Annotated in this window: 50 protein-coding genes and 4 pseudogenes; 25 read left to right on the top strand and 29 right to left on the bottom strand. The window is 71.9% G+C overall.

The window, feature by feature from the left end:
* Positions 1 to 970: serine/threonine-protein kinase (locus tag A3Q37_RS31420; protein WP_176711545.1), on the bottom strand; the 970-nt coding region annotated here is incomplete at its 3' end.
* 177 nt (positions 971 to 1,147) lie between these two features.
* The gene (locus A3Q37_RS31415) at positions 1,148 to 1,957 is read right to left on the bottom strand and encodes a VOC family protein (RefSeq protein WP_065489857.1); all 810 of its coding nucleotides are present in this window, start codon (positions 1,955 to 1,957) and stop codon (positions 1,148 to 1,150) included.
* 414 nt (positions 1,958 to 2,371) lie between these two features.
* Between A3Q37_RS31415 and A3Q37_RS31410 the strand changes: the two genes are divergently transcribed.
* Positions 2,372 to 3,019, top strand: a complete 648-nt coding sequence (locus A3Q37_RS31410; RefSeq protein WP_006126763.1) for a TetR family transcriptional regulator — start codon at positions 2,372 to 2,374, stop codon at positions 3,017 to 3,019.
* A gap of 148 nt (positions 3,020 to 3,167) precedes the next feature.
* Here the strand turns inward: A3Q37_RS31410 and A3Q37_RS31405 are convergent, their stop codons facing one another.
* Both A3Q37_RS31405 and A3Q37_RS31400 read right to left on the bottom strand, forming a co-directional pair.
* Positions 3,168 to 3,653, bottom strand: coding sequence for a nitroreductase/quinone reductase family protein (locus tag A3Q37_RS31405; protein WP_107471625.1), 486 nt, complete (start codon positions 3,651 to 3,653; stop codon positions 3,168 to 3,170).
* Positions 3,650 to 4,855, bottom strand: coding sequence for an acyl-CoA dehydrogenase family protein (locus A3Q37_RS31400; protein ID WP_065489856.1), 1,206 nt, complete (start codon positions 4,853 to 4,855; stop codon positions 3,650 to 3,652). Before A3Q37_RS31400 ends, A3Q37_RS31405 begins: the two co-directional genes overlap by 4 nt.
* Before the next feature lie 163 nt (positions 4,856 to 5,018).
* Here A3Q37_RS31400 and A3Q37_RS31395 point away from each other — a divergent pair, with 163 nt between their 5' ends.
* Positions 5,019 to 6,191, top strand: a complete 1,173-nt coding sequence (locus A3Q37_RS31395) for a thiolase C-terminal domain-containing protein (RefSeq protein WP_065489855.1) — start codon at positions 5,019 to 5,021, stop codon at positions 6,189 to 6,191.
* A 15-nt stretch (positions 6,192 to 6,206) separates the two neighbouring features.
* Here the strand turns inward: A3Q37_RS31395 and A3Q37_RS31390 are convergent, their stop codons facing one another.
* Complete coding sequence (locus A3Q37_RS31390) at positions 6,207 to 6,611, bottom strand: type II toxin-antitoxin system VapC family toxin (RefSeq protein WP_065489853.1); 405 nt, start codon at positions 6,609 to 6,611, stop codon at positions 6,207 to 6,209.
* Entirely contained in the window at positions 6,604 to 6,879 is a 276-nt protein-coding gene (locus A3Q37_RS31385; protein WP_065489851.1) for a type II toxin-antitoxin system Phd/YefM family antitoxin, read from the bottom strand. The genes A3Q37_RS31390 and A3Q37_RS31385 overlap by 8 nt, the downstream gene beginning before the upstream one ends.
* An 83-nt stretch (positions 6,880 to 6,962) precedes the next feature.
* Between A3Q37_RS31385 and A3Q37_RS31380 the strand changes: the two genes are divergently transcribed.
* The 3 genes from A3Q37_RS31380 to A3Q37_RS31370 all read left to right on the top strand — a co-directional run bounded on the left by A3Q37_RS31380 (position 6,963) and on the right by A3Q37_RS31370 (position 9,245).
* Entirely contained in the window at positions 6,963 to 7,652 is a 690-nt protein-coding gene (locus A3Q37_RS31380; protein ID WP_065489849.1) for a pyridoxal 5'-phosphate synthase, read from the top strand.
* A gap of 79 nt (positions 7,653 to 7,731) precedes the next feature.
* Entirely contained in the window at positions 7,732 to 8,640 is a 909-nt protein-coding gene (gene htpX, locus A3Q37_RS31375; RefSeq protein WP_065489847.1) for a zinc metalloprotease HtpX, read from the top strand.
* A gap of 20 nt (positions 8,641 to 8,660) precedes the next feature.
* Positions 8,661 to 9,245, top strand: a complete 585-nt coding sequence (locus tag A3Q37_RS31370) for a PspA-associated protein PspAB (RefSeq protein WP_065489843.1) — start codon at positions 8,661 to 8,663, stop codon at positions 9,243 to 9,245.
* Here the strand turns inward: A3Q37_RS31370 and A3Q37_RS31365 are convergent, their stop codons facing one another.
* A complete protein-coding gene (locus tag A3Q37_RS31365) occupies positions 9,246 to 9,497 on the bottom strand; it encodes a DUF397 domain-containing protein (RefSeq protein ID WP_065489841.1) in 252 nt (83 codons plus the stop codon).
* Complete coding sequence (locus A3Q37_RS31360; protein WP_176711544.1) at positions 9,494 to 10,315, bottom strand: helix-turn-helix transcriptional regulator; 822 nt, start codon at positions 10,313 to 10,315, stop codon at positions 9,494 to 9,496. Before A3Q37_RS31360 ends, A3Q37_RS31365 begins: the two co-directional genes overlap by 4 nt.
* A 78-nt stretch (positions 10,316 to 10,393) precedes the next feature.
* Here A3Q37_RS31360 and A3Q37_RS31355 point away from each other — a divergent pair, with 78 nt between their 5' ends.
* Complete coding sequence (locus A3Q37_RS31355; RefSeq protein WP_065489837.1) at positions 10,394 to 10,807, top strand: hypothetical protein; 414 nt, start codon at positions 10,394 to 10,396, stop codon at positions 10,805 to 10,807.
* A gap of 12 nt (positions 10,808 to 10,819) precedes the next feature.
* Here A3Q37_RS31355 and A3Q37_RS31350 read toward each other — a convergent pair whose 3' ends face one another.
* From A3Q37_RS31350 to fepB, 5 genes are all read right to left on the bottom strand, one after another.
* Positions 10,820 to 11,257 (bottom strand): Zn-ribbon domain-containing OB-fold protein, encoded by a 438-nt coding sequence (locus A3Q37_RS31350; protein WP_065489835.1) that lies wholly within the window; start codon positions 11,255 to 11,257, stop codon positions 10,820 to 10,822.
* The gene (locus A3Q37_RS31345; protein WP_065489832.1) at positions 11,254 to 11,706 is read right to left on the bottom strand and encodes a DoxX family protein; all 453 of its coding nucleotides are present in this window, start codon (positions 11,704 to 11,706) and stop codon (positions 11,254 to 11,256) included. The genes A3Q37_RS31350 and A3Q37_RS31345 overlap by 4 nt, the downstream gene beginning before the upstream one ends.
* A 98-nt stretch (positions 11,707 to 11,804) precedes the next feature.
* Positions 11,805 to 12,947 (bottom strand): iron chelate uptake ABC transporter family permease subunit, encoded by a 1,143-nt coding sequence (locus tag A3Q37_RS31340; protein WP_255311997.1) that lies wholly within the window; start codon positions 12,945 to 12,947, stop codon positions 11,805 to 11,807.
* Complete coding sequence (locus A3Q37_RS31335) at positions 12,944 to 13,987, bottom strand: iron ABC transporter permease (RefSeq protein WP_065489830.1); 1,044 nt, start codon at positions 13,985 to 13,987, stop codon at positions 12,944 to 12,946. Before A3Q37_RS31335 ends, A3Q37_RS31340 begins: the two co-directional genes overlap by 4 nt.
* A 2-nt stretch (positions 13,988 to 13,989) precedes the next feature.
* Positions 13,990 to 15,000 (bottom strand): Fe2+-enterobactin ABC transporter substrate-binding protein, encoded by a 1,011-nt coding sequence (fepB, locus tag A3Q37_RS31330; protein WP_065489826.1) that lies wholly within the window; start codon positions 14,998 to 15,000, stop codon positions 13,990 to 13,992.
* 225 nt (positions 15,001 to 15,225) lie between these two features.
* On the opposite strand from fepB, the gene A3Q37_RS31325 reads away from it, so the two are divergent.
* The 5 genes from A3Q37_RS31325 (at position 15,226) to A3Q37_RS31305 (ending at position 18,904) form a co-directional block, all read left to right on the top strand.
* Positions 15,226 to 16,422: an NAD(P)/FAD-dependent oxidoreductase gene (locus A3Q37_RS31325; RefSeq protein WP_065489822.1), complete on the top strand. Its 1,197-nt coding sequence runs from the start codon at positions 15,226 to 15,228 to the stop codon at positions 16,420 to 16,422.
* Positions 16,423 to 16,475: 53 nt separating this feature from the next.
* Positions 16,476 to 16,973, top strand: coding sequence for a hypothetical protein (locus tag A3Q37_RS31320; RefSeq protein WP_065489820.1), 498 nt, complete (start codon positions 16,476 to 16,478; stop codon positions 16,971 to 16,973).
* Positions 16,973 to 17,320 carry a VOC family protein gene (locus A3Q37_RS31315; protein ID WP_065489817.1) on the top strand — a complete coding sequence of 116 codons (348 nt, stop codon included), beginning with the start codon at positions 16,973 to 16,975 and terminating at the stop codon, positions 17,318 to 17,320. Before A3Q37_RS31320 ends, A3Q37_RS31315 begins: the two co-directional genes overlap by 1 nt.
* A 101-nt stretch (positions 17,321 to 17,421) precedes the next feature.
* Positions 17,422 to 17,913 (top strand): hypothetical protein, encoded by a 492-nt coding sequence (locus A3Q37_RS31310; RefSeq protein WP_065489813.1) that lies wholly within the window; start codon positions 17,422 to 17,424, stop codon positions 17,911 to 17,913.
* A gap of 28 nt (positions 17,914 to 17,941) precedes the next feature.
* On the top strand, positions 17,942 to 18,904 hold the full coding sequence (locus A3Q37_RS31305; RefSeq protein WP_065489811.1) for an AraC family transcriptional regulator: 963 nt from the start codon (positions 17,942 to 17,944) through the stop codon (positions 18,902 to 18,904).
* Between the two features lie 307 nt (positions 18,905 to 19,211).
* On the opposite strand, the gene A3Q37_RS31300 is transcribed toward A3Q37_RS31305, so the two are convergent.
* A complete protein-coding gene (locus tag A3Q37_RS31300) occupies positions 19,212 to 20,102 on the bottom strand; it encodes an NAD(P)H-binding protein (protein WP_065489809.1) in 891 nt (296 codons plus the stop codon).
* Between the two features lie 284 nt (positions 20,103 to 20,386).
* Here A3Q37_RS31300 and A3Q37_RS31295 point away from each other — a divergent pair, with 284 nt between their 5' ends.
* From A3Q37_RS31295 to A3Q37_RS31285, 3 genes are all read left to right on the top strand, one after another.
* The gene (locus A3Q37_RS31295) at positions 20,387 to 22,615 is read left to right on the top strand and encodes an acetate--CoA ligase family protein (RefSeq protein ID WP_065489802.1); all 2,229 of its coding nucleotides are present in this window, start codon (positions 20,387 to 20,389) and stop codon (positions 22,613 to 22,615) included.
* Positions 22,612 to 23,433, top strand: coding sequence for an enoyl-CoA hydratase/isomerase family protein (locus tag A3Q37_RS31290; protein WP_255311996.1), 822 nt, complete (start codon positions 22,612 to 22,614; stop codon positions 23,431 to 23,433). The genes A3Q37_RS31295 and A3Q37_RS31290 overlap by 4 nt, the downstream gene beginning before the upstream one ends.
* Before the next feature lie 67 nt (positions 23,434 to 23,500).
* Entirely contained in the window at positions 23,501 to 24,100 is a 600-nt protein-coding gene (locus A3Q37_RS31285) for a flavin reductase family protein (RefSeq protein ID WP_065489798.1), read from the top strand.
* Here A3Q37_RS31285 and A3Q37_RS31280 read toward each other — a convergent pair.
* Complete coding sequence (locus A3Q37_RS31280; protein ID WP_065489796.1) at positions 24,090 to 25,403, bottom strand: MFS transporter; 1,314 nt, start codon at positions 25,401 to 25,403, stop codon at positions 24,090 to 24,092. The two genes, A3Q37_RS31285 and A3Q37_RS31280, sit on opposite strands and share 11 nt — an antisense overlap.
* A 92-nt stretch (positions 25,404 to 25,495) precedes the next feature.
* Complete coding sequence (locus tag A3Q37_RS31275) at positions 25,496 to 25,894, bottom strand: DUF2809 domain-containing protein (protein ID WP_065489859.1); 399 nt, start codon at positions 25,892 to 25,894, stop codon at positions 25,496 to 25,498.
* A gap of 122 nt (positions 25,895 to 26,016) precedes the next feature.
* Between A3Q37_RS31275 and A3Q37_RS31270 the strand changes: the two genes are divergently transcribed.
* Positions 26,017 to 27,009 (top strand): GlxA family transcriptional regulator, encoded by a 993-nt coding sequence (locus tag A3Q37_RS31270; RefSeq protein ID WP_065489858.1) that lies wholly within the window; start codon positions 26,017 to 26,019, stop codon positions 27,007 to 27,009.
* Between the two features lie 61 nt (positions 27,010 to 27,070).
* On the opposite strand, the gene A3Q37_RS31265 is transcribed toward A3Q37_RS31270, so the two are convergent.
* Positions 27,071 to 27,724, bottom strand: a complete 654-nt coding sequence (locus A3Q37_RS31265) for a TetR/AcrR family transcriptional regulator (protein ID WP_065489794.1) — start codon at positions 27,722 to 27,724, stop codon at positions 27,071 to 27,073.
* A 149-nt stretch (positions 27,725 to 27,873) separates the two neighbouring features.
* Between A3Q37_RS31265 and A3Q37_RS36120 the strand changes: the two genes are divergently transcribed.
* Complete coding sequence (locus A3Q37_RS36120) at positions 27,874 to 28,482, top strand: SRPBCC family protein (RefSeq protein ID WP_079138072.1); 609 nt, start codon at positions 27,874 to 27,876, stop codon at positions 28,480 to 28,482.
* An 18-nt stretch (positions 28,483 to 28,500) separates the two neighbouring features.
* On the opposite strand, the pseudogene A3Q37_RS31260 reads toward A3Q37_RS36120, so the two are convergent.
* The 3 genes and pseudogenes from A3Q37_RS31260 to A3Q37_RS31250 form a co-directional block, all read right to left on the bottom strand.
* Positions 28,501 to 29,550, bottom strand: a pseudogene (locus A3Q37_RS31260) (Zn-dependent alcohol dehydrogenase); the annotation flags it as partial.
* Positions 29,547 to 30,665 carry an acyl-CoA dehydrogenase family protein gene (locus A3Q37_RS31255; RefSeq protein WP_079138070.1) on the bottom strand — a complete coding sequence of 373 codons (1,119 nt, stop codon included), beginning with the start codon at positions 30,663 to 30,665 and terminating at the stop codon, positions 29,547 to 29,549. The gene A3Q37_RS31255 and the pseudogene A3Q37_RS31260, both read right to left, overlap by 4 nt.
* 175 nt (positions 30,666 to 30,840) lie before the next feature.
* Positions 30,841 to 31,758, bottom strand: a complete 918-nt coding sequence (locus A3Q37_RS31250; protein WP_065489792.1) for an SDR family oxidoreductase — start codon at positions 31,756 to 31,758, stop codon at positions 30,841 to 30,843.
* Positions 31,759 to 31,842: 84 nt separating this feature from the next.
* On the opposite strand from A3Q37_RS31250, the gene A3Q37_RS31245 reads away from it, so the two are divergent.
* Entirely contained in the window at positions 31,843 to 32,769 is a 927-nt protein-coding gene (locus A3Q37_RS31245) for a cyclase family protein (RefSeq protein WP_065489790.1), read from the top strand.
* Positions 32,770 to 32,795: 26 nt separating this feature from the next.
* On the opposite strand, the gene A3Q37_RS31240 is transcribed toward A3Q37_RS31245, so the two are convergent.
* The 4 genes from A3Q37_RS31240 to A3Q37_RS31225 all read right to left on the bottom strand — a co-directional run bounded on the left by A3Q37_RS31240 (position 32,796) and on the right by A3Q37_RS31225 (position 37,219).
* The gene (locus A3Q37_RS31240) at positions 32,796 to 33,302 is read right to left on the bottom strand and encodes an ATP-binding protein (protein WP_065489788.1); all 507 of its coding nucleotides are present in this window, start codon (positions 33,300 to 33,302) and stop codon (positions 32,796 to 32,798) included.
* A 407-nt stretch (positions 33,303 to 33,709) separates the two neighbouring features.
* Positions 33,710 to 34,843: an acyl-CoA dehydrogenase family protein gene (locus tag A3Q37_RS31235; protein WP_065489786.1), complete on the bottom strand. Its 1,134-nt coding sequence runs from the start codon at positions 34,841 to 34,843 to the stop codon at positions 33,710 to 33,712.
* 7 nt (positions 34,844 to 34,850) lie between these two features.
* A complete protein-coding gene (locus tag A3Q37_RS31230) occupies positions 34,851 to 36,008 on the bottom strand; it encodes an acyl-CoA dehydrogenase family protein (RefSeq protein ID WP_065489784.1) in 1,158 nt (385 codons plus the stop codon).
* 11 nt (positions 36,009 to 36,019) lie between these two features.
* A complete protein-coding gene (locus tag A3Q37_RS31225) occupies positions 36,020 to 37,219 on the bottom strand; it encodes an amidohydrolase family protein (protein WP_065489781.1) in 1,200 nt (399 codons plus the stop codon).
* 174 nt (positions 37,220 to 37,393) lie between these two features.
* Between A3Q37_RS31225 and A3Q37_RS31220 the strand changes: the two genes are divergently transcribed.
* A complete protein-coding gene (locus A3Q37_RS31220; protein WP_065489776.1) occupies positions 37,394 to 38,977 on the top strand; it encodes a class I adenylate-forming enzyme family protein in 1,584 nt (527 codons plus the stop codon).
* Positions 38,978 to 39,044: 67 nt separating this feature from the next.
* Here A3Q37_RS31220 and A3Q37_RS31215 read toward each other — a convergent pair whose 3' ends face one another.
* Both A3Q37_RS31215 and A3Q37_RS31210 read right to left on the bottom strand, forming a co-directional pair.
* Positions 39,045 to 39,566: an EF-hand domain-containing protein gene (locus A3Q37_RS31215; protein ID WP_065489772.1), complete on the bottom strand. Its 522-nt coding sequence runs from the start codon at positions 39,564 to 39,566 to the stop codon at positions 39,045 to 39,047.
* 84 nt (positions 39,567 to 39,650) lie between these two features.
* Positions 39,651 to 40,025 (bottom strand): STAS domain-containing protein, encoded by a 375-nt coding sequence (locus A3Q37_RS31210; RefSeq protein WP_079138069.1) that lies wholly within the window; start codon positions 40,023 to 40,025, stop codon positions 39,651 to 39,653.
* 350 nt (positions 40,026 to 40,375) lie between these two features.
* On the opposite strand from A3Q37_RS31210, the gene A3Q37_RS31205 reads away from it, so the two are divergent.
* Both A3Q37_RS31205 and A3Q37_RS38115 read left to right on the top strand, forming a co-directional pair.
* On the top strand, positions 40,376 to 40,969 hold the full coding sequence (locus A3Q37_RS31205; RefSeq protein WP_065489767.1) for an RNA polymerase sigma factor: 594 nt from the start codon (positions 40,376 to 40,378) through the stop codon (positions 40,967 to 40,969).
* Positions 40,966 to 42,834, top strand: coding sequence for a zf-HC2 domain-containing protein (locus tag A3Q37_RS38115; protein ID WP_255311995.1), 1,869 nt, complete (start codon positions 40,966 to 40,968; stop codon positions 42,832 to 42,834). The genes A3Q37_RS31205 and A3Q37_RS38115 overlap by 4 nt, the downstream gene beginning before the upstream one ends.
* 34 nt (positions 42,835 to 42,868) lie before the next feature.
* Here the strand turns inward: A3Q37_RS38115 and purU are convergent, their stop codons facing one another.
* Together purU and A3Q37_RS31185 are read right to left on the bottom strand one after the other, a co-directional pair.
* Positions 42,869 to 43,765: a formyltetrahydrofolate deformylase gene (gene purU / locus A3Q37_RS31190; RefSeq protein WP_065489762.1), complete on the bottom strand. Its 897-nt coding sequence runs from the start codon at positions 43,763 to 43,765 to the stop codon at positions 42,869 to 42,871.
* 191 nt (positions 43,766 to 43,956) lie between these two features.
* Positions 43,957 to 44,403, bottom strand: coding sequence for an SCO4402 family protein (locus A3Q37_RS31185; protein ID WP_065489760.1), 447 nt, complete (start codon positions 44,401 to 44,403; stop codon positions 43,957 to 43,959).
* Between the two features lie 174 nt (positions 44,404 to 44,577).
* Here A3Q37_RS31185 and A3Q37_RS31180 point away from each other — a divergent pair, with 174 nt between their 5' ends.
* The 5 genes and pseudogenes from A3Q37_RS31180 to A3Q37_RS38105 form a co-directional block, all read left to right on the top strand.
* Positions 44,578 to 45,849 carry an ABC transporter substrate-binding protein gene (locus A3Q37_RS31180; protein ID WP_065489758.1) on the top strand — a complete coding sequence of 424 codons (1,272 nt, stop codon included), beginning with the start codon at positions 44,578 to 44,580 and terminating at the stop codon, positions 45,847 to 45,849.
* Positions 45,850 to 45,930: 81 nt separating this feature from the next.
* Positions 45,931 to 47,057: pseudogene (locus A3Q37_RS31175) on the top strand (IS630 family transposase).
* Positions 47,058 to 47,236: 179 nt separating this feature from the next.
* Positions 47,237 to 47,347, top strand: a pseudogene (locus A3Q37_RS36115) (IS5/IS1182 family transposase); the annotation flags it as partial.
* A gap of 16 nt (positions 47,348 to 47,363) precedes the next feature.
* Positions 47,364 to 47,561 carry a hypothetical protein gene (locus A3Q37_RS36975; protein WP_141693626.1) on the top strand — a complete coding sequence of 66 codons (198 nt, stop codon included), beginning with the start codon at positions 47,364 to 47,366 and terminating at the stop codon, positions 47,559 to 47,561.
* A 114-nt stretch (positions 47,562 to 47,675) separates the two neighbouring features.
* Positions 47,676 to 47,771: pseudogene (locus tag A3Q37_RS38105) on the top strand (IS5/IS1182 family transposase); the annotation flags it as partial.
* A gap of 502 nt (positions 47,772 to 48,273) precedes the next feature.
* Here A3Q37_RS38105 and A3Q37_RS36970 read toward each other — a convergent pair.
* The gene (locus A3Q37_RS36970; RefSeq protein WP_141693625.1) at positions 48,274 to 48,987 is read right to left on the bottom strand and encodes a hypothetical protein; all 714 of its coding nucleotides are present in this window, start codon (positions 48,985 to 48,987) and stop codon (positions 48,274 to 48,276) included.
* Positions 48,988 to 50,272: the final 1,285 nt, after the last annotated feature.

Here is a 50,272-nt window from a genome sequence, read left to right as displayed (position 1 = left end):
GCTCCGGGGACCTGGGGGGCTGCCGCGGGGGCGGCGGCGGGGACACCGGGGCGGCGGCGGGCGGCGCGGTCCGGCCGCCGCCCCGGCGCGCCTCGATCATCGCGGTGGCCCGGGACGGCAGCCAGGCCGACGCCGTACCGCTGTCGTCGCCGCCGGAGGCGAAGAGGTGCGGGGCGAGCTGGGCCTGGAGGTCGGCGGGGCTGGGCCGCTGCGTGGCGTCCATCTGCATGCAGGACTCGATCAGCGGCCGCAGGTCGTCCGGCAGCCCCTCCAGGTCGGGGCCCTCGCGCAGCAGCATGAACACCGTCTCGACCGGGTTGGCCCCGTGGAAGGGGGCGTGCCCGGTGGCGGCGAAGACGAGGGTGGAGCCGAGCGAGAAGATGTCGCTGGCCCCGGTGACGCTGCGGGAGTCCCGGGCCTGCTCGGGCGACATGTACGCGGGCGTGCCGACGGCGACGTTCGTCATGGTCAGGCGGGTGTTGGAGACGCCGGACGCGATACCGAAGTCGATCACCCGGGGGCCGTCCTCGACGACGAGGACGTTGGACGGCTTCAGGTCGCGGTGGACGAGGCCCGCGCCGTGGATGGACTGGAGGGCCTCGGCGATCCCGGCGGCCAGCCAGCGCACGGCCTGCGTCGGCATGGGGCCGCACTCGTTCACTATCTCTTCGAGCGAGGGCGCGGGCACATAGGCGGTGGCGAGCCAGGGCACGGCGGCGCGCGGGTCGGCGTCGACCACGGCGGCGGTGTAGAACCCGCTGACGGCACGGGCGGCCTCGACCTCGCGCGTGAAGCGGACCCGGAAGAGCTGGTCCTCGGCGAGCTCGGTCCGCACCGTCTTGATCGCCACCCGCCGGCCGGACGCCGAGCGGGCGAGATAGACCAGCCCCATGCCGCCGGCCCCGAGCCGTCCCAGCACCTCGAACGGGCCGATCCGTCTCGGGTCGTGCTGCGTCAGCTGCTCCACCACGTGCCTGCCACCTCCCCGTACGGACCTCGGCGACGAAGTCCGCGAATTACCGCCCGGTCGAATCCCGCCCTGCGCGCACCCCGATTCTTCCTGGCTCGGGCCCCGGTTGCGAACCCGGGGGCGGATCGGGGTGTCCCATGTCACTTCATCCCGTATCCGTCCACACCGGTTGTCCGGTTACGGGAGCAGTTCGCCGGGCTGGAGTACGGCGAAGGCGGCGCCCTGGTCGTCGTGGAGCACGGCCATCCTGCCGGAGGGGATGTCGAAGGGCGGCTGGGCGACCCGGCCGCCGAGCTGTACGGCGAGTTCGGCGGCGGCGTCGCAGTCGGCGACGGCGAAGTAGATGAGGAAGTAGCTCGGCATCTCGGCCGGGAACGCGTCCGTGATGACGCTGCGGCCGCCGACGGCGGTGTCCGGGCCCGGTTCGACGCCCTCGGGGGACCACATACGGAAGTCGACCAGCGCCTCGGTGTCGCCGGAGACGTCGTGGCCCGCCTCGTCCAGGTCGGTGCCGTGGAAGCCGAAGACCTTCTCGTAGAAGGGGTCGACCCGGTCCGGCTGCCGGGTGTAGACCTCGGTCCAGCAGAAGGAGCCGGGGTCGTTCTGCTTCTCGAAGCCCTCGCGCTCCTCCGGCTGCCAGAGTCCGAAGACCGCGCCCCCGGGGTCGGCCGCCTCCGCCACGATCCCGGCGCGCCCCGCCCGTACGGGGTCGGTGATGATCTGGCCGCCGTGCTCGCGGACCGAGGCGACGGTGGCCCGGATGTCGTCGGTGGAGAAGTAGACGCCCCAGGCGGTGGGCATCCGGCCGTCCTTCTTGGCGGCGAGCGCGGCGACCAGGCGGCCGTCGCTGAGCGCGTCCGCGAAGGGCATGCCGTCGCCCGCCCGGAAGGCCCAGCCGAAGAGCCCCCCGTAGAAGCGCTTGCCCGCTTCGAGATCGGAGAGCTGCACGTCCGCCCAGCACGGCGCGGAATGCGCGAATGCGGCCATGGGACCGGGTCCTTCCGTAGCAGTGACGCGGTGACGTCAGCCGTGACGCCGCGACGTCGTGACGCCCGTCACAGTCAACGTAACGTCGCCCCTGGCCCCGCGCGCCCCGACGCACGGCGAATGCGCATCGGATGCGGAGGGGATGCACCTATGCAGAACGTTTGCCCGGTTGATGAAGGGGCCGCCCAGCATGTGGACCAAAGTTGTCCACCGAAGTTATCCACAGGCTGTTGATAAGATTTACCGTACGTAACATCCCCAGCTCCGCCGCCGCCCGCGCGCCGCTCCGCACCCCTCGCGCACCGCGGCCGAAAACCGCCGCTCCCCGCCCCCGCGCACCCCGCCGATCCTGCGCCGTTCCCCATTTGCAGTCGGCCGAATCGCGCCCCCGTCACCCCTCGGTAAGCTGACGGCATGACAGGACAAGTACGCACCGTCGACGGCCGCGTGGCCGGTCGACGCGGTCAGGCGACGCGGCAGAAGCTGCTCGACTGCCTCAGCGAGATGCTCAGCTCCTCGCCGTACCGGGACGTCAAAGTCATCGACGTCGCCCGGAAGGCCGGGACTTCACCCGCGACTTTCTACCAGTACTTCCCCGACGTGGAGGGCGCCGTCCTCGAAATCGCCGAGGAAGTCGCCAAGGAGGGTGCCGGACTGACCGAACTGGTCGCCGGACGCTCCTGGGTCGGCAAGGCCGGCTGGACCACCTCCGAGCAACTCGTCGAAGGATTCCTCGACTTCTGGCGGCACAACGACGCGATCCTGCGCGTGATCGACCTCGGCGCGGCCGAGGGGGACAAACGGTTCTACAAGATCCGGATGAAGATCCTCAACTCGGTCACCAACTCCCTCACGGATTCGGTGAAGGAGCTCCAGAGCAAGGGCAAGGTCGACAAGGACGTCAGCCCCGCGGCGATGGCGGGCTCCCTGGTGGCGATGCTGGCCGCGGTCGCCTCGCACCAGAAGGGGTTCACCACCTGGGGCGTGAAGCAGGCCGAACTGCGGCCGAATCTGGCGCTGTTGGTCCACCTCGGCATCACCGGCAAGAAGCCGACGAAGTAGGCCCGCCCCCGCCCCGTCCTGTCTCACCGACGGCGGACCACCCCACGCACCCCCGCGGGTGGTCCGCCGTCGGCGTCCCCGGACGTTCCCGGCGGCCACCGGCTCCGGCCATCGCCCCGGCGCCCACCGACTCCGGCCATCGCTCCGGCTACCGCCGCTCCAGCCGGAACAACCGGATCTGCCGCTCCACCCGCCGCTGGTACGCCGCGTACGGCGGCCAGAACGCGAGCGCGGCCTCCCACACCCGGGCCCGCTCCTCGCCCTCCAGCAGGGTCGCGCGTACGGGGATGTCCCGGCCGCGCCAGTTGACGACGGCCTCGCCCGGGCGGGCCAGCAGGTTCGCGGTCCAGGCGGGGTGACCCGGGCGCCCGAAGTTGCTGCCGACCAGGATCCAGGCGCCCTCCACGTCCCCCTCGGGCATACAGGCCAGCGGGGTGGTCCTCGGCCGGCCCGTGCGCGCCCCCGGCACCGTGAGGACGAGCCCCGGCAGCATCCGGGCGCTGAGCAGCACCTTGCCCCGGGTGAGCCGGTGCACGGCCCGGTCCAGCACGGGCACCACATGCGGGGCGATCAGCGCGAAGGCCCGGGTCGAGGAGACCCGCTGGACCAGGCGCATACCCCGGGCGCCGGTCACCGGACGCCCGCCCCGTGCGCAGCGGCGAGCGGCATCCGTCCGGGCCCGAAGAGTCCGGCCCGTTCCGCCGCGTGGTCGCGCAGCCGGTGGACCGGGCCGAAGAGCAGTTCGTCGCCCGCCGCCCGTTTGAGATAGCGGTGCGCCTCGTGCTCCCAGGTGAAGCCGATGCCGCCGTGCAGCTGGACGGCCTCGCCGGTGGTGATCCTGGCCGCCTCCAGGGCCTGGGCGAGCGCGAGCGGCCCGGACTCGGGGTCGCGGGCGGCGTGGTACGCGGCGGAGCGGGCCGCCTCGACCCGTACGTACAGGTCGGCGAGGCGGTGCTTGACGGCCTGGAACGAGCCGACGGCCCTGCCGAACTGTTCGCGCGCCTTCACGTACTCGACGGTGCGCTCCAGGGCGCTCGCCGCCGTCCCGACCGCTTCGGCGGCGAGGATCGCGGCGGCCGTGCGCCCGGCGGCGGCGAGGGCGGCGGCCGCGTCGGCGGTGTCGTCCGCGCCGAGCGGCTCGGCGGGGGTGTCGCGCAGTTCGAGGCGGGCCAGGGGGCGGGTCTCGTCGAGGGCGGTGAGCCGGGTACGGGTCAGCCCGGGCGCATCGCCGGCAACCAGGAACAACTGCGTACGGCTGCGCGGGTATCCCCCGGCGTGGGCGGCGACCAGGAGCAGCCCGACGCTGTGCCCGTCCAGGACCCGGTCGGCCTCGCCGTACAGCCGCCGCTCGCCGCCCTCCCCGTGGGCCTGGATGCCGCCGGCGCGGCCGCCGCCCGCCCAGGCCCCGTCGCGGTTGTCGCCGGTGAGGCCGAGGGCGGTGGCGAGCGAGCCGCCGGGGACGGCGAGGGCGGCGGTCAGGGTGCCGTCGGCGATCCGCGGCAGAAGGGCGGCGCGCTGGTCCGGGGTGCCGAGAGCGGCGATCAGGGGGGCGGCGAGGGCGGCGGTGGCGAGGAGCGGTGAGGGCAGCAGCGCACGCCCGGTCTCCTCGCAGGCGAGGGCCAGCTCGGTGGCCGTGCAGCCGGCCCCGCCGTACTCCTCCGCGAGCGCGAGCCCCGGCAGCCCCAGATCCCCGGCGAGCCGGCGCCACAGGGCCGGGTCGTAGCCCTCGGCGGTGCCCACGGCGGCGGGGATCGCGCCGGGTCCGCCGTGCCGGGCGAGCAGGTCGCGCAGGGTGCGGCGGATCTCGTGCTGTTCCGCGGTGAGGGCGGCGTCCATCTGCGGGCTCCTTCCACCCGGGGACGGCCGACGCCCCCTGATCTGACGATCCATCACATTAGGTGCGGGGAACGGGAATTCCCAGAGTCGCGCACGCACACGGACCGAGGAAGCCATCACACACATGGTTGCGACACCCACCATCTGATGTACCGTCAGATTCATGCCCGCTCCCGGTCCTCGCAAGGTGGCCGTCGTCGGCGTGGCGCTCGCGGACTGCGGGCGCGTCGACGACGCCACGCCATACGCCCTGCACGCCCAGGCCGCCCGCCGCGCCCTCGCCGACTCCGGCCTCGACCGCTCGCTCGTCGACGGCTTCGCATCGGCGGGGCTCGGGACCCTGGCCCCGGTGGAGGTCGCCGAGTACCTGGGGCTGCGGCCCACCTGGGTCGACTCGACGGCGGTGGGCGGCGCCACCTGGGAGGTGATGGCCGCCCACGCGGCGGACGCGATCGCGGCGGGCCGGGCGCGGGCGGTGCTGCTGGTCTACGGGTCGACGGCCCGGGCCGACATCAAGGCGGGCCGCCGCACGTCGAACCTGTCGTTCGGGGCGCGGGGGCCGGCGCAGTTCGAGGTGCCGTACGGGCACAGCCTGATCGCCAAGTACGCGATGGCCGCCCGCCGCCACATGCACGCGTACGGCACGACGCTGGAGCAGCTCGCCGAGGTGGCGGTGACGGCACGGGCGAACGCGGCGGCGAACCCGGAGGCGATGTTCCGGGACCCGATCACGGTGGACGAGGTGCTGGCGGGCCCCATGATCGCGGACCCGTTCACCAAGCTGCACTGCTGCATCCGCAGCGACGGGGGCTGCGCGGTGCTGCTGGCCGCCGAGGAGTACGTACCGGACACGGCGAAGGCCCCGGTGTGGATCCTCGGCACCGGGGAGCACACCTCGCACGCCACGATGTCCGAGTGGGAGGACTTCACGGTCTCCCCCGCCGCCGTCTCCGGCCGCCTGGCCTTCGAACGGGCCGGGGTGCGGCCGGCCGACATCGACCTGGCCGAGATCTACGACGCGTTCACGTACATGACGCTGGTGACGCTGGAGGACCTGGGCTTCTGCGCGAAGGGCGAGGGCGGCGCGTTCGTCGAGAAGGGCCGCACCGGGCTGCGCGGCGAGCTCCCGGTGAACACGGATGGCGGCGGCCTGTCCGCCTGCCACCCCGGGATGCGCGGGCTGTTCCTGCTGGTGGAGGCGGTACGGCAACTGCGCGGCGAGGCGGGACAGCGACAGGTGGTGAGGGCCGGGGGCGGACTGCCGGAGCTGGCGGTGGCGTCGGGGACGGGCGGCTGGTTCTGCTCGTCGGGGACGGTGGTGCTGGGGCGGGGGTGAGGGGCCCGGTCCTCATCACAGCCCGACGACGGTGACCATGCTCTCCAGACCCTTGAAGTCGTCGGCGTTGCGGGTGAAGAGCGGCAGGCCCCGGACCGACGCGATGGACGCAATCATCAAGTCCGTGCGGCGCGGCCGGGGATCACGCCCGGCCGCGATGACGAGCGCGACGAGGGTCCCGTATCGCGCGGCGGCATCACCGTCGAAGGGCAGCGGCTCGAAGTCCGCCACGGCCGCGCCCAGCTTCTCCGTCCGGGCGGCCCGCACCAGCGGGTCCTTCGCCATGGCCGCCCCTTGCTGGAGTTCGGCCAGCGATACGGCGGTGAGGACGGGCAGGACGGGCAGCTGCTCCGGATCCAACAGGTCGAGGTCGATGTAGGTACAGGTGTCGAGCACCCCCGTGCGGTACCGCTCAGCCACTGTTGCGCTCCCACACGTCGTCGCCGACCCGGTCCTCCGTGCCGAAGAACTCGTCCGCCTCGCGGCGCAGCAGGTCGCCGTCGACCCGGGGCAGCCGCCGGTGCCGGGCCACGAGCTCCTCGGCGCTGAGCTGCCTCTTGCGACTGATCGGCCGCAGTTCGGCGACCTCTATGCCGTTCCGGGTGATGTGGAAGGTCTCCCCGCCCTCCACCGCGTCCATGACCTCGGCGGAGTTGTTCCGGAACTCCCGCTGCGTAATGGTCTTCATGGCTCCACGGTAGCGCGCCGTGTCTCATGGAGCTACACGGCTGAGCCACACAGGACGACGCCCCCGTACGGTCCAATGGCCCCATGGCCGACGACGACACCTCCCAGCGCTCCTTCCGCGACCTCCTGCACGCCCAGCGCGTCTGGGACACCGAGCTGCCCGCCTTCGATCCGGAGGCGGCCCCGCCCGCGCCCCTCGCCCTGTTCCACGCCTGGTTCGCCGAGGCCGTGGCGGCGGGGCAGCCCGAGCCGCATGCGATGGCGCTGGCCACGGCCGACGCCGAGGGTTTCCCGGACGTCCGCACGCTGCTCCTGCACGACGCCGACGAGCGCGGCTGGCACTTCGCCTCCCACGCCACCAGCGCCAAGGGCCACCAGCTCGCCGCCCGCCCGCACGCCGCGCTCGGCTTCTACTGGCCCGCGCAGGGCCGGCAGGTACGGGTCCGGGGCCCCGTCGTCCGCTGCACCCCGGCCGAGAGCCACGCCGACCTGCACGCCCGGTCCACCGGGGCGCTGGCCGCCGCGCTGACCGGGGCACAGAGCGAGGTCGTCGGCTCGGTGGCCGAGCTGCACCGGACGGCGGACGCGGCCTGGGACCGGGCGGTGGCGGAGCCGGACGCGGAGGCCCCGACCTGGACCCGGTACGTCGTCGAGCCGGCCGAGGTCGAGTTCTTCCAGGGCGATGCCCGGCGCCGCCACATCCGGCTGCGCTACCGCCGTACCGAGGGCGCGGGGACGGGCGGCGAGTGGACGCGGGAGCTGCTCTGGCCGTGACCCGTGCAGACAGCATGTTTACCCGGTTCTCACCGTAAAGGGGCACTATGGGAGACAGCTGAGCTGTTGGGAGGCGCCGATGCCGAGAGCCCGCTCCCGTTACGCCCCCGACCGGGGCCTGACCGGCCGCATGGTCACCACCATGTTCCTGATCGGTCTGCTCTACGTCGTCTTCGTGGGCGTGCTCCTCGCGGCCCTGCGGGGCTCCTGGCCGATCATCCTGATCATCACGGGCGGCATGTTCATCGCCCAGTTCTGGTTCAGCGACCGGATCGCCGCGTACGGCATGGGCGCCCGCGAGGTCACCCCCGAACAGGCCCCCGAGCTGCACGGCGCCATCGACCGCATCTGCGCGCTGGCGGACATGCAGAAGCCGAAGGTGGCGATCGCCGAGAGCGACGTACCGAACGCGTTCGCGACCGGCCGCAGCGAGAAGACGGCCCTGGTCTGCGCGACGACGGGCCTGCTGCGCCGGCTGGAGCCGGAGGAGCTGGAAGGGGTCCTCGCCCACGAGATGTCGCACGTCGCGCACCGGGACGTGGCCGTCATGACCATCGCCTCGTTCCTCGGCGTCCTGGCGGGCGTCATGACCCGGATCGCCCTGTGGGGCGGTTTCGCGCGCAGCCGCCCGGGAAACGACCCGGCGGGCATCCTGCTTCTGCTGATCCCGTTGATCAGCGCCGTCGTGTACGCGATCAGCTTCCTGCTGACCCGGCTGCTCTCCCGCTACCGCGAGCTGTCCGCCGACCGGGCCGCCGCCCTGCTCACCGGCCGCCCCTCCGCGCTCGCCTCGGCCCTCACCAAGGTCAGCGGGCAGATGGCCCGTATCCCGACGGAGGACCTGCGGAAGGCGGAGCCGTACAACGCGTTCTACTTCATGCCCGCGTTCTCCGCGAAGGAGTCCCTGGGCCGGCTGTTCTCCTCGCACCCCACGCTGGAACAGCGTCTGGACCAGCTGTCCCGCATCTCCACCGACCTGTCCCGCTGAGTCTTCAAGGAGTTACACCCGTGGGCCTGCTCGACGCGATCCTCGGCCGCAGCAAACCGGTCCGCCCCGACCTCGACCAGCTCTTCGCCATCCCCTCCGCCGCCCTCACCCTCCAGGCCGCCACCGGCTTCACCCCGACCGGCCGGGGGTCGGTCTGCTTCGCAGGAGTGGAGGGCGGCGGCTTCGCCCGGCTCCAGGAGGACGTACGCGAACTGCTGGACGCGGACACGGAACGCGGCGGCATCCCGGTGGAGTTCAGCCGGGACGCGTACGGCTACACCTGGCTGCTGGCCACCCACCCGGCGGACGACACGGCGGGCCTGGTCAACGACCTGCACGCGGTCAACACGATGCTCCAGGACGGCGGCTTCGGCCCGCACCTGCTGTGCTCGCTGATCGGCTTCCGGAACGCGGAAGGCCGGTCGCTGGCGCTGGTCTACCTCTACAAACGCGGCACGTTCTACCCGTTCGCCCCGCTCCCCGGCGACGCCGAGAAGCGGGACAACCAACGGGAACTCCAGGTCCGGGGCGCCCTCGGCGACGACCTCCGCGTGGAGAAAGACCTGTCGCGGTGGTTCCCGGTGTGGGGGGCGCCGGGGCTGTGATCAGCCGTTGGCGACCGCGTGGTTCAGGAACGTGGTCCAGGCGGCCGGGGCGACGGCGAAGGTGGGGCCGTCGGTGACCTTGGAGTCGCGGACGTGGACGGTGTGCGGGCAGGTGGCGACCTCGACGCAGGCGCCACCCTCGTTGCCGCTGTAGCTGGACTTGTGCCAGTCGTAGGCGACTTCGATGCAGGCCGCGCCCTCGTTGCTGCTGTAGCTGGACTTGAACCAGGTCAGTCCGGGTCCGTGGCTCACAGTTGCCTCACCTTCGTCTCGATGGTCTCCGCCGACTTCCAGGGGTTGAGCGCCTGGGCCCGCAGAATGCCGAAGAGATCGAGCTGATCGCTCACCTGTTCCGGCTTCGAGATCAACCTATCGTCGCCCTGAGCCTCCACGTACACCAGATTGCGGCCTTCCGCCGTGGACATCAACTGCATGGGGCCCAGTAACCCCGCGTGCGTGTGCTGATTCGTCGGCATCACCTGCACCGTCAGGTGGTTGAACCGCTCGATGCAGTCCAGCACGTGCAGCAACTGCTCCTTCAGCACCTCCGGGCCGCCCAACGTCCGGTCCAAGGCCGACTCCTCGATGACGTACCCGATACGCGGCGGCGGCTTGCGGGTCAGCACCGCCTGCCGCTCCAGCCGTGCTTCGACGAGCCGGACGATCTCTTCCTCCGAGTACGCCGGTACGCGCGACCGGAACAGGGCTGTCGCGTACGCCTCCGTCTGGAGCAGGCCCGGGATCAGCATCGTCTCGTACGCGCTGATGACCCGCGCGAGCCGTTCCAGTCGCGCCCAGTCCAGGAACTTCGGCGGGTACTTCTCCTCGTCCACCAGATCGCAGCACGCCTCCAGCGCCCCGTCCGCCGCGAACGCCCGTTCGGCGTCCATCAGCAGGTCCCGTGAAGGGATGCGCTCCGCCCGCTCGACCGCTCCCATCAGGGATTCCGAGATCAGCAGCAGATCCGCCGCCGCCTTCTGGGTGTGTCCCGCCCGTACCCGGTGGATACGGATCAGCTCCCCCACGAGCCGCCGTCCGTGCGTCAGCTCACCACTCGTCCCCACAGCCATCACCACCCTCCCCACATCACGTCGATGTGGACCGTGTCCTGCTGGTCACGCTACGCAGTCGAGGGAATGCTCGTAGCCATGACGAGCAAGAAGCACCCCGATTGGGTACCCGACGCCGGTCACCAACTGCACCTCACCGGCATCTACTTCGACGCCATCCGGCTCCGGGGCATCCGGGGCGAGGCCGTGCTCCAGCATCTGGCGACCCTGACCGAGGGCGAGCCGGGACCGGTGGTGCGGGAGATGTCGGGGGCGCGGTGGACGTACTTCCTGATCCCCCCGGGGGCCAGCGAGGGGTACGACTGGCCGCCCGGCGCGAAGTGCTTCGGGCCGGCCACGCGCGACGAGTGGGTGGGTATCCCGGCGGCGGACGGCAACACGTACCCGCTGAGCTGGCGGTGCGGGGCGCCGGAGGAGGACGAGTTCGTGGATCCGGGGCTGCTGCACGGGCTGGTGATGGCCCAGTTGGCCCCGGAGGCGGCCGAGGAGTGACCCCGGGGCCCCTCAGCCTGCGGGCCGGAACACCGCCACGGCCTCCCCGCCTCCGTCCTCCCCCGCCTCCCGGAAGGTGACGGTCAGGCCCATCCCGATGCGCAGCGCCTCGTGCCCGCAGTCCACGATCTCCGTCATCATCCGGGGCCCCTCGGCGAGGTCGACGACCGCCGCGACGTACGGGACGCGGGAGCCGAAGGGGGGCAGGTCGTTGCGGTGGACCACGGACCAGGTGTACAGCGTCGCCTCGCCGCTCGCGTGCTCCCAGGCGACGTTCTCGCTCCAGCAGTACGGGCAGAACTCGCGCGGGTAGTGATGTGCCCGGCCGCACCCGGCGCAGCGGCGGATCAGCAGCCGGCCCTCCGCCGCCGCGTCCCAGTACGGGCGGGTGAAGGCGTCCGGCTCGGGGAGGTCGAAGCGCGGGGCCGCCGACCCCCTGCCCCTGCTCATAGGAACAGCCCCAGCGCCGCGTCCAGCGACCACGTCTGCCACGCCATCGCGAACAGCGCCACGAGCGAGATCAGCGCCATCATCGCGTTCTGCCCCTGCTCGGCCCAGTCATGGATCATCAGGGCCAGGTAGAGGAGGTTGAGGAGGAGGCCCGCGACGAGGGCGATCGGGGTGAGGAAGCCGGTCACCAGGCCCAGGCCCAGGGCCAGTTCGGCGTAGACGACTACGTACGCGATCAGCTTCGGGCGGGGTTCGACCACCCGCCGGAAACCCGTGCGGACCATCTCCCAGCGGTGCTTGCCCGCGATGTCCGCCGCCCAGGCGATCCCCGTACCGCGTTCGAACCAGCCCTTACGGTCCTTGTGGCGCCAGCTCTCCAGCCACCACAGGCCGAGGCCTATGCGCAGGACGGCCAGCCATTCCGCGCCGCCGAGCCAGATCGTCTGCATCGGCCCTCCACTCACAGTTTTCTGACGGTACGTCAGTTCACCGGACGGGGGCCGACCGCGCAAGGGGTCCGCACAGCCCGCACAGCCCGCGCACGGCTTCAGCGCCGTCGGCCACGTCCCAGCAGCCATGCCAGATAGACACCGCCGAGCGCGCCCGTGACCACGCCCACCGGCAGTGGTCCCGCCGTCGGCAGCGAGATCGCCACCAGGTCGGAGGCCGAGAGCAGCAGCGCGCCCATCGCTGCGGCGGGCAGCAGCCCCGTTCCCGTACCCCGGCTGAGGCGGCGGGCCAGTTGGGGTGCGCACAGGGCGACGAACACGATCGGTCCGGCCGCCGAGACCGCCACCGCGCTCAGCCCGACCGCGATCAGGAGGACGAGCACCCGGGTTCGGCCCGCGTCCACGCCCAGGCCGCCCGCCGCCTCGTCGCCCATCTCCAGCAGGTCCAGGCGGCGTACGACCGGGAGCGCGGCCAGCAGCAGGGCCCCCAGGGCAAGCAGAGCGGGCAGGACCTGGTGGCGTTCCGCGCTGCCGAGGCTGCCGATCAGCCAGAGCTGGGCGGACTGGGCGTGGTCGAGGGCGGCCCGGGTGAGCAGGTACGCGTTGACCGAGGCGAGCAGGGAGCCGACCGCGATTCCGGCGAGGATCAGCCGGTTGCCCCGGAACGAGCCACGCCGGGCGAGGAGTTGGACGATCACCGCCGTGGCCAGTCCGCCGCCCGCCGCTCCGGCCGCCACGTACGCCGGGTTCCCGTGCAGCAGGACCAGCAACGCACCCGTCGCCGCACCGGAGTTGAAGCCCACGATGTCCGGGCTGCCGAGCGGGTTACGGGAGAGCTGCTGGAACAGCGCCCCGGCCGCGCCGAGCGCCGCGCCGACGGTGAGCCCGAGGGCGACGCGGGGCAGCCGCAGCTCCAGGACGACGAACGCGGCCTGCTCCGAGCCCGCGCCAAACAGCGCGCCCAGCACCTCGGCGGGCGGTACGAGTCCGCCCCGGGTGAGCGCGAGCGCGCCGCTGCCCGCCGCGAGGAGGGTGAGGAGAAACGTGACCGCGAGGGGGCGGGGGCGGATGCGGAGGGAGAGGTGGCCGGGGGCCAGGCGGAGGGTGCGGTGGGCGGAGCCCTGGGCCCGGCCTCGACCCTCGCCCGGACCCCGGCCCTTGCCCCAACCCCTGCCCCGGGCCCGTACGGACACAAGGTCCGCCGCCGCCCCCTCCGTACGGGTACGGCTCACGGCGCTCATGCCGTCGCCACCGCCTTCCCGGAAGCACTCCGGCGACCCCGCCGCGCGCGGCCGATCAGCCAGATCAGGACGGGCGCGCCCACGAACGCCGTCACGATGCCCACCTGGACCTCGGCGGGGCGCGCGATCACCCGGCCCGCGATGTCCGCGACGAGCAGCAGGCCCGCCCCGATGAGGACCGCGTACGGCATCAGGCGGCGGTGGTCGGGACCGGCCAGCAGACGGGCCACGTGCGGGGCCACCAGGCCGATGAAGCCGACCGGGCCGATCGCGGCCGTCGCCGCCCCGCTGAGCAGCACCGTCGCGAGCGTGCCGAGCAGGCGTACGCGCCCAGGGGCGACGCCCAGCGCCCGCCCCGCCTCGTCGCCGAGGGCGAACGCGTTGAGGGCGGGGGCGACGGCGAGAGCGAGAACCGCACCCACCAGCAGGAACGGCAACACCTCCCACAGCACCGGGAGTTCGCGGCCCGCCAGCGTACCGACGGACCACATCCGCAGCGTCCCGTACGCATCCGCGTCCAGCACCCCGAGCCCGCTGACGACCGCCCCGAGCACAGCCGTGACGGCCACCCCGGCGAGCACGAGCCCTTCGGGGGTGCCGCGGCCCGCGCCCCGGCCGCCGAGCAGATACACGACCACCACCGCGAGCGCCGCCCCGAGCAGCGCCCACCAGACGACGGCGTGGGGCGAGCGCGTACCGAGCAGGACGGTCGCGGCGACGACCGCGCACGCGGCCCCGGTATTGACGCCGAGGAGGCCGGGATCGGCCAGGGGGTTACGGGTCAGCCCCTGCATCACCGCACCGGCGAGGCCGAGCGCGGCTCCGGCCGTGACGGCGAGGAGGGTGCGCGGCACCCGGACCTCCCGGACGATCGAGGCGTGCGGGGCGTCGGGGTCGAGCAGCGCGGCGAACACCTCGGCCGGGGGCAGGGATTGAGCGCCCACGGCGAGGCCACCGGCCACGGCGAGGGCCAGGAGGACCAGCCCCGCCGTGAGCCCGGCGGCGTACCGCGCACGTGCGGTGGGTTTGTTGCCGACCACTGTCAGCCGAAGGCCTTCTCGATCTTGTCGATCAGGTTGCCCGCGCTGTAGTAGTCCAGCCGGAAGGTGTCGAGGCCGAGGTCGTACACCCGCTTGTCCTTGACCGCGGGCAGGTCCTTCCAGACCGGGCGCGCGGTGGCGGCGGTGATCTCCTCGGGGGTATGGCTGACGAAGAGCAGCGAGCTGTCCTTCGCGGTGTCGCCGACCTTCTCCTGGCTGAACTCCGCGAAGTCCGAACGGCCGCCCTGCGTCTGACCCTTGCCGGCGGGCGGTTCGAGGACGGTGAAGCCGAGGGAGGTGAGGAGGCGGCCCTGGGCGGACTCGGGCGTGAAGACGGTCATCGCGGACTGGTTGTCACGGACGAGCGCGGCGGACTGCTTCGGCACGGTGATGGCGGCCTTGACCTCGCCGACCCGCTTGTCGTGGGCGGCGACGACCTCGCCCGCGCGCTTCTCCAGGCCGAGGTCCTTGCCGAGGCGGCCGGTCAGGTCCTGCCAGGAGACGTCGTCGTGGCGGTAGAGGAGGGTCGGGGCGACGGCGGAGAGCTTGTCGTAGAACTTCTCGGCGTTCTCCGCGCCGGAGGACGCGCCCACGATGAGGTCGGGCTTCAGCGCGAGGACTTTCTCCACGTCGGGCTCGAAGCCCTGGTAGGCGACCTTGACGCTGTTCTTCGCGGCGGCGTCGGACCACTGGGTGAAGAAGCCCTGCTTGTCGGTGATGACGGAGGGCGGGGTGGCCTGGGAGGCGATGACCGGGGCGTCGAGGGCCAGCAGATGGCCGGTCATGGTGACGCTGACGGAGACGATCCGCTTCGGCTGGGCGGGGACCTTCTCGGTGGTCCCGGCGTCGTGCTTCACGGTGCGGGTGGCGGCTGCCGCCTTGCCCGCGCCGCTGCCGTCGCCCTTGGCGCCCGCGTCGCCGCCGTCACCGCCGCCGCAGGCGGAGAGCGCGAGGAGCCCGGCGGCGACCACCGCCACCCCCCGGAAACGGGCCCGAAGCTGTCTGCCGTTCATGTACGTTCCACCCCTTCACCCCCGGCCGGGCGCACGGCACGGTGCCGCGCGGCTGCCCCCGGAGGTCACCCCGCATCAGTCAAGGCAAGGTTAGCCTTACCTTATCGACGAAAAGGGGTGCTCGGGTGCGCACGGTCACCGCATCGCACCGCTCGTGATCAATTCGCAATCGATTTCCCTCTTGACCGAGACCCATCAACAGAGCGGGCGATTACGCTCCGAACCATGCCCAACAGCACGTCCTCCGCAGCCAGTCACGACGCCGTCGCCCTCACCGACCGTACGGAGGACCGGCCCGTCTACGTCATCGGCGGCGGCCCGGGTGGCCTCGCCGCCGCGGCCGCGCTGCGCGCCCGGGGCGTACGGGCGGTGGTCCTGGAGAGGTCGGACCGGGTCGGGGCGTCCTGGCGCGGCCACTACGACCGGCTGCATCTGCACACCACCCGCCGCTGGTCGGCGCTGCCGGGGCTGAAGATGCCGCGGAAGTTCGGGCGTTGGGTGGGCCGGGACGACGTGGTGCGGTACCTGGAGAAGTACACCGAGCACCATAAGCTGGAGGTGGTGACGGGCGTCGAGGTGACCCGGGTCGACCCGGCCCCCGACGGCTCCGGCGACTGGCAGCTCACCGCGACGGGCGGGCGGGTCCTGCGGGGCCGCGCGGTCGTCGTCGCCACCGGCTTCAACCACACCCCGCGCATACCGGACTGGCCGGGCCGCGACACGTTCACGGGCGAGCTGCTGCACGCGGCGGCGTACCGGAACCCGGCCCCGTACGCCGACAAGGACGTCCTGGTCGTCGGCATCGGCAACACGGGCGCGGAGATCGCGGCGGACCTGGCCGAGGGCGGCGCGTCCACCGTGCGCATCGCGGTCCGGACGGCCCCGCACATCGTCCGCCGCTCCACCGCCGGCTGGCCGGCCCAGGCCACGGGCATCCTGGTCCGCCGCCTGCCGGTACGGCTCGTCGACCGCGCGGGAGCCCTGATGGCGAAGGTCGCCGTGCCCGACCTGACCGACCAGGGTCTGCCGCGCCCCGCCACCGGGCTCTACTCCCGGGTCCGCGAGGGGGCGATCCCGGTCCAGGACGTGGGCCTGATCGACGCGGTGAGGACCGGCCGGGTGACCCCCGTGGCGACGGTCGCCTCCTTCGACAAGGACACGGTGGTCCTGGCCGACGGCACCCGGATCGCCCCGGACGCCGTCATCGCCGCCACCGGCTACCACCGCGCGCTGGAGCCGCTGCTCGGCCACCTGGACGTCCTGGACGGGCGGGGCCGCCCGGTGACCCACGGAGCCCGGTCCCCGAAGGGAGCCCCCGGTCTCTACTTCACCGGCTTCACCAACCCGATCAGCGGGATGCTGCGGGAAATGGCCCTGGACGCGGAGAAGATCGCCAAGAGGGTGGCACGGGCGTCCCGTTGAGGGTGCGCGGGGGTGAACCGGGCTGTCAGTGCCGGCGGTTAGAGTCCGGACCCATGAGCGACATCCATGAGCTGACCGTGACGGTCGATCTGCGCGAGGGGCTGTCGGACCAGCAACTGACCGAGTTGCGCTGGCACTTGGGGCTCGGCCCGCAGCCCGGAGACCTCGCCGTCGTGACCGACTTCCCGTGCGTGGTGGTCGACGACGACGGGGTCCCGCGGATCGAGAACGAGCCCCGCCCGCTGCTGGCCGGCAGCGGACCGGCGTGGCGGACGACGGGCGCGCTCTGCTCGGCGCTGGCCGCCCGCGAGGGCCTCCCGGGCGGCGGCTGGGCGCTGACCTCCCGGACGGAGATCCACCCGGACGAGGCGGAGGAGGTCGGGGCGCTGCTCCGCTGGCTCGCCGAGCACGCGCACGACACCCTGCGGCGGGAGGACGGCACGGTCCGGCTGGGGCACTACCGTGCGCACGAGGACCTGACCCCGACGCCCCTCGAAGTCGTCGACGGCCGGGTCAACCTGACAGAAGCCCTTCTCCCGAGGAGCCGATGATGACCGTTCGCCGTGTCGTACCCAACCTCCGGACGAAGGCGGTCGAGGAGAACCGCGACTTCTACGGCCTGCTCGGCTTCGAGGAGGTCATGAACCTCGGCTGGATCACCACGGTCGCCTCGCCGACCGGCCCGCAGGAGCAGGTCAGCTTCATGACCCACGACCTGACCGGCCCGGTCGTCCCCGACCTGAGCGTCGAGGTGGACGACGTGGACGCGGTGTACGCCACCGTACGGGCCCGGGGCGCGGAGATCGTCCACCCGCTCCAGGACGAGGAGTGGGGCGTACGGAGGTTCTTCGTCCGGGACCCCGACGGCCGGGTGGTCAATGTGCTGAGCCACCGCTGAACCACCGCTGGGACGCGGGCCGGCCCCCTCGGCCCAGCCCGTTCGCTGCCCGGTCCTGACGCTCAGGGCCGGGCAGTCCCTCACGCTCCCGGGAGTACACCTTGCGCCGACGCATTCTCACCGCCGCCGTCCCCCTGACTGTTGTCCTTCTGGTCGGTGGCTGCAACGGTTCCGCCGACACCGGTACCCCTGAGGGCGCCGGTTCGAAGACCTCGCCCACGGCGGGCGAACCCGCCGCGTCCCCGGCCTCGCCCTCCTCGCCGGGCAGCACGTCCGCACCCGCGTTGGAGTACCCGGAGAAGGCGCAGGCACTGGTGCCCGAGACCTCCGGGGCCGGAGACAGGAACCTTCCCGCGTTCACGCCGGCCGAGGAGACCTACACCGTCTACGCGGACTGTACGGGGAAGGGCTCGGTCAGCCTCGTGGACCGGGACAACCCGGACGGCGAACCCCATCCGATCTCCTGCGACGACGTGCCGACCGTGGGGGTCATCCACACAGAGGCCGTGCCGCAGCACCTCATGGTCAAGGTCACCGGCGGGGCGGCGCAGTGGGCGATCGCCATCGTCTCGGGCGACCAGCGGCCCGTCTGACGGCCGTCGGCTGCCTAGGCTGGGCGTCATGGACGTGTTCGACGAGCTGTTGCGGGGTGTGCGGGGCCGGGGTGCGGTGTTCGGGCGGTCGGTGTTGTGCGCGCCCTGGTCGTTGCGGTTCACGGACGGGGCGTATCTGACCCTGTGCCTGCCGCTGCGGGGCGCGGGGTGGATCGTGCCGGAGGGCGGTGAGCCGCTGCGGGTGGAGGTCGGTGAGGCCGCGGTCGTGCGGGGTCCGGCCCCGTTCGTCTTCACCGACGACCCTGCGGACGGTACGGGGCCGGGGCGGGCCGGCGGCGGTGTCCGGGAGGTGCGCTGGGACCAGGTCCGGGACAGCGGTGCCGCCTCGGGCGGTGTCCCCGAATTCGACTGCGCCACCGTGCTGTTGGCCGCCGCCTACGACGTACAGGAGCAGCTTCCCCAGCGGCTGCTGCGGGCGCTTCCCCCGGCCCTCGTGGTGCCCGACGGGGAGGACTGCGCCCCGCTGCGCGACTACCTGGAGGCGCAGCTCGGCCGGGGGCGGCCGGGCGACCAGATCGTGCTCGACCGGCTGCTGGACTGGATGCTGGTCTGCACCCTGCGGGACTGGTTCGACCGGCCCGAGGCGGACCCGCCGGGGTGGTACGGGGCGCTCGGCGACGAGGTCGCGGGCCCGGCCCTGCGGGCGATGCACGACGACCCGGCCCACCCCTGGACCACGGCGGAGCTGGCGAGCCGGGCGGGGGTGTCGCGGACAACCCTGGCGAAGCGGTTCACCGAACTCGTCGGGGACGGGCCTGTGGCGTATCTGACCGAGTGGCGCATGACCCTCGCCGCCGACCTGCTGACCCGCCCCGAGCTGACCGTGGCGGCCGTGGCCCGCCGGGTCGGCTACGCGGACGCGTTCGGGTTCAGCGCGGCGTTCAAGCGGGTGCGCGGCGAGAGCCCGAGCGCCTTCCGGCGGGAGGCCCTGGCGTCCGGGCCGGTGGAGGCGGAGGCACCGGCGGGGTGAGTCGGGGGGGCGAGCGCGGGGGCGGCCGAGCAGGGCTTGGGGGCCCGCCCCGGGCCGGGTTTCCTCCCGAGGAAGCCCGGCCCGGGGGGCCGTACGGGCCGGGTCCTCTCCGGGAGGGCTGCCCCTCGCCCGGCCCGGGGAGCCGTACGGGCCGGGCCCCCTCCGGGAAGGCTGCCCCTCGCCGGGGCCGGGGAGCCGTCCTGGCCGGACCCTCCCGGAGCCGGACCCTTCCGGAGGGACCCCGTCCCGGGCCCGGCGCTCGGCCTCGGCCCGGCCCCTCAGCCCCTCGGCCCGGCCCCTCAGCCCCTCAGCCCCAGACCCCCTTCGCCGCCGCCTCCCGGACGAAGTCCGCGAAATCGCGCGGCTCGCGGCCGAGTGCCCGGCGTACGCCGTCCAGGACGGGTGCCTCCCGGCTCGTCGTGATCGGGTCCAGCGCGTCCGTCCAGAGGTCGGCCTCCCAGTCTGTGAAGCCCTGGGCGGTGAGCCCGGACCGGAAGGCGGAGGCGTCGACGGGGACGTACGCGGCGCGCTTCCCGGTCTCCTTCGCGATCTCGTCCAGGACGTCGGCGATACCGAGCGCGCGGGGGCCCGAGAGCCCGTACTCCTCGCCCGCGTGGCCGTCCTCGGTGAGCGCGGCGACGGCCACGTCCGCGATGTCGTCCGCGTCGATGAACGCGGCCTTCCCGTCCCCGGTGGGCAGGGCCAGTTCCCCGTCCCGTACGCCGTCGAGGAAGACGCCCTCGCTGAAGTTCTGGGCGAACCAGCCGGGCCGCAGGATCGTCCAGGTCACCCCGGATGCCCGGACAGCCCGCTCTCCCTCGCCGTGCGGTCCGCCGTCCTCGTAGGCGGGGCCGAAGTAGCCGGGCACGTCCGTGCCCCGGGCCGAGAGCAGCACCAGCCGCCGCACCCCGCTCGCGACGGCCTGTTCGACGAAGGCGGGGGTCGGGGAGGGCGAGGCGTCGAGCGGGGTGATGTAGACGGCGGCGACGCCGTCCAGGGCGGCCTGCCAGGTGGTGGGGTCCGTCCAGTCGAACGGGGTCTCCCCGGACCGTGAGGCCGACCGGGTCTCCACCCCCAGCTCACGGAGGCGGGCCACCACCCGGCGGCCGGTCTTGCCGGTGCCGCCGGTCACGAGTACGGGTCCCTGCGCGGAGGCCGCTGCGGAGGCCGCTGCTGCGGTCGCGTCTGTCTGAGTCATGCCACCAGCCTCACGCGCCGGGCGGCCCCCCGCCCATGGCTCAGCGTCCGGGAGGGATGTCCGAGCGTCCGGCCCACCGGGCACCGGCGGCCGGTGGGCCGGCGCCGGCGCCGGGCGCGGGGGCCACGACCCCGCGCCACAGCTTCGCCCTCCGTCACCACGCAAGCCTTTGCCTGCACACCCATTCCTGACGCAGCGTCAGTTCAGTAACCTGACAGAGCGTCAGTTAATCGGCCGGTCCCGCCCGTTCCCCGGCGGGCCATCGAGCAGGAGTGGGCGGAACGATGCTTGGATCGACTCACGGCACCCTCACCACCGACTTCCGCACCCGGGTGGTGGCCTGCGGCGAGGAGCCGCACGCCGCCGTCGTCAGCCTGCCCACCGCCACACGGCAGGGCGGCCTCGACGTCAGCGGGCGTCCGCTGCACCTGGCCGTGCCCGACCTGGACCGCTTCTTCCGGCCCCGCTCGGTGGCCGTCGTCGGGGCCTCGGACGCCGAGGGCCGCCCCAACACCGGCATCACCCGGCAACTGATCGCCTGGGCCGAACGGGTCGGGGCCCGGCTGCACCCGGTGCACCCGACCCGGCCCACCGTGTTCGGCCGGGAGTGCTTCGGCTCGGTCGCCGAGCTGCCCGAGCCGGTCGACCTCGCGGTCCTGCTGGTCGCGGACCCGCTGCCGGTGATCGAGGAGCTGGGCGAGGCCAAGGTGCCCTTCGCCGTCGCGTTCGCCTCCGGGTTCGCCGAGACCGGGGAGGCGGGCGCGGCCGCCCAGGCCCGGCTGGCGGCGGCCGTGGAGCGGTCCGGGCTGCGGCTGCTCGGGCCGAACACCAACCTCAACGCCTTCGAGCGGTTCCGGGACGACCTGGAAGGCCCCGCCATCGCCCTGATCACCCAGTCCGGGCACCAGGGCCGCCCGCTCCACGCCCTCCAGGAGCTGGGGATCCGGCTCTCGCACTGGGCCCCCACGGGCAACGAGGCCGATCTGGAGACCGCCGACTTCCTCGCGTACTTCGCCCAGCTCCCCGAGGTCGGGGCGATCGCCTGTTACGTCGAGGGGCTCAAGGACGGCCGCTCCTTCCTGCTCGCCGCCGACCGGGCCGCCCGCGCGAAGGTCCCCGTCGTCGCCGTGAAGGTCGGCCGCACGGAGGCCGGGACCGTGGCCGCCGCCTCGCACACCGGGAAACTGACCGGGACGGACCAGGTGGTGGACGCGGCGATGCGGCAGTTCGGGGTGGTCCGGGTGGACGGACTGGACGAACTCCAGGACACCGCAGCCCTGTTGGCCCGGGCCCGCCCGCCGAAGGCCGAGGGCGTCGCCGTCTACTCCATCTCCGGCGGCACCGGCGCGCACTTCGCGGACCTGGCGACGGCGGCGGGGCTCTCCCTGCCCGCCCTGTCGCCGGAGAAGCAGGCCGAACTGCACACCTGGATACCGGAGTACCTGAACGTCACCAACCCCATCGACAACGGCGGTCACCCCGTCGGCGACCGGCGCGGCCGGAAGATCATCGACGCGATCCTCGCGGACCCGTCGGTCGGGGTGCTGATCTGTCCGATCACCGGCCCGTTCCCGCCGATGAGCGACCGGCTCGCCCAGGACCTGGCGGACGCGGCGGAGGCCACCGACAAGCTGATCTGCGTCGTCTGGGGCTCCCCCGTCGGCACCGAGGAGGCCTACCGCACCACCCTGCTGGGCTCCTCGCGCCTCGCCACGTTCCGTACGGCACGCAACTGCGTCACCGCCGTGAAGGCCTACCTGGACCACCACCGCTTCACCGACCGCTACCGCTCCCCCTTCGAGGACGCCCCGCGCACCCCCTCACCGTCCTTCCGCAAGGCGCAGGGCCTGCTGCGCCCGGGCCAGCAGCTCAGCGAGCACGCGGCGAAGCAGCTCCTGCGGGCGTACGGGATCCGGGTGCCGCGCGAGCAGTTGGTGACGAGCGCTGCCGGTGCCGTACGGGCCGCCGGGCCGGTCGGCTATCCGGTGGTGATGAAGGCGTCCGGGCCCCGGCTCGCCCACAAGACGGAGCTGGGCCTGGTGAAGGTCGGCCTCACCTCGGCCAGCCAGGTCCGGGACGCGTACCGGGAGTTGACCGACATCGCCCGGTACGAATCGGTGGACCTGGACGGCATCCTGGTCTGCCAGATGATCGACCGGGGCGTCGAGATGATGGTCGGAGTCACCCACGACGCCCTCTTCGGCCCGACCGTCACGGTGGGGCTCGGCGGGGTCCTGGTGGAGGTGCTGCACGACGCGGCGGTCCGGGTCCCGCCGTTCGGTGAGCGGGACGCCCGGGACATGCTCGGCGAGCTGCGCGGCCGGGCGCTGCTGGAGGGGGTGCGCGGCGGGGCGCCCGTCGATGTGGACGCCCTGGTGGAGGTGGTGCTGCGGGTCCAGCGCATGGCCCTGGAGCTGGGCGACGACCTGACCGAGCTGGACATCAACCCGCTGGTGGTGCTGGGCCGCGGCCAGGGCGCGGTGGCCCTGGACGCGCTGGCGGTGTGCCGGTGAGCGGGGAGGCGGCAGGGGGCGGGCCCGCCGGAGCCACCGTGCTGCACGCCCTCGACGGCGGCGTCTCGTGGATCACCCTCAACCGGCCCGAGGCCATGAACGCCGTCACCTGGGACCAGCGGGAGCGGATCATCGCCCTGCTGGCCGAGGCCTCCGCCGACCCCGCCGTACGGGCCGTCGTACTCACCGCCACCGGGCGCGGCTTCTGCGCGGGCGCCGACCTGCGCGGTACCCCGGCCCCGGCCCGCGAACGGGTCCCCGGGGACGTCGCCCGGACCATCCGGCTCGGCGCGCAGCGGCTGATCGCCGCCGTGCTGGACTGCGAGAAGCCGGTGATCGCCGCCGTGAACGGGACCGCCGCCGGGATCGGCGCGCATCTGGCGTTCGCCTGCGATCTGGTCCTGGCGGCCGACACCGCGACGTTCATCGAGGTCTTCGTACGCCGAGGGCTCGTCCCGGACGGCGGCGGCGCGTATCTGCTGCCCCGGCTGGTGGGGCCGCAGCGGGCGAAGGAGCTGATGTTCTTCGGGGACGCGCTGCCGGCGGCGGACGCGGAACGGATGGGCCTGGTCAACCGTACGGTCCCGGGCGGGGAGTTGGAGGCCCTGGCCAAGGAGTGGGCGGGCCGGCTGGCGGAGGGGCCGACCCGAGCCGTCGCCCTGACCAAGCAGCTGGTGAACGCCTCGCTGGACGGCGACCGGGCCACCGCGTTCGCGGCCGAGGCCGCCGCCCAGGAGATCAACATGACCACGCGCGACGCCGACGAGGGCGTGGCGTCCTTCATCGAGCGCCGGTCGCCTGCGTACGAGGGCCGCTGAAGTCCCCGACGCCTTCATATTTGACGATCCGTCAGCTCTAATGGGGGGCGTGATGGGACACGCAGGCATGGCCGCCACCGCCGTCCGGTACCTCAGGTCCGTCGGCGCCGCCACGACAGCCGCACCGCGAACGCCGCCCGACGCCCTGCCCCGCCCGGACCTGAGGGCCGTCCGGGACGGTGAGCGGCCGCCGGTCGCGCCGGCCGAATTCCGGCGCGTACTGGGCCACTTCGCCAGCGGCGTCACCGTGGTCACCGCCCGCGACGCGGACGGGCCGACGGGCTTCGCCTGCCAGTCCTTCGCCTCGCTCTCGCTGGACCCGCCGCTGGTGTCCTTCATGGTCGCCCGTACGTCGACGACCTGGCCGCGCATCGCCCGCGCCGGGGTGTTCTGCGTGAACATCCTGGGGGCCGAACAGGGCGCGCTGTGCCGGGGGTTCGCGGTGAGCGGGGCGGACAAGTTCGCGGACGTGGCGTACGGGGAGGCCCCCGCGACCGGATCGCCGCTGCTGGACTCCGTACCCGCCTGGATCGACTGCCGCATCCACGCCGTCCACACCGGCGGCGACCACCTCATCGTGGTGGGCCGGGTGGAGGCGCTGGACGCGGCGGAGGAGGGCGATCCGCTGCTGTTCCACCGGGGGGCGTTCGGCCGCCTCAGCCGCTGACGGTCTTCTCCGGCGCCGGGACCCGGCGGACCACCAGCGACATCAGCGCCGCCATCGCGCACAGCGCCCCCGCCGCGTACCAGACCACGTCGTAGCTGCCGAACACGTCCCGCGCGACGCCCCCGAGGAACGCGACCACCGCCGCGCCGACCTGGTGCGAGGCCAGCACCCAGCCGAAGACGATCGCGCTGTCGTCGCCGTACTGCTCACGGCAGAGCGCCAGCGTCGGCGGGACGGTGGCGACCCAGTCGAGACCGTAGAACACGATGAAGAAGACCATCGGCGGCCGCACGTCCGGGGCCATCAGCATCGGCAGGAACAGCAGCGAGATCCCGCGCAGCGCGTAGTAGACGGCGAGCAGCCTGCGGGCGTCGAAGCGGTCGGTGAGCCAGCCCGAGAAGATCGTGCCGATGACGTCGAAGACCCCGATCACGGCGAGCAGCGAGGCCGCCACGGTGATGGGCATGTGGTGGTCGTGGGCGGAGGGCACGAAGTGGGTGCGGATCAGGCCGTTGGTGGAGGCCCCGCAGATCGCGAAGGCCCCCGCGAGCAGCCAGAACGGGCCGGTGCGGGCCGCGTCGAACAGCACGCGCAGCGCACGGCGTGCGGCGCCCCGGGCGGGGGCGGGCTTCGCCACGTACGTACCGCCGTACGGGGCGAGGCCCACATCGGCCGGGTGGTCGCGCATCAGGAGCCAGACGAACGGGACGACGACGAGGGACGCCAGGCCGACGGTGACCGAGGCGGGCCGCCAGCCGTGTTCGTCGACGATCCAGGCGCAGAGCGGGAGGAAGACGAGCTGCCCGGAGGCCCCGGCAGCGGTGAGGATGCCGGTGACCAGGCCCCGGCGGGCGACGAACCAGCGGTTGGTGACGGTCGCGGCGAACGCCATCGCCATGGACCCGGTGCCGAGGCCGACCAACAGGCCCCAGTAGATCATCAGTTGCCAGGAGGCCGTCATCCAGACACTGGCGATCGCCCCGGCCGCCACCATGGTGAGCGCGACCGCCACGACCCGCCGGATGCCGAAGCGGTCCATGAGCGCGGCGGCGAACGGCGCGGTCAGCCCGTACAGCGCCATGTCGATGGAGACCGCGAGCCCGATCTCCCCGCGCGACCAGCCGAATTCGGTGTGGAGCGGGTCGATGAGCAGGCCGGGCAGGGAGTTGAAGGCCGCACCGCCGATGATCGTCACAAAGGTGACGGCGGCGACGAGCCACGCCCGGTGGATACGGGGGCGGCGGCGCTCCGCGCGGGGCGGACGCCGGTCGTCCAGGGCTGCGCTTTCGATGGTCTCGGTCACGTGGACCAGCTTCTTGGCCTGCGACTTCCCCTACGAGTGGCCCGAAGGACATGGTTCGCAGGAATCGGGCCACGACCGACGGGCGCTGCGGGTCAGCGGCTGAGCCTCGTGGCCCCCGCGTGGACGGCCCAGGCCGCCGCCGCGCCCACCGCGTACCAGAACAGGTCCGGCGCGTTGAAGGTCGAGCCGAGGATCAGCCGGGCCGCCGTGCTGTGCGCCGACAGCTCCGCCGGTACGCCGGTGAGCTGCGCGAACTCCACCGCCCAGCTCAGGCCCAGCGCCGTGGCGGCCACCACGAGGGGCCGCGCGCGGGGCGCGCAGAAGGCGACGAGCGCGCAGAGCAGCACCGTGTAGAGCGCGCTCCCGGCGTACTTGGCGAAGACCCCGTCCGCCCCGGCGCGCACGGCGAGGCCCGCGGCGACGGTGGCGAGGGCCGCCCCCGCGGCGACCGCGCGAGCCGCGAGATCGCGCGTGGGCGGGGGTCTGCGGATGTCACGGCCCGCGTCGGGAATGGACGCGGGCTCTGTCGGCTTTTCCTTCACATCGCTAACCTGTATCAGCTCGTGGTCTATACCAGCTACCGGCTCCATCTGTGATCTTCGAGGAGGCCGTCGTGCCGCACCGCGTCGTCGTCCTGGCTCTCGACGGACTGCTCCCCTTCGAACTGGGCATTCCCCAGCGGATCTTCGGCCGCTCCCTCGGCACCGAGCCGGGCAACGCGGGCCGGAAGCTGTACGACGTGGTGACCTGCTCGGTCCGTCCTCCCGGCCCGGTCCGGACCGACGCGGACTTCGCCGTTCTGGTGGTGCACGGCCCGGAGGCGCTCGCCACCGCCGACACCGTGGTCGTCCCCGCCTCCTACGAGCTGGGCCCGGTCTTCGAGGAGGGCAGGCTCACCGAGGAGCTGGCCGCCGCGCTCGCCCTGGTCCGGCCCGGCACCCGGATGGTCTCCATCTGCACCGGCAGTTACGTCCTGGCGGCGGCCGGATACCTCGACGGCCGCCCCGCGACCACGCACTGGTCGTCCGCCGACCACTTCCAGCGGACCTTCCCGCAGGTCCGCGTCGACCCGGACGTCCTGTTCATCGACGACGGCGACGTCCTGACCTCCGCCGGGGTCGCCGCCGGGATCGACCTCTGCCTGCACCTGGTGCGGCGCGACCACGGGGCGGCCGTCGCGAACGAGATCGCCCGCCGCACGGTGGTGCCCCCGCACCGGGACGGCGGGCAGGCCCAGTACATCCACCGCCCGCTGCCCGAACCGCAGTTCGCGACCACGACGGCCGCCCGGGCCTGGGCGCTGGCCCGGCTGGAGCGGCCGATCCTGCTGCGGGACATGGCGGAGCAGGAGGCCATGAGCGTACGGACGTTCACGCGCCGCTTCCGCGAGGAGGTCGGGATCAGCCCCGGCCAGTGGCTCACCCAGCAGCGGGTGGAGCGGGCCCGCCAGCTGCTGGAGTCGACGGACCTGTCCATCGACCAGGTGGCCCGGGACGCGGGCTTCGGCACGGCGACCTCGCTGCGCCAGCACCTCCAGGCGGCGCTGGGCGTGCCGCCGACGGTCTACCGCCGCACGTTCCGCTCCTCGGCGGACGCCTCACGCTGAGCCGGCCCGGACGCCTCGCACCGAGCCGGGCCCGGGCCGGACACCTCGCGCCGGCCCGGCGTCAGCCCGTGCGCCCCACCAGGTCGTCCAGCTCGGCCGCGAACAGCTGGTCCGGGTCGAAGCCCATGCCGGTGAAGTGGCCCGCCAGCTCCAGGGACAGCACCCCGTGCAGCCGGGTCCAGAACGCCAGGGCCCGCCGCAGAACCCCGGGCGGGGCCGGGTGGTCCCCGGCCCAGTCGCGGTGGTCCGCCAGATGGGCGTCGAACGGCACGGCGGGCGCGTCCGGCGCGAAGGCCGTCCAGGCGGTCAGGAGGTCGGCCATGATCTCCTGCGAGATGCCGGTGATCTCGTCGGGCGCGTGGTAGCCGGGGACGGGGGTGCCGTAGATGAGGAAGTACCGCTGGGGGTCCGCCAGGGCCCAGTCGCGCAGGACGTGCGCGAGCGCCGCCGGGTCGGCGCCGGCGACGGCCGCCGCGTGGACGGCGTCGGCGAGGCTGCGGTAGGCATCCCGGATGAGCTCGGTGATCAGCTCGTCCCGGCCGGCGAAGTAGCGGTAGAGCGCGGGCCCGCTGACGCCCATCCGCTTGGCGATCGCGTTCAGGGAGAGCGCGGAGGCCCCGGCCGTGGCGATCTGCTCCCAGGCGTGCTGCTTGATCTCGGCGCGCACCTGGGCGCGGTAGCGCTCGCGCGGGGTCGCGGCGTCGGACTTCGTCATGGGGTGCCGCCTTCCGTCACCGCGTCAGCTACTCACTCAAATTTCCGTTAGAAGATATCACGAAACCCCTTGCCCACCCCTTGCCCTTTCAGGGAGCGAGGAGTTATAACTTCTAACGAACACATGAGGAACTAACACTTGGAGTCCTGATGACCAGGCCCCGCACCGCCGCCGCTGCCCTGCTCGCCCTGCCGCTCGCCGCCGCCGCGCTTCTCGGTACCGCCGCGCCCGCCACCGCGCACACGGCCCCGCCCCTCACCTGCCGGGGCCAGGGCGTCGACCCCGGCGCCCTGGTCCGCGCCCGGGCCGAGGCCGTGATCGACGCGCCGCTGAGCACCGTGTGGAAGCTCCAGACGGAGGTGGAGCGCTGGCCGGACTGGCAGACCCATGTCACGAGCACGGACCGCCTCGACCACGGGCCCTTCCGCCCGGGTTCGGCGTTCCGGTGGACGACCCCGGTCCCGCCCAACCCGGTGACCCCCGCCACCAGCCTGGACATCACCTCCACCGTCGAGCAGCTGAAGCGCGGCTCCTGCATCCGCTGGACCGGCCCCGCCGTCGGCGAGGGGCTGCACATCGACGGTGTCCACGTCTGGAGCTTCACGAAGGTCCGGGGCGGGGTCCTCGTGCGTACCGAGGAGACCCACACCGGGGAGCTGGTCGACGCGAACGTCCCCTTCGCGACCGAGGTCCTCCAGCAGGGGCTGGACGCGTGGCTGGCCGATCTGAAGACGGCCGCCGAGGCCCGCGCGTGCTGAACCGGTGACCGGCGCGGTCAGAACACCAGCACCCCCCCTGGCCACCCGCCCGTGGTGCGCGTCCTCGGCCGCCTTGGCGAAGTCCTCCACCGGGTACGTCTCCGTCACCAGCTCGTCCAGCAGCAGCCGGCCCTCCCGGTAGAGGTCGGCGTACCGGGGGATGTCGCGCTGCGGCCGCGAGGAACCGTAGCGGCAGCCCAGGATCGACTTGTCCAGGTACATCGACGAGACCAGGAACGACGCCTCGGCGCTCGCCGCCGGTACGCCAAGCAGCACGGCCTGCCCGTGCCGGTCGAGGAGGTCGATCGCCTGCCGGATCAGCTCGGTGCGGCCGACGCACTCGAAGGCGTGGTCGGCCCCGTCGGGCAGGATGTCGCGTACGCCGTCGGCCGAGGTCAGGAAGTGCGTGGCGCCGAACCGCCGGGCCACCGCCTCCTTCGCCGGGTTGCTGTCGACGGCGACGACGGTGAGCGCACCGGCCAGCCGGGCGCCCTGGAGCACATTGAGGCCGATGCCGCCGGTGCCGATGACCACGACGGTGTCGCCCAGGCCGACCTTCGCCCGGTTCAGGACGGCCCCGACGCCGGTCAGCACCCCGCAGCCGATCAGGGCGGCGGAAGTGAGGGGCAGATCGTCCGGGATCTTCACGGCCTGGACGGCGCGCACCACCGTACGTTCGGCGAAGGCGGAGTTGGAGGCGAACTGGAACACCGGCTTCCCGCCCCGCGAGAACGGCCGCCCGGGCCGCCCGATCGCCTTGCGGCACATGGTCGGCCTGCCCCGGTCGCACTGGTTGCACGCCCCGCAGTTGGCGAGGGTGGACAGCGCGACATGATCACCGGGCCGTACGTGGACGACGCCGGGCCCGACCGCCTCCACCACGCCCGCGCCCTCGTGGCCGAGCACGACGGGGGCTGGGAAGGGGATCGTGCCGTCGATCACCGACAGGTCGCTGTGGCAGAGTCCGGCGGCGGCGACCGCCACCAGCACCTCGCCGGGGCCCGGTTCGCGTATCTCCAGGTCGTCGACGACCTCGGTCCGTGTGCCGTCGAAGACGACGCCTCTCATCTCGGCTCCCTCGGTAGGCCGAGCACCCGCTCGGCGATGATGTTCCGCTGGATCTCGTCGGAGCCGCCGTAGATGGTGTCGGCCCGGCTGAAGAGGAACAGGTGCTGTGCGGGGGTGAGTTCGTACGGTCTCCGCGCCGTCCAAGGCTCCGGGCCGGCGGCCCCCGCCTCGCCCGCGACCTGCACCGCCAGCTCCCCCAGCCGCTGGTGCCAGCCGCCCCACAGCAGCTTCGCCACGCTGGGCGCGCCCGGGTCGCCGGTGGTGCCGAGGGTGCGCAGGGCGTGGCGGCGCATGGTGTCCAGCTCGGCCCACTGGCGTACGAGCCGGGCCCTGATGACCGGGTCCTCGGCGGCCCCGCTCGCCACGGCCGCGGCGACGACCCGGTCCAGTTCCTCGGCGAACCCGATCTGCTGGGCGAGGGTGGAGACCCCGCGCTCCAGGGCGAGCAGGCCCATGGCGACCCGCCAGCCGTTGCCCTCCCCGCCGACGGTCTCGGTGGCCCGGGCCCCGTCGAAGAACACCTCGTTGAACTCGCTGGTCCCGGTCAGCTGGCGGATCGGCCGCACCTCGATCCGGCCCGGCTGGTCCATGTCCAGCAGCAGGAACGACAGCCCGTGGTGGCGGGTGGAGCGGGGGTCGGTGCGGGCGAGGACGAAGCAGAAGTCGGCGTCCTGGGCGAGCGAGGTCCAGATCTTCTGGCCGGTCACGGCGTACGCGCCGGTGCCGTCGGGGGTGGCCGTGGTCCGTATCCCGGCGAGGTCGGAGCCCGCGCCGGGTTCGCTGTACCCCTGGCACCAGAGGGCTTCGCCGCGGGCGACGGGGGGCAGGTGGCGGCGCTTCTGCTCTTCCGTGCCGTACGTGATGAGGGTCGGGGCGAGGAGGTTCTCGCCGATGTGGCCCATGCGGGCGGGGGCTTTGGAGCGGGCGTACTCCTCGGCCCAGATGACCTGCTCGCCGAGCGTGGCTCGGCGGTTGCCGTACGTTTCGCCGTCGTCGCCGGGCCAGCCGATGCCGATCCAGCCGGCCTGGCCCAACTCGCGTTCCCACGTGCGGGGGTCGGGGACGTCCGGGAGGTGGCTTCGCAGCCAGGTGCGTACTTCGGTACGGAAGTCCATGGTTCCTCCTATTCCTGGGGGCTCCGCCCCCAGACCCCCGCTCCTCAATCGCCGGAGGGGCTGGAAAACCAAGCCCGTCCGGCGATTGAGGACCGGGGTCCGGGGCAGCGCCCCGAAACCAAGCCCCTCCGGCGATTGAGGAGCGGGGGTTCGGGGGCGGAGCCCCCGAGGGGCGTCAAGTGTTCGGCCGGGTCCCCGACCTGGCCGCCGCCGCCATCTCCGCCACCCGCGCCAGCATCGGCATCGGATCCACCCCCACCGTCCCCGGCAGGAAGTCCGCGATCCGTTCCGGGGTCCAGGGCGCCCCCTCCGCGTACCCCGCCCGCAACTCCCTCGGCTGGGCCCAGACCGCGATCTTCGGGCCCGCGATCGTGTAGACCTGCCCGGTGATCCCCTCCGCCCGCGCCCGCTCGCTCAGCAGGTAGACGACCAGCGCCGCCACATCCTCCGGCTCGCCGATCTCCTTCAGTTCCATCGGGACCCCGGCCGACATCCGGGTCCGCGCGACGGGCGCGACCGCGTTGGCCGTCACCCCGTACCGGTGCAGGCCCAGCGCCGCGCTGCGGACCAGCGAGATGATTCCCCCCTTCGCCGCGCTGTAGTTGGCCTGGGAGACGCTGCCCTGGTGGTTGCCGCTGGTGAAACCGATCAGCGTGCCCCCGCCCTCCTGCTTCCGCATCACCGCCGACGCGGCCCGGAAGACGGTGAAGGTGCCCTTCAAGTGCGTCGCGAGGACCGGGTCCCACTCCTCCTCCGACATGTTGAACAGCATCCGCTCGCGCAGGATCCCCGCCACGCAGACCACCCCGTCGAGCCGGCCGTACTCCGCCAGCGCCGTGTCCACGATCCGCTGCCCGCCCGCCATGGTGGAGATGTCGTCCGCGACCGCGACCGCCGTGCCGCCCGCCGCCTCGATCTCCTTGACGACGGAACGGGCCACCTCGCTGGTCGGTTCGGAGCCCTCGACGGAGACGCCGTAATCGTTGACGACGAGCCGCGCCCCCTCCGCCGCCGCGGCGAGCGCGACCGCCCGGCCGATACCCCGGCCGGCCCCCGTCACGGCGACCACCCTGCCTGCCAAGAAGTTCCCCATGCCCGGCCCCTTCCCGCGGTTTCTGACGGACCGTTAGATTTTACGGGCAGTCAGATACTCCGGCACAAGACCCAGGAGGTCCCCATGTCCCTGCCGGCCGAGTTCCACGAGATCGCGAAGCGCGTGAACAACTGGGGCCGCTGGGGAGAGGCCGACGAACTCGGGACGCTCAACCTGATCACCGACGGCGTCGTACGGGAGGCGGTGGCGACCGTCCGCACCGGCCGCCGGATACCGCTCGCGCTGCCGCTCCGGCAGGACGGCGTGCAGAGCGGGCTCATCCCGGGCCGCGTCAATCCGCTGCACACCATGGTCCAGATCAACCAGGAGCTCTTCGGCCCCGACACGGTCGCCACCAGCGACGACGCCGTCACGATGGGTCTCCAGGCAGCCACCCACTGGGACGCCCTGCCCCATGTCTCGCACAGCGGGAAGATCTACAACGGCCGCCCGGCGGACACGATCACCGCCCACGACGGCGCCCGGTTCTCGTCCATCGCCGCTGTGGAACACCTCGTCTCGCGCGGCGTGCTGCTGGACGTGGCCCGCGCCCACGGCGTGGACCGGCTGCCGGGCGATCACGCCGTGACACCGGAGGACCTGGCGGCGGCGGAGGAGTTCGGGGGCGTACGCGTACGGGCCGGGGACATCGTGCTCGTACGGACGGGGCAGGTGCGCCTCGCGCTGGCCGGGGACCGGGACGCGTACGGCTATCCGTCGCCGGGGCTCTCCGTGCGCACGCCCGAGTGGTTCCACGCCCGGGACGTGGCGGCCGTCGCCAACGACACCCTGACCTTCGAGATCTTCCCGCCGGAGATCGCGGACCTGTGGCTGCCCGTGCACGCGCTGCACCTGGTCGAGATGGGCCTGCTCCAGGGCCAGAACTGGAACCTGGAGGCGCTGTCCACAGCCTGTGCGGAGGAGGGCCGGTACGCGTTCCTGCTCACCGCCGCGCCGGAGCCGTTCGCCGGGGCCACCGGGTCGCCGGTCGCCCCCGTCGCGGTGCTGTGAACACCCCGGGGAAGGGCCCGGGGGTCTCAGGCCAGATGGTCGGTGAAGACGCACGAAGGCGGTTCGCACACCTCGCCGGCGCCGCCCTGGACGACCACCTTGGGCGGCTCCGGGGCCCGGACCGGACCGCTCCGGTCGACCTCGCACCAGATCTGCTTCCCCGCGCCCTCCGGCAGCCAGCCCCAGCGGTCGGCGAGCCCGTCCACCAGCTCCAGGCCCCGGCCGCCCGTGTCCTCGCCCGCCGCGTGCCGCTGGAGCGGCGGGCAGTCGCTGGCGTCCGCGACCTCGACCCTCACGGTCCCGGCCGCACCGGAGGCCCCGCCCCCGCCGAAGAGCATCCGCAGCACGGCGGGACACCCCGTGTGGACGACGGCGTTGGTGACCAGCTCCGAGATCAGCAGGATGAGCGTCTCGGCGAGCGGCTCGTCATCCCCTATCCCGGAACCGACCAGGCGCGACCGCGCCCACCTACGGGCCCGCCCCACCTCTGCGGGATCCGGACCGACCTCCAGCTGAACCTGAAGCACCTGCACCGCTCACACCATCCGAACCGGCGGACACATCGCCTCGCGCCTCCTCAGGGTCACGGAACGTGATTCCCTTACGCGACAGCATGGTTGACGTACAGTCACCGCAACAAGCGCTTCGGGCATATTCCAGCGCGAAGGAGTACGCGTGGTGCATACTGTGCGACGCACGCTGCGGGGAGTCGAACAGGAGCGCGCAGAGACTGCGAGAAACGCTCTTCGGGCAGGCCCGGCACATCTCCGGCGAGCGCCCTCGCTCCGGACCGGAGCCGCCGCACAGGCCGCCCCCGGATCGCCCGGTTCCAGAACCACTCGCATCCCACGGAGCGTACCCGAGCCGGGCCCCGACTCCACCCGGTGACGAATCACGCAAAGGACACAACCCGGTATCGACACCGGGCGGATGCGCTGCGTCACCCTCCGCCCCCTGCTTCCGGCACCGGCCGTCCGTACGCCGCCGAGCTGCCCGGAAACGGCCGTACGGCCCCCAGATCCGCGGCGAGCAGTTCCTCCGCCCCGGCCCCGGTGAGCCAGGAGGCGGCCCGGAGCCAGGCCCGTTTGAGGTGGAGGTGAACATCTGCCTCCCAGGTGAAGCCCATCCCGCCGTGGATCTGGAGGCAGTCACGGGCGTTGCGTACGGCGGCCTCGTCGGCGAGGAGTTTGGCCGCCGCGATCTCCACCGGGTCGCCGGTCACGGCGGCCGCGTACACGGCGGCGCGGGCCGGTTCGGTGCGGGCGAGCATGTCGGCGCAGAGATGTTTGACCGCCTGGAACGATCCGATGGGCGATCCGAACTGCTCGCGGTCCCCGGCGTGTTGGACGGCCGCCTCGGTGGTCCGGGCGGCGCTGCCGAGCTGCTCGGCGGCGGTGAGCAGCGCGGCCTCGAAGCGGAACCGCCCGGCGTGCGCCGGGGTGCGCTCCGTCGCGGCCGGGGCACGTTCTGTGTCCGCCCGCGTGCGCTCCGACGCCGCTCGGGAGCCTTCCGACGCCGACACGCGCCCCGACGCCCCCGTGTCCGCCCCCGTGCCAGCCTCCGTGGCGTCCGCCACCGTCGCGCCCGTCGCCGCCCGCGCGCGGTGCAGTGGCGTGAGCGGATCCATCGACCGTACGGGCCGGGCGGCGGCCACAAAGTCCCGCAGCGCCTCCCCCGTGAGCGGCTCCGCCCCCACCAGCACCGCGTCCGCCTCCGCCAGGTGCGCCACCGGCAGGCCCGCGTCCACGGCCGTCACCACCGCCTCGCCCTCCGCCGCCCCCTTCACCAGGCCCGCCGCCAGGTGCGTGGCGACCAGGGGCCCGGGCAGCAGCGCCCGGCCCGCCTCCTCGAAGAGCAGCACCGCCTCGGGCAGCCCGAGGCCCACCCCGCCCGCCTCCTCCGGCAGCCGCAGCGCGAAGAACCCGGCCGCGCCCAGCTCCCGCCACAGCGACCGGTCCAGGGCCCCGTCCCGCTCCACCGCCGCCCGCAGCCGGTCCCGGTCGAACACCGCGCCGAGCAGGTCGCGCATCCCGGACCGCAGGGCCCGCTGGTCGTCCGAGAGCTGGAAGTCCACGGCGGCCTCAGCGCCCCTTCGGCAGGCCGAGGATGCGCTCGGCGACGATGTTCCGCTGAATCTGCGAGGTGCCCGCGGCGATGGTGTACGAGAGGGAGGACAGCCGGTCCAGGACCTCGTCCCGGTCCAGGTCGAAGGCGTCCGCCGCGCCCAGCACCTCAGCCGCCGCCTCGTACAGCTCCTGGCGGACCCCGGAGTAGCGCAGCTTGAAGACCGAGCCGCCGACGCCGGGGACCCCGCCCGTGCGCTGCGACTCGCTCACGTTCGCCTGCGTGAGCCGCCACAGGGCCCGGAATTCCGCGTTCAGGCGGCCCAGCCGCCGCCGCAGCACCGGGTCGTCCCAGCGCCCGTTGCGCCGGGCCTCGTCGGCGAGCGCGTCCAGGGTGCGGCGGCAGGCGACGACCTCGCCGACGAAGGCGGTGCCGCGTTCGAAGGAGAGGGTGACCATGGTGACCCGCCAGCCGTCGTTCTCGGCCCCGACGCGACAAGAGGCCGGCACCCGGACCTCGTCGAGGAACACCTCGGCGAACTCCGTGGACCCGGCGAGCGTCCGCAGCGGCCGGACCGTGATCCCGGGGGCGTCCATCGGCATCGCGAGCCAGCTGATCCCCCGGTGCTTCGGCGCGTCCGGGTCGGTCCGCACCAGCAGCTCGCACCAGTCGGCGACCTCGGCGTGTGAGGTCCAGATCTTCTGCCCGGTGACCACGTAGTCGTCCCCGTCGCGCACCGCCCGCGTGCGCAGTGCGGCCAGGTCGGAGCCCGCGTCCGGCTCGCTGAACCCCTGGCACCAGATCTCGTCGCCGCGCAGCACCGGGGGCAGCCAGCGGGCCCGCTGTCCGGCCGTGCCCTCGGCGGCGATCGTCGGCCCGGCGTGCAGCAGCCCGACGAAGTTCGCCCCGACATAGGGGGCTCCCGCCTTCTCCGTCTCCTCCAGGAAGATCAGATGCTGGGTGGGGGTCGCGCCCTGCCCGCCCGCGTCCACCGGCCAGTGCAGGCCCGCGTATCCGGCGTCGTACAGCATCCGCTGCCAGGTGGTGTCGTACGCCCGGCGCGCGGGCCAGTCGTCGGGCGAGGGCTTCGGGGGAAGGGAAGGGAGGACGTCGGCCAGCCACTCCCGCAGCCGCCGCCGGAACTCCTCCTCCGCCTCCGTGTACGCGAGATCCACAAGCCCGCCGCCTACTGGTCCAGGTCCAGGCCGAGCATCCGGATCGCGTTTCCGCGCATCAGTTTGTGGACGGTCTCCGCATCCAGTCCCTTGACGTGGTCGAGGGCGACCTCCTTGGTGTGCGGGAAGGTCGAGTCCACGTGCGGATAGTCGGTCTCGAAGGTGGCGTTGTCGCGGCCGACGACGTCCAGGGACGCGATCCCGTGCTTGTCGCGGAAGAAGCAGCAGAACATCTGCCGGTAGTAGTACGTGGACGGCGGCTCGGGGATCAGATCGCGCACCCCGCCCCAGGCCCGGTGCTCCTCCCACACGTCGTCGGCGCGCTCCAGGGCGTACGGGATCCACCCCATCTGCCCTTCGCTGTACGCGAGTTTCAGCGTCGGGAACCTCACCAGCACCCCGCTGAAGAGGAAGTCCATCATCGAGGCCATCGCGTTGTTGAAGGAGAGCGAGGCCTGCACGGCGGGCGGCGCGTCCGGGGATGCGGCGGGCATCTGGGAGCTGGACCCGATGTGCATGTTGACGACGGTGCCGGTCTCCTGGCAGACGGCGAAGAACGGGTCCCAGTAGCCGGTGTGGATGGAGGGCAGCCCGAGATAGGTCGGGATCTCGGAGAAGGTCACCGCGCGCACCCCCCTCGCCGCGTTCCGCTTGATCTCGGCGACCGCGAGGTCGATGTCCCAGAGCGGGATGATGCAGAGCGGGATCAGCCGGCCGCCGCTGTCGCCGCACCACTCCTCGACCATCCAGTCGTTGTAGGCGCGCACACAGGCGAGGGCGACCTCCTTGTCGTGCGCCTCGGCGAAGGTCTGACCGCAGAAGCGGGGGAAGGTCGGGAAGCAGAGGGACGCCTCGACATGGTTGAGGTCCATGTCCTTGAGGCGCTCGGCCGGGTCCCAGCAGCCGGGCCGCATCTCGGCCCGGGTGATGCCCTCCAGGGTCATGTCGTCGCGGTCGAAGCCGACGGCGGCGATGTTCCGCTTGTACGGGAACTTCAGGTCCTCGTAGATCCACCAGTCGGTGGGCGGCCCGTCCGGGTCCATGGTGATGACGTACTTCCCGCCCGTGTACGCCAGCTCCCCGATGCCCGCCGTGAGCGGCTGGGGACCGCGCTCGCGGTACTTCGCGGGGAGCCAGGTGGAGAAGAGGTGCGCGGGCTCGATCACATGGTCGTCGACGCTGACGATCCAAGGCAGTTCCGTGTCCTTCATGGTGTGTGCCGTCCCTCCGCGCACCCGGCGGACTTACCGCCCTCAGGGCGCTTTCTGATGGTCCGTCAGATCAGATCGCGACCTTCAGGCTAGCCCCGCACCCCTGGACCGACAAGGCGCGGAGCCCTACGCTCTGCGCAATATCTGACTGGCCGTCAGTTCGGAGGGATCCCTGTGACCGCCGTGAACGACGTGACCGCGCTCGCCCGCACCCTGGGCGCCTCCCGCACCTTCTGGGAGCTGATCGAGGCCCGCGCCGCCCTCACCCCCGACCGCCCGGTCCTGCTCCAGGAGGACCGGGTCCTGACCTTCGGCGAGCTGCGGGACCGCGCGGAGCGGGTCGCGGCCGGGCTGTACGGGATGGGCGTGCGGGCGGGGACCGTCGTCGCCTGGCAGCTGCCGACCCGGCTGGAGACGGCCCTGCTCTCCTTCGCCCTGACCCGGCTCGGGGCCGTACAGACCCCGGTCATCCCGTTCTACCGGGACCGCGAAGTGCGGTTCGCGCTACGGGAGTCGGGGGCGGCGTTCTTCGCCGTGCCGGGGGTGTGGCGCGGCTTCGACCACACGGCGATGGCCGAGCGGATCGCCGCCGAACTCCCGGACCCGCCGCGCGTCTTCGAGGCGTACGACGCCCTCCCCGACGGCGACCCGGCCGTTCTGCCGCCCCCGCCGGAACCGGCCTCCGGCGAGGAGGTCCGCTGGATCTACTGGACCTCGGGCACCACGTCCGACCCCAAGGGCGTCCTGCACACCGACCGCTCCCTGATCGCGGGCGGCTCCTGCCTCGCCCACGCGCTGAAGCTGGACGCGGACGACGTGGGCTCGATGGCGTTCCCGTACGCCCATGTCGCCGGGCCCGACTACACGGTGATGCTGCTGCTGTACGGGTTCCCGGCGGTGATGTTCGAGCAGTTCGCGCTGCCGGACGCGCTGGCGGAGTACCGGCGCCACGGGGTGACGGTGGCGGGCGGGTCGACGGCGTTCTACGCGATGTTCCTGGCCGAGCAGCGCAAGACCCCGGGCCGCCCGATCGTCCCGTCCCTCCGCCTCCTCGCGGGCGGCGGCGCACCCAAGCCGCCGGAGGTCTACCACGCGGTGGTGCGGGAGATGGGGGTCCAGCTCACCCACGGGTACGGCATGACCGAGGTCCCGATGATCACCATGGGCGCTCCCGACGACACCCCGGAGCATCTGGCTCTGACCGAGGGCCGGCCGCCGGAGGGCATGGAGATCCGGATCACCGACGAGCACGGCAAGCCGCTCCCGTACGGCGTGGAGGGCGAGGTACGGCTGCGCGGGGAGGCGGTCTGCCGGGGCTATCTGGACGCCGGGGCGTCGGCGGCGGCGTTCGACGCCGAGGGGTTCCTGATCACCGGGGACCTGGGCCGGCTCCGGGAGAGCGGACATCTCACGCTCACCGGGCGGCTGAAGGACATCATCATCCGCAAGGGCGAGAACATCTCCGCCAAGGAGATCGAGGACCTGCTCCACGCGCACCCGGGCGTGGCCGACGCGGCGGTGATCGGGCTCCCCGACCAGGAGCGCGGGGAACGGGTCTGCGCGGTGATCGAACAGCCGCCGGGAGCACCGCCGTTGACACCGGCCGAGCTCTCGGCCCACCTGCGGGACGCGGGTCTCTCCGTCCACAAGGTGCCGGAGCAGTGGGAAGTGCTGGACGAGCTGCCCCGTAACGAGACGCTGCGCAAGGTGCTCAAGTACAAGCTGCGGGAACGGTTCGGAGCGGCCGGCGCGGGGTGAAGGCGTGGCGTTACGGGGGCGGGTGCGCCGTCCCCGTAACGCCGCTCACAAAAAACGGGGGTATCGGCTACGCGTCGGGCTCGATCACCGTGAAGTACACGGCGAACGCCGCCACCACATCGCTCTCCGCGACCTTGCCGTCCCGGTCGGTGTCCAGGCTCTGGGCGGCGATGCCCGCGATCTCGGCGCTGGCCCCGAGGACCCGGAGCGCCCGCTCCACGTCCGCGACGGAGGCTCTGCCGTCGTTCCCGCCGTCCGCGAGCGCGATGACCGCCCGCAGGAACGGCCGGGCGATCTCCGCGAACCGCTCGGGATTGTCCCGGAGCCGCTTCACCGCCCCGCCCGCGAACTCCTCACGGGTGACCCGCTGGTCCCCGTCCACATCGGCGATCCCCGCCATGCCCTGCCAGAAGGCCTCGGCCCCCGTGTAGAGCGCCTGCCCCTTGTCGCAACGGGCCGTCGTACCGAACTCGGTGAGCAGACGGGCCGCTGCGGCGTTGAAATCGGCGCGATCGATGTAGCCGTTGCCGTCCTGGTCGAAGGCGGCGAAGCGGTGCGCGATCTTTCGCTCGTACTCTGCGCTGTCCATGCGGGGAGCGTACGTCGCCGGGAGCGCTCACGTGTCACCACGAAGCTGTTCCTCTGTGACAACCTCGCATCGGCGGCCCCCGCTTCAGGCGCTCAGCGGCCTGCACTCCTCGTCGGTGGCCGACAGCGCGTCGGGGTAGACCTCGAAGAGCCGGCGCACACCGAGCGCGCCGAGCACCTTGTTGACGTGCGAACCGTCCTCGGCGCCGCGGGCCGGGAGGATCAGCCGCAGCCGGCCGCCGCAGGACTTCATCAGCCGGCGCGAGGCGATCAGCACACCGACACCGCTGGAGTCGCAGAAGAACACCTCGGACAGATCGAGCACCACGTCGTGCCGCCCCTCCGCCACCGCGTCGTGGACGGACTGGCGCACGACGGGCGAGGTCACCAGATCGAGTTCACCGCTTATGCGCAGCACGGCCCAGGAGCCCTGCTCCGCCTCGTCCACCTTGAGCGTCACGACTGGACCTCTCGTTCCGGGGCTCCCGGCCATGCGGAAGTTTCCGTTCCTCCTCGCGGCTGCCCAACCGCACCCCCATGAAACACCGAAACGCGCACGAAGGCCCAGGAGGTTTCCGGCGTAAAGGCGCAGTTCGGCCCGTTTTCGCTGGTCGGAGCGGTCGGGGAGGCATCGGGGCCGAAAATCGACTACCGTCGTCGGCCACGCGTCACGGGACGACCCCGGGAAGAGAGTTGCTTCAAAGGCGCGTGCACCGCACACCGGGCGGACTACATTCGGTCCACACGGGCACAGGGTGCATCACGGAGCTGGGCAGAACGCAGAGAACAGAGCCGGGGGCTGGGGGGTTCATGGCGAAGGACACGGCGCCCCGCTGGGACCGCAGGATGCAGCAGAGGCTGGCCCGCGGAGAGGCGGCGGCGCTCGGCGAGCTCTACGACCGGTTCGCGGCCCTCGTCCACAGCCAGGCGCACCGGATGCTCGACGACGAGGACGCCGCCGACCTGGTGACCCGCGAGGTCTTCGCCCAGGTCTGGGAGAACCCGGAGGCGTACGACCCGAAGCAGGGCTCCATGCGCTCCTGGGTGGCCCGCCTCACCCACCGCCGGTCCGTCCAGCGGCTGCGCCACGCGGCGGCCTCCGCGTACGAGGAGGAGCACGGCGAGGGCGCGGTGCCGGACCCGGAGGAGCTGGAGCGGCGGGTGCGCAGCGCCACGGCGTCCGCCCGCGCCGACTACATCGTCTCCTCGATGCCCGTACCGCTGCGGGAGGCCCTGGAGCTGGCGTACATCCACCGGCGGGACTACCGGCAGACCGCCGCCGATCTCGGGGTCACCGAGGACGAGGCGCGCCGCCGGCTGCGGCTGGGGCTCCAGCTGCTCTCCACGGCCAACGCCCGCCCGCTCGAAGGGTCCGCGCCACCCGGTTACGGACGGGTCCGGTGAGCGGCGACGGACGCGAGAGCGAGGGCGGCGAGGAGGAGGTGCGCGGCGCCCGGCGGATACCGGGTCCGCGCGGGGCGGCGGACGACCTCGACCTGGCGTCCGTCCCGCTGCCGCCTCTGCCGCCGCCGGGCGGTACAGCCCCGGACGAGGCCGTACCGGAACAGTCGCAGCCGGTTTCTGGGGCGGGCGACGCGCCGGGGAGCGATGCCCGGGAGCGGGAACCGGAACCGGAGCGTGCTGCTGCCGGGCCTGTGCCGGGTCCCGAGCCCGAGCCGGAATCTGCCGCCGCCGAGGCGGATCCCGAGCCGGGGCGTGCTGCTCCCGAGCCCGGGACCGAGCCGGGTCCCGAGCCGGAACCGGAACCTGCCGCCGCCGAGGCGGATCCCGAGCCGGAGCGTGCTGCTGCCGAGGCGGAGACCGGTCCCGAGCCGGGTCCCGAGCCGGAACCGGAACCTGCCGCCCCGGAGGCGGAGACCGGTCCCGAGTCGGGGCCGGAGCCTGCCGCCGCCGAGGCGGAGACCGGTCCCGAGCCCAACCCGGAACCGGAGCCTGCTGCTCCCAGGCCGGAACCGGAATCTGCCGCCGCCGAATCGGCTCCCGAGCCGGAGCCTGCTGCTCCCGAGCCCGACCCGGAACCGGAGCCTGCTGCTCCCGAGCCCGAACCGGCCCGCGACCCGGACCCGGACCCGGCGGCCCCCGACGCGGCCACCGCCGCCCCGGACGCCGCTCCCCCGGGCTCCCTCGTGAGCCCCGCCAACCCGGTCGTCCTCCCCCACCAGGTCCTCAAGGCGCTTCTCGGTGCCTGGGCGCTGTCCGCCTGTTCGGCGGAGGAGACCGCTGCCGTGGAGGACCATCTCACCGGGTGCGCCCCGTGCGCCGACGAGGCGCTGCGGCTGCGGGACGCGGTGGGGCTGCTGCACACCGACGGCTCCCTGGACCTCGACCCGACGCTCCGTACCCGGGTGCTGGACGGCTGCTTCGGCCGCCGCCCGGCCCGGATACCGGTACCGGAGTGGGCCGCCCCGTACGACGCCGAGACCGCCCGGCTCGACGCGCTGCTCCGCGACATCGGGGACTCCGAATGGCACGCCCCGGTGCGGCTCCAGTGGTTCGAGGAGGAGCGCCAGGTCAGCCGCCGGACCACGGTCGCGGGGGTGATCGGACATCTGATGGCCGTCGACGGGCTGCTGTCCGCCGCGCTCGGGCTCGACGACCCGCTCGACGGCGGCCGAGCGCCGCTGGACCCGACCGAGCGGACCGAGACGTACTGGTCGGCGACGCGCCGCCCGCCCACCCGGGCCGTCCGCGAGCCCTGGCGCGCCCAGAGCCACGAGCTGATCCGTACGGCGTCCTTCGCCGGGCGGAACGTCGCCGAGACGTCCGTCTCGTACGGCGCGTTCGCCCTGCCGCTCCAGGACGCCGCCCTGGACCGGGCGTTCGAGTGCTGGGTGCACGGCGGGGACATCGCCGACGCCGTCGACTACCCGTACCCCGCCCCGTCGGCGGCCCATCTGCACCGGATGATCGACCTGGCCGCCCGGATGCTTCCGGCCGCCCTCGCGGGCCGCCGTGTCGCCGGACTGGCCGGGCCGGCCAAGGACCTCGTCACGGCCGGGGCGCCGGGCCGCTCGCTCCATCTGGAGATCGAGGGCCACGGCGGAGGCGACTGGTACATCGCGCTGGACTCCCCGGCCGCCGTCGGCGCGCCCGAGCGCGCGGTGGCGCAGGTGGCGCTGGACGGGGTCGAGTTCTGCCGGCTCGTCGCGGGCCACATCTCGCCGGTGGAAGCGGCGGCGGGCCAGGAGGGCGACCGCGAGGCCATCCGCGACGTCCTGTTCGCGGCGGCCTCGCTCAGCCGTCTCTGAGCACCGGAGCCGACACCTCAGCCGGCCGGCGCCGCTACGCGAAGATCACCGTACGGCGGCCGTTGAGCAGGATGCGCCGCTCCGCGTGCCACTTCACCGCGCGCGCCAGCGCCTGGCACTCCACGTCCCGGCCGATGGCCACCAGCTGGTCGGGGGTCACGTCATGGCCGACGCGCTCCACCTCCTGCTCGATGATCGGGCCCTCGTCGAGGTCGGCGGTGACGTAGTGCGCGGTCGCGCCGATCAGCTTCACGCCCCGGGCGTGCGCCTGGTGGTACGGCTTGGCGCCCTTGAAGCTCGGCAGGAACGAGTGGTGGATGTTGATGATCCGGCCGCTGAGCTGCTTGCACAGATCGTCGGAGAGGACCTGCATGTAGCGGGCGAGGACCACCAGCTCGACGTTCTCCTCGCGGACCAGCTCCAGCAGCCGCGCCTCGGCCTCCGGCTTGTTGTCCTTCGTCACCGGGAGGTGCCGGAAGGGGATGCCGTACGAGGCGACGAGCTCGGCGAAGTCCGTGTGGTTGGAGACGACGGCCGCGATCTCGACCGGCAGTGCGCCGGTACGGGAACGGAACAGCAGGTCGTTGAGGCAGTGGCCGAACTTGCTGACCATCAGCACGACCCGCATCTTCTCGTCCGACCGGTGGATCTGCCACTCCATCCGGAAGGACTCGCCGATCGCGGCGAAGCTGGCGCGCAGCTTGTCCACGGTCACGGTGGCGTCCGCCGAGAAGTGGACGCGCATGAAGAACAGACCCGTGTCGTGGTCCCCGAACTGCTGGCTGTCCTCGATGTTGCAGCCGGTCATGAAGAGATAGCTCGACACGGCGTGCACGATGCCCTGTTTGTCGGGGCAGGAGAGCGTGAGGACGTACTGCTCGGTCGCGGCGGCGTCCGGGATGGCGGCGGGGGCGGGCTGTGGCGCGGTCATCCTCGTAGCGTGCCACACCCGCCGCTCGCTAAGGGCTGTCCCGCAACCCCTGCCGGGCGCACGACGACAGCTACGGCACCTCGCCGCGTTGTCGGGACGCCCGAATACACCAGTATGCGGACGTCCCTCCGCCTTGCGATGCACCGCATCTGACGCCGCGCGCTGATCCGGCAGGGATTGCGGGACAGCCCTTAGGCGGCCCTGGTCATGATGCGGATGACATCCAGCGAGCGGGGCGGTATGTCCGGATCCTCCGCGTCGTTGGTGGCGAGCATCACATGGGCCTCGCGGGCCGCCTGGACGGCCTCGGGCCAGCCGTGGTGCTCCAGATAGGCGGAGACGGGGGCGTCCGCGCCGACCTGGTGCATGATCCGCAGCACCCGCAGGGCGGCGGCGTCCACGGCGGCGGCCTCGGCGGCGTCCCGGAATATGGTGCCGACGTACTTCTCGGCGGACCAGTTGTCGAGCCAGGTGTCCTCGACCAGGCGGTACACGGCGTCGGTGACGTCCCCGTACCCTTCCCGGCCGGCGAGCCAGCACTCGTGGTGGAAGACGGGGTCGGAGAGCATGTGCAGCGCCGAGCGCACGTTGGTGCGCCAGCGCCACCACGGCATATCAGTGAGCGGCATGCCGCCCATGGTGGAGGAGCGACGGCCGCGACGGGAAGAGTTCTCCGAACCTTGCTGCACGGTGGTCGATCGTACGTTCCTTCACCGCACCTCCGCACGGGCCCCCGCAATTCACCTGGACGTCACCGAGCGTTGACGACGGCACACCGCGCCGTTACCCCGGGCCCGGAAGGGTCCTTTGCCATGACCGGACGGCGACGCCCCACCTTTCCCCGCCCCTTCCCGGGCGTCATCAGCGCGGCGGCGGCGGGGGCGCTCCTGCTGTCCGGCTGCGGTGTGCTCCCTGGAGCCACGGGGGGTTCCGGGGAGCCCGTCACCGTCATGACCTGGGCGCCCGACCGGTCCGACGACATCAACGCGGTGAAGATGGCCGGGGTGCCCGCGATGGCGCAGACGTACGCCCGCTGGGTCAACGACACCGGCGGCATCGACGGCCGCGAGCTGCGGGTGATCGTCTGCGACGAGGGCGACACCTCGATCGGCGCCGAGCGGTGCGCGCGGCAGGCCGTCGAGAAGAAGGTGGCCGCCGTCGTCGGTTCGTACAGCCGCCACGGGCAGAGCTTCATGCCCGCGCTGGAGGCGGGCGGCGTCCCGTACATCGGCGGTTACGGCGCCTCCACCGAGGAGTTCAGCAGCTACCTCTCCTACCCGGTCAACGGCGGCCAGTCGGCCCTGCTGGCGGGCCACGGACGGCAGTTGGGCGGCAGCTGCGCGCGGGTCTCGCTGGTGCGGCCCGACTCGATCGGCGGCGACGGTATGCCGCCGCTCCTCAACAACGGGCTGCTGGCCGCGAACCGGCCCGCCTCCACCGACATCCTGGCCCCCCTGGACGCCACGTCCTACGACGAGCAGGCCGCGCAGGCGCTGGAGCGGTCCGCCGGCGGCTGTGTGACGGCGGTGCTCGGCGCCCGTACGGAGACGTTCTTCGACTCCTTCCGCCGGCTGGAGCCGGACGGCGGGCAGGTCAGGATCTCCTCCGTGCTGGGCAGCGTCAGTCAGCCGCTCATCAACCGCACGGGCGGCCGGAACAGCCCCTTCGAGGGGGCGTACGTCACCGGCTGGTACCCGGACGCGAAGAACACGCGCTGGCAGCCGATGCGCGACGTGATCGAGAAGTACGCCTTCGGGGACAACCGCATCGACCCGGACGACACCGCCGTACAGACCACGTGGATCGCGTACACCGCGCTGCGGGCGGCCGTCCGGGCGATCGGCGACGAGACCATCACCCCGGGCCGGGTCGTGGCCACCCTCAACGGCGGCGTCGAGGTCGACACCGGCGGTCTGACGCCGAAGCTCCGCTGGCGCTTCAAGGACCTCGTCGGCACGCTGAGCTACCCGCGCATCGTCAACACGAAGGTGACGTTCCAGGTGGTCCGCGACGGTCGGCTCACCGCCCAGCGGAAGGGCTTCGTGGACGTCGCGGACGCCCTGACGGACGCCCCGCGCAGCTAGTGCTGTGACCGCATAGGTTCGCCGGGTTGCTCGTTGTGCTGGTTGGGAGCGATGGTGCTTCCAACCAGCAGGGGAGGCGGGATGGCGTCACCGGTCAGGGTCCGGAGGCTGACGGAGCAAGAGGGGCGGAAGCTCCAGCAGATCGTGCGGCGGGGCAGTACGAACTCGGTGCGTTTTCGGCGGGCGATGATGCTGGCGTCGGTCGGCGGCAGCACGGTCCCGGTGATCGCGCGGCTGGTCCAGGCGGACGAGGACACCGTCCGTGACGTGATCCACCGCTTCAACGAGATCGGGCTCGCATGCCTGAACCCTCAGCGGGCGGGAGGCCGTTCCCGCCTGCTGAGCAGTGACGACGAGGACTTCGTCATCCAGACGGCCACCACTCGCCCGACCGCGCTGGGCAAGCCCTTCACCCGCTGGTCGGTCCGCAAACTGGCCGATCACCTGCGCAGGAACATGGCCCGGCCCGTTCGGATCGGCCGGGAGGCCCTGCGGTGCTTACTGGCCGCCGCGGGATCACTTTCCAGCGGACGAAGACCTGGAAGGAATCCCCAGACCCGGCATTCGACACCAAGCTGGAGCGGATCGAGTATGCGGTCAACGAGCGTCCGGACCGCACGTTCGCCTTCGACGAGTTCGGGCCCCTGGGCATTCGCCCCACCGCCGGCTCCTGCTGGGCCGAGCGAAACCGCCCCGACCGGCTGCCTGCCACCTACCGGCCCACCCACGGCATCACCTACTTCCAAGGCTGCTACTCCGTCGGCGACGACAAAATGTGGGGTGTCAACCGGCGCCGCAAGGGCATCGACCACACCTGGGCCGCTCTCCGGACGATCCGCGCCGCCCGCCCTGACGGCGCCCTGATCTACGTGATCCTCGACAACCTCTCCGCCCACCTGAACTGGAAGATCCGCAGGTGGGCGGCCCTGCAGAAGGTCGAGCTGCGCTTCACACCCACCTACGCGTCCTGGGCCAATCCCATTGAAGCCCACTTCGGGCCACTACGGCAGTTCACCCTGGCCAACTCGAACCATCCCAACCACACCGTCCAGACCCGGGCCCTGCACGCCTACCTGCGCTGGCAGAACGACAACGCCCGCCATCCCGAGATCCTGGCCGCCCAACGACGCGAACGCGCCCGCATCCGCATCCGCATCGAACGAGGCATCCGCTGGGGCGGCAGACAGCTGACGACTGAGGCGGCCTGACCACCCAACCCGGCGAACCTATGCGGTCACAGCACTAGGCCGCTTCTACAAGACTGACACCGCCCGCACTCGCTCCGAAGGCAGCGGCCTCGGACTCGCCCTCGCGCACGAGAACGCGCTCTTGCGCAACGGCGCCCTTAGACCGTGTCCTATGTGGTGAGGCGGTCATTGGGCTCAGCGTGGGGCGGGGTACTTGGAGTTGGATTGTTCCCGACGGAGTGTGGGAGATCGCGGAGCCGCTGATCCCGCCGTCGAAGGTGCGGCCGCAGGGCGGCGGGATGCAGGACACGGTCTAAGGCCCCGCCGATGGCGGGGCAGCTCACAGCTACGCCCACCAACGGCGCCGTCAATGTCTTCGTCCCTCAGACGGTCAGCAGCGGCGACCTCGATGTCACCGCCATCACTCAGCTCGCCTATACCGCAGCCCATGCTCACACTCCAGGCAACCGTTCCGCTACTCAGGTCGACATCCGCATCCATGAGGGCGGGACTTCAGAGCACTGACGCTTCTTCGAGATTGGCACCGATCCGGTGCAGGGCCGTGAAGCGCAACAAACGAGGCACCCTGGGTTGTTGATCGAGATATCTGACGTCTCAATCTCTTTACTCGGGGCCTCGTTGGCCATCCATCCTGTCGCACTTGCCTCGCCGCATGCACTCGTGGAGTGGAGCTACATGCTGATCGTCCCCTGTGAGGGCGACCGGCCCTGCAAGACAGGACCTGGCCTCAGCACGCGCAGCCGTCGAACGCCGCGTCGCCCGCCTGAAAGTCCTGGCGGCTCTTCCGCAGATCCCCCGGGTCTGCGGAAGACACTGCACGGGCACGAGCCCGGGTTCTTTCTGCTCAGCGGTACTCTCGCCAAGCGACCAGGTGGACGGCGGCCGAGGCCTACCATTCCCGCTGGCACCGGCGCCACGGCGTGAACGTGCAGATCGTCACCGATCCCGTGGCCAGCTATTATATCGCCCGTCTTGCCGGGCCGACACTCAAGCTCCGACCTTCCCAGCGGCCGGTCGGCCACGACGACCAGGCGGGGAGTTGGAGTCGATGAGGACCTGGTGACAGCTCGGCAGCAGTGTGGTCCGGGATGCGGAACGGAGTGTCGTCCCACGATGAGCAGGGTGTACCTCGCGAACCGCTCGCCGTTGATGAATCCAAAGGGGACGCGGAATGGTTCGCCAAAGGAGTTGGCGAACCATTCACTAAAAGGCGAGATTAGTGGGGAGCAGACGGAGGGCTAGTATAGAGTTTCACGTCGCTACCTCCGACGAATGGCACCATTTTGCCTACACCTACAGCCTCATATCCATCAAGATAGAAGGTGCCGCTATTCCCATACTGGTCATACGCCACAATACTCGGATTGTAGTAATTATGGGCGTCAGGGCCATTATGGAAGGGGGTGCCACTCTGCAGCGGATTAGGCTGACCCTGCACCCAGCCATCACCCCCAGTTAGGGCGGTCACACAAGTGACACACAGTGACCGGCTATTGGCATCCGAAGACCGTTCGTAGATCTTGGCCGCATCCCACCACTTGTTCCCGTTAGGCATTTTAAGAATTACGGCACTTACCCCTCCGCCAGGGTTAGCAGAACCCGAGTTTGCAGCATATCCATTCTCCGGATATTTGACGTCGTGCGGCTCCTGGTACCAGACGTAGGCGCTGCGCATAAGACTCCCCTGGGGATGGATGGTCGTCGGTTGAATCAGCCACCCGTAGAAGCCATCATATTGGTTAGTAGTCACAGTATTGGACACCGCAAAGTGGCAAAAGTCGCGACCTTCAGCATTTTCCTTTGCAGTCAAATACCAGTTGAATCCGCCCAGGACGGTTACGTATCGAGTGTCATGCTGATTCAGCGTCACCAGGTCTTCTTTGACCCAGTCAGTATTACCGAGATCGTAATTCACTGCCTGCTTCGGCACGAGGGAAACCTTGGACTGGAGGGACTGCCCCGAATTCTGCGAAGTGACGGTAACCTCCCCGCTATCGGATTTCACCTTGACTGCAATTGATTTGCCACTCACGCCCGGGCTGCAGTATACGTAGTATTTTAGCTGCTGCGCTCCCCCTTCTGCGGCATGAGAAACTACAGGCTGCCTTCGGTTAGAAATTCCTGCGAGGTTCGGGACATTATTGAAATNTCACCTTGACTGCAATTGATTTGCCACTCACGCCCGGGCTGCAGTATACGTAGTATTTTAGCTGCTGCGCTCCCCCTTCTGCGGCATGAGAAACTACAGGCTGCCTTCGGTTAGAAATTCCTGCGAGGTTCGGGACATTATTGAAATGCGGATCCTCGGTATCCGTGTAACACCAGCTCGATTGGCCCTTCCAATTAAGTTCGGACTCATCGACATAGTCAATGAGCCATGTGTTAGCGGCCAGATGGCCTTGATCGACGGTGATCGACTTATGGTTTTCATCCTCCGGCCAAATGGTGACAATTACACCAACCTGATTCCGCGAGTTCGCGTAAATGGACTCACTCGGGAGGCCAGTTTCAAACGCAATTGTAACTTTCGCAACGCTATACCATGTCATTTGTGCCACCCTTCAATTCTGTGCGCAGAGCCCCCGTTCGGACTCTTGATATTTCGTAGGTAATTAATGCATCCATGCCCCTCGGTTGGATATTGGATGGGCGCCCGGGCACCGACGAGTCAGGCCCGCGATTGGTGATGACTTCACCTCGGACGCCTACCAGTTGGCTGGCCCGCAACGCGATGAACTTCCTGGTAGAGGATAGGGCCGGCATGCCTACCTACCTACCTACCTACCTACCTACCTACCTACCGGCCGCCGTGACAGACTTCTATTCGCCTTGGCTCACCTGCTGTGCGGCGATACCTATGATCAACCCGCACTGCCAGGCCATCAAGGCGCGCACGTGATGCCGCACGGCACACTCCTGCCGACCGAGCGAGACGGCATGAGAGCTCAAAGCCCATATCGATCTGCTCGTCAGCCGACTGTTGTGAGCGTCGCCGAGCCGTGGCCGTGTACAACGCGAAACCTCCCCGCACGGTCCTGCTTCCTCACGGGAACCTTCAGAACACGCGTGATGAAACTTGATCAACCTGCCACAGGTAACCGGATCTGTCAGTGACACAGACCCTATCGTGAGCGTCATTCCAAGTCACACCCGCAGTACTGCAAATTGTCGCAGGCGGGGTAACTGGAATGCTTGCAATTTGAACCGGCTGCACA

The sequence above is a fragment of the Streptomyces sp. PTY087I2 genome (assembly GCF_001687325.1).
Classification (GTDB): domain Bacteria; phylum Actinomycetota; class Actinomycetes; order Streptomycetales; family Streptomycetaceae; genus Streptomyces.
Note: the sequence above shows the minus strand (reverse complement) of the source record. Positions and strands in the feature narration are given on the sequence as shown.

Excerpts from the sequence above, each read along its gene's own strand:
- A3Q37_RS31415 (WP_065489857.1), bottom strand. The coding sequence starts at position 1,957 with ATGGCCGCATTCGCGCATTCCGCGCCGTGCTGGGCGGACGTGCAGCTC.
- A3Q37_RS31410 (WP_006126763.1), top strand. The coding sequence starts at position 2,372 with ATGACAGGACAAGTACGCACCGTCGACGGCCGCGTGGCCGGTCGACGC.
- A3Q37_RS31400 (WP_065489856.1), bottom strand. The coding sequence starts at position 4,855 with ATGGACGCCGCCCTCACCGCGGAACAGCACGAGATCCGCCGCACCCTG.
- A3Q37_RS31395 (WP_065489855.1), top strand. The coding sequence starts at position 5,019 with ATGCCCGCTCCCGGTCCTCGCAAGGTGGCCGTCGTCGGCGTGGCGCTC.
- A3Q37_RS31385 (WP_065489851.1), bottom strand. The coding sequence starts at position 6,879 with ATGAAGACCATTACGCAGCGGGAGTTCCGGAACAACTCCGCCGAGGTC.
- A3Q37_RS31380 (WP_065489849.1), top strand. The coding sequence starts at position 6,963 with ATGGCCGACGACGACACCTCCCAGCGCTCCTTCCGCGACCTCCTGCAC.
- htpX (WP_065489847.1), top strand. The coding sequence starts at position 7,732 with ATGCCGAGAGCCCGCTCCCGTTACGCCCCCGACCGGGGCCTGACCGGC.
- A3Q37_RS31360 (WP_176711544.1), bottom strand. The coding sequence starts at position 10,315 with ATGGCTGTGGGGACGAGTGGTGAGCTGACGCACGGACGGCGGCTCGTG.
- A3Q37_RS31355 (WP_065489837.1), top strand. The coding sequence starts at position 10,394 with ATGACGAGCAAGAAGCACCCCGATTGGGTACCCGACGCCGGTCACCAA.
- A3Q37_RS31350 (WP_065489835.1), bottom strand. The coding sequence starts at position 11,257 with ATGAGCAGGGGCAGGGGGTCGGCGGCCCCGCGCTTCGACCTCCCCGAG.
- A3Q37_RS31345 (WP_065489832.1), bottom strand. The coding sequence starts at position 11,706 with ATGCAGACGATCTGGCTCGGCGGCGCGGAATGGCTGGCCGTCCTGCGC.
- A3Q37_RS31340 (WP_255311997.1), bottom strand. The coding sequence starts at position 12,947 with ATGAGCGCCGTGAGCCGTACCCGTACGGAGGGGGCGGCGGCGGACCTT.
- fepB (WP_065489826.1), bottom strand. The coding sequence starts at position 15,000 with ATGAACGGCAGACAGCTTCGGGCCCGTTTCCGGGGGGTGGCGGTGGTC.
- A3Q37_RS31325 (WP_065489822.1), top strand. The coding sequence starts at position 15,226 with ATGCCCAACAGCACGTCCTCCGCAGCCAGTCACGACGCCGTCGCCCTC.
- A3Q37_RS31320 (WP_065489820.1), top strand. The coding sequence starts at position 16,476 with ATGAGCGACATCCATGAGCTGACCGTGACGGTCGATCTGCGCGAGGGG.
- A3Q37_RS31315 (WP_065489817.1), top strand. The coding sequence starts at position 16,973 with ATGACCGTTCGCCGTGTCGTACCCAACCTCCGGACGAAGGCGGTCGAG.
- A3Q37_RS31305 (WP_065489811.1), top strand. The coding sequence starts at position 17,942 with ATGGACGTGTTCGACGAGCTGTTGCGGGGTGTGCGGGGCCGGGGTGCG.
- A3Q37_RS31300 (WP_065489809.1), bottom strand. The coding sequence starts at position 20,102 with ATGACTCAGACAGACGCGACCGCAGCAGCGGCCTCCGCAGCGGCCTCC.
- A3Q37_RS31295 (WP_065489802.1), top strand. The coding sequence starts at position 20,387 with ATGCTTGGATCGACTCACGGCACCCTCACCACCGACTTCCGCACCCGG.
- A3Q37_RS31285 (WP_065489798.1), top strand. The coding sequence starts at position 23,501 with ATGGCCGCCACCGCCGTCCGGTACCTCAGGTCCGTCGGCGCCGCCACG.
- A3Q37_RS31265 (WP_065489794.1), bottom strand. The coding sequence starts at position 27,724 with ATGACGAAGTCCGACGCCGCGACCCCGCGCGAGCGCTACCGCGCCCAG.
- A3Q37_RS36120 (WP_079138072.1), top strand. The coding sequence starts at position 27,874 with ATGACCAGGCCCCGCACCGCCGCCGCTGCCCTGCTCGCCCTGCCGCTC.
- A3Q37_RS31255 (WP_079138070.1), bottom strand. The coding sequence starts at position 30,665 with ATGGACTTCCGTACCGAAGTACGCACCTGGCTGCGAAGCCACCTCCCG.
- A3Q37_RS31250 (WP_065489792.1), bottom strand. The coding sequence starts at position 31,758 with ATGGGGAACTTCTTGGCAGGCAGGGTGGTCGCCGTGACGGGGGCCGGC.
- A3Q37_RS31245 (WP_065489790.1), top strand. The coding sequence starts at position 31,843 with ATGTCCCTGCCGGCCGAGTTCCACGAGATCGCGAAGCGCGTGAACAAC.
- A3Q37_RS31225 (WP_065489781.1), bottom strand. The coding sequence starts at position 37,219 with ATGAAGGACACGGAACTGCCTTGGATCGTCAGCGTCGACGACCATGTG.
- A3Q37_RS31215 (WP_065489772.1), bottom strand. The coding sequence starts at position 39,566 with ATGGACAGCGCAGAGTACGAGCGAAAGATCGCGCACCGCTTCGCCGCC.
- A3Q37_RS31205 (WP_065489767.1), top strand. The coding sequence starts at position 40,376 with ATGGCGAAGGACACGGCGCCCCGCTGGGACCGCAGGATGCAGCAGAGG.
- purU (WP_065489762.1), bottom strand. The coding sequence starts at position 43,765 with ATGACCGCGCCACAGCCCGCCCCCGCCGCCATCCCGGACGCCGCCGCG.
- A3Q37_RS31185 (WP_065489760.1), bottom strand. The coding sequence starts at position 44,403 with ATGGGCGGCATGCCGCTCACTGATATGCCGTGGTGGCGCTGGCGCACC.
- A3Q37_RS31180 (WP_065489758.1), top strand. The coding sequence starts at position 44,578 with ATGACCGGACGGCGACGCCCCACCTTTCCCCGCCCCTTCCCGGGCGTC.
- A3Q37_RS36975 (WP_141693626.1), top strand. The coding sequence starts at position 47,364 with ATGGCGGGGCAGCTCACAGCTACGCCCACCAACGGCGCCGTCAATGTC.